This is a genomic window from Roseivirga spongicola (genome assembly GCF_001592965.1).
Lineage (GTDB): Bacteria > Bacteroidota > Bacteroidia > Cytophagales > Cyclobacteriaceae > Roseivirga > Roseivirga spongicola.
This window is the reverse complement of the sequence record NZ_LRPC01000029.1, coordinates 115,343-173,013: the sequence shown is the minus strand read 5'-3', so window position 1 is coordinate 173,013 and position 57,671 is coordinate 115,343. Positions and strand designations below refer to the sequence as shown.

Sequence of the window (57,671 nt, the reverse complement as noted above, 5' to 3'; positions counted from 1 at the left end):
AAGTTCGTGCCTTGACATTTTCTTTTGTTTGTTTGATTCCCAAACTTATTTGTTTATTCTCAATATTGATTTTGAGAACCTTAACGTCAACTTCTTGATCAACTTCTAGATGATCATTCACATCAGCCACAAAGTGTTGTGAAATGTCTGTTTTATGAACTAAGCCATCCAATCCATCTATAGTGACAAAGGCTCCATAAGGCACAATCGCTTTTACAACACCCTTTACATTGGACCCTACGGGATATTTTTCTTGGAATCTCTCATGTGGGCTTTTAAAGTCATAATCATCATCATTAGTTTCATAAAAAGCCCCAATATTCTCATCATTGCTTAGTTCTACGAGCTTTTGAAATAATTTTGTGAAAGGGAATAAGCCATCATAATGGCTTGACTGTTGAGTAAGTGTTCGACTATTTCCTATTAAAATAAGTTTCTTTTTGGCTCTACTGAACGCAACATTTAATCTTCTTGCATCATCAAGGAAACCTACTTTCTTTTTTTCTTGATCTGGGCTAGCACTTCGTGTAAAACTAAATACAATGATATCGAACTCCATACCCTGAAAAGAGTCCAATGTAGCCACTTCAATATTGGATAAAGAGTGCTTAGCGGAGGCCTCCAATTCTGTTTTAATCAGAGCTACTTGAGATTTGTAAGGGGCTATGACCGCAACTTCTCTATCCTTTACGCCAAATTCTAGGAGTTTAGGAAGTATATCTTGTACAAGAATTTGAGCTTCGGTCTGATTGATAATGGAAAATCCTTTCTGCCTCTCATAAGGATTTTCAAAAGCTCCCGTACTGAAAAATATGATTTCTTTATTAAAAGGCGCAGGTAAGGCTAATTCATTCAAATGTGTACTCGAACCCATTTTAACATCTCCGTCATAAAAGGATTCACTAACAAATCTACCAATGTTCGGGTGCATGCGATGTTGATAGTTTAACATCTCTTTATTAGTCAATGGAAATTGACCAGCGTCTATTCTTTTCGTTAGAAATTCAAAGAATGAAGTTTTTAGTGCATACTCAATTTCTTCTTTTCCATACCTGAAACCATACTTAGATTTTGGGAAACTATTCTCTTCTTTTGGGTCTAAGAGGTCACTTTCTATATATGGCGGTAACTGTTTTTGATCACCCACTAGAATGATCTTCTTGGCCATAGAAATAGCGACCAAAGACTCAGCAAGATTGGCCTTACCTGCTTCATCTATTATAACAGTATCAAATTGAAACTGTATTTCATTGAATACTTGATCGAGTTTAATACCAATACATGTCGCAAAAACAACATCTACACTGCTATAAAGGATTGGTGCTATTATTATTTCAAGTCCTGATTCAACACTAGTTTTCCATTTGTTTAGTGTATCGAAAATACTCTTTGTTTTTATTAGTGAATTTGACTTCAATAAATCAACTAGGTCAAAATTGAACCCTGCCAATTTATCCCGTACTACTGGTGAGTACTCTTCTCTTAGGACTTTAACGGTACCCCTAATTTCTTCATCACTTTTCTTTAATTCCCATAATTCAATAATTGCAATTTGGGTGTCGATGAATCTAAGAAAGTCTTTAGTATAGGCTTTGATTTGCTCGTTAGGATGATGTTGTTGTAGGCTCTCTCTTATCTTGTTTTTAACTCCAAGTCTTAATAAAGACAGTGACTTTTCTTCAGTCAATTTTTCAAGTACATTGTCTACCGCAATATGGGTTTGACTTGTCACCAAGACCTTCTCTCCTTGACTCACAAGTTGCCTAACAACTTCTGTAATGACGGTTGTTTTACCAGTACCAGGTGGTCCCTGTATTAAGAAAATGTCTTTGTTACCAATCGCTTTTCTAACAGCTTTTACTTGTCGATTATCAGTTTTTTGGTCTTCTGTTTTCCGCAGGTTTTCATTGAATAATTCAGCTTGCGATTCAAAAGGAGTTTTAATTCTTTTTGGGTTTACCAATAAGTTTTCGACATGATCAAGTTTTAATTTTTTATCGAAGAAATCTCTAATAATTTCTCTTTGTACTTGGTACTGCCTGAGTGAAGCTTTTTTCTGGATATATAACTCTTTAACCTCTTTTAGAGGCAAAGAGTCTTCAATTTCTAATAACCAAACTTCGCCAAATTGTCTAGCTTTTGCAGAGCCGAACTTTTTATACTCATAAGTCCTATCCTTTTTGTTGGACTTTATTCTTTCACGGAGGTCAAGGTAAATTTCTCCCTCTTCATCTTTTCCGAAATAATCATCAACCTCTGGGGGAAGAATCCATGATATTTTTTCACCACCTTGTGTTCTTTGAATGTCAGATAATGGGAATGGAGGAGGCAGATTCTTTTTGGCATGGTCTATCTGGTATTCTAAAAATTTATCAAATATTTGAAGAGACTTTCCCTCACTTCGTATGATCTCTCCAGTCTTCATTTTTAACTCAGTAAAAATTATTGAAGCCTGACTTTTTAATTGTAACCGTCTAAGAATAGAGACCTGTTTCTTTGATTCACCGATTGGAACATTGTCTGTTGGACTTAGTAAAGAAATTCCGTCAACAAGTACGTATGACCCGATTTTTGAACTTATTTGTTTACCTCTAGAGGCATTTGTATCCTTTCTTCCAAATGATGCATTGAAAATGAAAAATTGACATGATTCTTCATCAAATTCATTAATAACTCCATGAAAGTTGAGCTGGTCATTATAAATTGTAAAGAACTCTTTGTCATTACGCTTGGAAAGATTTATCCAAAAAGATTGTTTCTCAATATGTTCGAAGGCTTCTTTAATTATTTTTTCCTCATCATTCGCCTTGTTGAGAATACTGGGAATTACTTGTGCCTGAAAGTTGTCCCAAGCAGAGTGGTTTAATCCGAATGAAAGGTATAACCTTGAATTAGTGACTAACTCTTTTGAAAACAATTGTGGTTCTGCTTCAAAAGCTGATTCTAGAAATTCTAACTCATCTGGGCCTGCAAAATCATTGTAAATGGATTTAGTGAAACTTTCAAAAGACCTGAAATCTTCATCTTTGATTACAATACTACTTTGTGGTAAATTGCTTCCTTCAAGGTCATTTTCTTGACTAGTCTGTACTGGCTTTGAAAGAATGAGTAGATTAGTTTCTCGGTCTTTTGTAACTAATTGAAAATCATCACCTTGATAAGAGTGATCGAAAATTATACCAGTTAAATCATTTTGGAGTTCAACTACTTGCCCCGTTGAAAGGACATCAACGGATTTGCCAGAAATTATATCACCAAGTTTAAGATTCTTCCAATAGTCTGTCTCAATTGGCTTATCAAGGAGATGGCGGACACTAAACCTAATATGATTATCATTAGGGGTAATTTCATATACAGCTGCCTTAATTCTATCTCCTTCCTTTATAGACTTAAATTGAATTTCAGCTCTTGTGAGGTTCCAGTCAAGGTCGAGAATTGAGATTGTAGAAGTGAAATTTTTGCTTACATCTAACTCTAAAACACCCGGTTCTATCTTCCTTTTTACTTCTGTTTCAATAAGTGTCCCAGGACTAAATTGCTCTATGGAATAATTATCAACTGCCATTACTAGAAAGATTTATTCCATAGTGGTAATTGACCGCTCGCTTCATGAAACTTGGTAAGTAAATCATGTTCAATTTCTCGAGGGAAGTCTATATCAACTTCACCGTGGGTGACATACCATTTGATATAAATTCTGTCGAAGCCAGCTAGTCTCATTTGTTTTTGCCATGAGTTTCTTCTTGCCTCACCGAATTGTTTTCCCTTAACTATTCTTCCTCCAATACCATCCGAACGGTGAATGATTTTACCATTTGGGCCTTTTCTTCCTGATATGCCAATGTAAATGAGGTGGTTCAACTGAATCTTTTTTGCAAATACTAAATAGATTCCGCTCCACTTTCTAGGTGCGTTACACTGATCATTGAGATTTTCGTTCAAGCCTAAGCTGAACTCACCTTTTACTTGATATCTTTCTAAGAATTCAAGCATTTGAATTGTATTTAACTTCTGGCTCAGCAGCTATCAATAACTCTTCTCTTTCCTCTTCTGCCCCCTCAAAAACCTCTTTCAAACAACTCTGCATTAATTGCTGAATTTGTACTTCTCCTTCTTCAATGGCTTGCTCTAGCTGGTCACAAAGGGCCATTAGGGTATTGACCTTTTGGATTATAGCTAGCTGCTCCTCTAAACCTGGAAGTGGGAGCCTCATATTAAGAACCGTTTTTCTATCAATTCCAGGGATTAAACCATTAGCAGCATTTTTGAAAAAACTCAGATTAATATCGAGGAACAGCTTAATGTAAATTAGCTCTGAGGAGATTGTGTTGATTGCCATAATTTGTCTAGCAATGTGTGCCTCAGGTTCTTCGAGCCATCCCATTTTACCAACACCAGATCCTTTGCATGTCAGAAGCAAATCTCCTTTATTCGCAATTGATCTAGGAGCATTCGTCCAGCGACTTATCAAGACTCTTTCATTCTGAAGATTGCTTGCTCCTGTTATGTAAGGAAGACCAATGACTTCCGAGTCGGAGTATTCATGTGGTTTTAAGTCTTGTCCAGACTTTAGAGTTATTATTTCACCCAACCTACTCCAAACCCATCCCTCAGGCAATTCATAAGGAATCTCCTCCTCAGTGATCTCAGGAAGTGGTTTTTCCTTTTTGATCTTTTTGGCTTTGATCAGCTCTTCTTTCTCAGCTTTGATCTTGGCTAATAGGGTGGAGGCAGAGTTAGGTCCTGAAACAAGTTCAGGATGACGTTTCCTCCAATGCTTGGTGAGCTTGCCTTGAACAGCTAATTGCAGAATGCTTTCTCTTAACTTCTTGACTCCACTTTTCTCCGTAAAGAACTCATTGAAATGTGGTCGTAAGAAACTCCAGCTTTTGCTAGTGTCCTCATTGGTTAATTGGACTAGGGCAGAGGTGACAAAATCTTCTTTAAGTTGTACTCTGGATTTGGTCTGCTCTTCTAAGGCCTCCACTTCTTTAAAGAGTTGCTCAACAATTTCGACTATGGCTTTTTGTTCTTCTAGGGGTGGGATGGGGATATATAAGGCGGCAAATGAGTTTCTTGAAATGCCACCAATTATTCCGGTCATATTATCTCTAAAAGCAATTTGGAAAGATTCTGAACCATATAAACTTTGAACATAAACTGACTCTATATTTCCGAATTGTTCTAAAGCAAAAAGTTTATTTCCAAAACAAACATCTTCTTCTACAATCCCCATTTTCTTGCCGGCACTGCCACCTTCAGAGCAGATCAGAACGGTACCTTTTCTTGCCACTTTAAACTTTGGTTCATCAAATGGAATCCTAACCCCATTGTTATAGTCAATTGTGTCATTCAAATAGCCTACATCTTTCGTTGCTATATAAGGATAGCCTTCACTAAGTCCAGAATACTTCGATTCTTTTATGCTCTTGTTAACGCTATTACCATTAAACAAAAAACCAATTTGACCAATGCGATCCCACTCCCAGGTTTCAGGGACTTCGAAGTAAACCTCATCAAGATCAACTGGCTCTAGCTTTTCCTTCTTTATTTTCTTTTCCCTAATGAGTTGAGCTTTTTCCTTTTGTATTTTCTTCAATAAGGTAGAAGCGGGCTCTACATTTGGATTTTGCTTTCTCCAGTTCCTAGTCAGTCTACCTTGAATGGCTAATTGCAAAATCAAGCCCTTGAGCTCCTCAGCATTCTTAGGACGTATGGTTAACTCCTGAAATAGGTCTAGTAGCTTCATTTATTTCAGGGCTTCGGTTAATACTTGGGTAATCTCGTTTTGCAGATTAGTAATCTTCTCAGACGTAGCTCTGTATTGCGTCAATAGTTCTTCAGGGCTAGCTAGGTCATCACTTTCTTGGTGAGGGTTCTTGATATCGAGGTTATAGCCTCTTTTCTTGATTTCGTCTATACCTACCTTCCAAGCATACTTATTCTCCTCTCTATTGTCCCACCAAGCTTTTTCAAGGTCAAACTCTTTGATGTCAATCGGCTTGCCTTTGTTATAGCTTTTGACTCCCTCAGGGTACGGATGCTCAAAGTACCAGGTCTCTTTGGTAGGCGCTCCCTTTTCAAAGAAAAGTAAGTTGGTTTTGATGCCTGTGTAAGGGTTGAATACACCATTAGGTAGCCTAACAATGGTGTGGAGGTTACATTTCTCCATTAGCTCCTCTTTGATACGGGTCTTCACACCCTCACCAAATAGAGTGCCGTCAGGTAGTACTACGGCACATCTTCCACCATCCTTCAATAAACGTATGATCAAGGCCAAGAAGAGGTCAGCCGTTTCCTTGGTTCTAAAGCGAGAAGGGAAATTAGTGTCGGTTCCTTCTTCCTCCGTACCTCCGAAAGGAGGGTTGGTCAAGATGATATCTACCCGGTCTTTCTTTTCCCAATCGTTATAAGGTCTTCCAAGGTAGTTGTCATGCTTAATGATAGGCTGCTCAATATCATGTAAGATCAGGTTGGTAGCGGCCAGCATATGAGGCATAGGTTTTTTCTCAACCCCTTGAATGCTGTTTTGCAAGGTCTGTCTATGCTCGGCAGTCTGTACATCGTTTTTTCGGATATGCTCCAAAGCACAAATGAGGAAGCCGCCAGTTCCGCAAGCGGGGTCAAGCACGGTTTGGCCCAAACGAGGATTGGTCATGTCTACCATAAACTGGGTTACAGCCCTTGGCGTGTAGTATTCGCCCGCATTGCCTGCGCTTTGCAGGTCTTTTAAGATCTTCTCATAAATGTCGTTAAAGAGGTGTCGGTCTTCTTGATCATTGAAGTCGATCAGGTTGATCTTATTGACGATCTGGCGAATCAAAGTACCCGACTTCATGTAGTTGTAAGAGTCCTCAAAAATAGACTTCACTAACCATCCTTTAGGATCTTCAGTAGGAGAGACGTTCAGTTCTTTAAGGGTTTTGAATAAGTCGTTGTTAACGAACTCTAACAGCTCATCACCGGTTAAACCTTCTTCATCACTTGCCCATTGTTGCCAACGGAGTCTTTCCGGGACAGGGCTTTGATAGTTGTCTTCAAGCAATTCCCATTCCTGCTCCTTGTCGTCAAATATTTTCAAGAAGATCATCCATACCAGTTGAGAGATGCGCTGTGCATCGCCATCCACTCCGGCATCTTGCCGCATAATGTCTTGTATAGATTTTAAAGTACTGGTTACGTTAGTCATACTGCTCTATTCCTTCTTTCAGTTTTATTAATTCGTCTCTATGTTCTAGCATTTTAGCCTCAACCTTATTTACAATTGGGGTAATTTTATCAAGAAAAGCCTCGACCTCTTTTTCACTGTCCTCATCCCATTTTTCCATTTTCTCTTCTAAAGGCCATTTTAAACTTGTTTTGAAATGTGCTTTCCATTTTTGACCCAATTTTTTCCTTGAATCGGGTATTTCAGAAAGTATTTCTGTGAGTCTTTCGGCATAGTCAAAGTATTGAACAGGCGGAGATACATAAGAATTGAATGAAATATTCTTTCCGTAATAAAATCCCAATTCGAATAAGAATGCTTCTTTATCAGGCCATCCATTGGCTTTCTTATATTTCATGATCATCTCCTCCATAGCGGGTGTGTAGAACTTTACATAATACCTGTTTTTTGAACCAATTTTCCAACCCTTACTTTTGACCATTTGATCTAGTTTCTCTTGAAATTCATCAAAGGGATCTGGTATGTTATCATAAATGAAATCGAGTAACTCTTTATGATTGTTGTAAAGCTGCTTTGCGATTAAGTTTACTTGATCATTTGACATGATATTTTGCTTTAAAATGGTAGAATAGTCTTTCAAATAGTTGGTTATAGACTCTCCAAATTGGTGGCCTCTAATAGCTAATATGTTTTCGATTATTTCATTTATTCTTTCGTAAGAATAGTTGACATAGAACTCATCCTCGCTTGACTCAATGCCATAAGGACTCAAATAGACAAAAGCCTTTCTGTGTTTGGGAAACTCCTTTTCTATGGTGTCTTTATATCTTTTCAGTTGTTCACTATGCTCTCCCGACCAAACTTTGTTTTCAATGGCAATCGCAATTTTTTCAGTTAAAATTAGAATATCGATTTTCTTCCATTCTCTACGGATTTCGACATTTGTTAAATCAATTTTAGCTAATTCAATAAGTGAGAACGAAGAGGATCTATTGTCAACAAACACATCCTGTAAAAAACGAGAAAGGAAAACTTCGTTCATGCCATGTGTCTCTGCGGGGTCAAGAAGCCAACTGATGAAATTTGAGTGATTGAGTTCTTTGTGCTCAACTCTAAGTACTCTGAAGATATTAGGCTCTTTCAGAAGTAAGCCAAGTTGGTCAAATGAAGGATCTTTTAATAATTCAGCATATTTCTGCTCAACTTCATTTCTTTCCATTTTTAGGCTGATTTATAGAGTTCGGTTTCCAATTCTTTTAAGGCTTCCAAGTATTGGTTCTTACCTCCAAAAGACTTCACTAACTGAGGTAACGAGCCCATAGTATTAAAAGGTTGAACCTTTAATACTTCCATGTCTTCAATGGAAAGGATGCCTTCATTCTCATACTTTTCTAATAGTGCTTTGATTACGCTTTGAGCTTTTTCAGAATACTTCCCAAAGTAATTGCGTTTACGCACATTGTTAGCTCGTTCTTGTCTAGTCAGTGCAGGTTGGTCAAATGCCACATGAGCGATCAAGTCAAAGGTATCCATGTCTTTACCAACTTCCTTTTTTAACTCGTCAAGAAATACGCCTTCTTCTAATAGCTCTTTAATGATTGCCTCTTTCTTTTCTTCCGATGTCCATCGATTGATAAAGGTGTTCAGGTCGGCATAGCATTCTTTAATGTTTTTACGAGAATAGTCAGTTAAACTTTCGGTGATGAGCTGGCCTTGGCCATCGAGGTATTGAACCCTTTCATTTACGATGCTAACCGGCACATCTTTGATGTAGTACTTTCTAGGTTCATCATCACCTTTTCCAGGTCCAAAAGGAGGTAAGCCTCCAGAGCCTGTGTCTACTCCGGTAGGCACATCTGTTTCTGTGCCTTCAGGGCCACCTTCTCCATCTATTATGACGTTGTCAGGCGGAAGAACAGGTCCGTTTTCGTCAGTAGTGTAAATCTGTACAGGATCACCATCAAAGTCAGGGTCTGCAAAAAGGTTGGTTGCCTTTCTGAAGTCCATAATGGTAAAGAATACCTTGTTGTCTTGTTCTCTTATTCGAGTACCTCTACCAACAATTTGCTTGAACTCAGTCATTGAACCGATATTGGCTTCAAGAACAATGAGCTTGACCATTTTGGTATCTACTCCAGTTGTAAGGAGCTTCGAAGTAGTAGCAATGACAGGGAAACGTTCTTCAACGTCCGTGAAACGCTCAATTTCATGCTTGCCAACTTCATCATTACCCGTTATTCGAACGACATAATTAGGATGCTTTTTGACTAATTCTACATTGGCATTTATCAATGCTTGTCTCATGCGCTCGGCATGCTCTGTATCAATACAGAAGACAATCGTTTTGGCGAAAGGGTCGGTTTGTTGAAGGAACTCAGTTATCTTATTGGCAACTGTCTGTGTGCGTTCATCAATGACTAAGCTCTTGTCATAGTCTTTAGTGTTATAAACCCTATCCTTGACTTGGTGGCCGTATTTATCAGTTTTTCCAGTTTCAGGTCTGTAACCATCATCTATATTTAAGGCTAACCTAATCACTTTATAAGGAGCAAGGAAACCATCGTCAATACCTTGCTTAAGTGAGTAGGTGTAAAGAGGTTCACCGAAGTAAGCAATGTTGGATACATCCTCTGTTTCTTTTGGCGTGGCTGTCAAACCAATGTGTGTTGCACTATCAAAGTATCTTAAAATCTCTCTCCATGCAGAAGCTTCAGAGGCACTTCCTCTGTGGCACTCATCAATAATAATACAGTCAAAGAAGTCAGAGGAGAACTCTTTAAAGGCCTTCTTCGCTTCTTCTGGGCTAGTCAAACCCTGGTAAATGCCAAAATAGACTTGATAAGCCTTGTCTATCTTGCGGCCAGTAATTTTGGTCATGATGTCCTGACCAAAGGGTTTGAAATCCCCACTCTTGGTTTGGTCGGTCAGGATGTTTCTATCAGCCAAAAAGAGTATCCTCTTCACTGCCCCTGCTTTGTGCAATCTCCAGGCAATTTGAAAGGCTGTATAAGTCTTTCCAGTTCCAGTGGCCATTACTAATAGGATACGTTGTTGTCCTTTGGCTACTGCTTCTACCGTTCTGTTGACGGCAATAGATTGATAGTATCTTGGTTCTTTGCCCGACTCGTCCTTATGAAATTCTTGATTAACTATTTTTTCAGCCTCGGGAGATTCAATTCCTTTATAAAGCCTATATCTGTTCCATAGTGCTTCCGGGGAGGGGAACTCATCCAAAGCAAGCTCTTTCTCCGTCATGCCATCAGTAGCACTCTTGTCATGGAATAAGAAACCTTTTCCATTTGAGCTAAACACAAAAGGAATATCGAGCATTTCAGAGTATTCCAATCCCTGTTGCATTCCTGAGCCCACGGAATGCTTAGCATCCTTCGCTTCAATGATTGCAATGGGGTGGCCAGTAATGTGGTAAAGGATGTAGTCCGCTCGTTTGCGTTTACCTCTAGTGTATGAATTACCTCTAACGTTGATTCGGCCATCAGTGAACGTGACCTCTCTGCGAACTTGCTTTTTAGTATCCCATCCAGCTTTGGCAATTGCCGGAGTGATGTAATTCATACAGATATCAGTTTCAGAGAGGTGTTTCATTAGATTTTCAAGAAATAAGCCTTTCAAACTAAAGGGAGAAAAGCAAAAAGCAAAGCTTGACTGTGTGGAATGGTTAAAAAAAGAGAATAAAAGGAATAGTAATTAGTGTTTTATTAGGTTCTCTATTTTGTTCTTTGATTTTGTCTTAATGTAAGTTCATTAGAGTGAAAAAAAATACTAGCTGAGATAATGCTCTGTCATCAAGACGATTTTTAAGGTGAAGGAGATATTTTACTTATTTAATAATAGAGGATCTTCAGTTGGCCAAGAATGAAGATTGAATAGCCTAAAAAACACTTCAAAAGGGGTAGTAGCTTGCCAATAACTTGCCAAAAAAGAAAAAACCCCACTGAGACTATCAGATGGGGTTTTTTGGTGATCCGCTCAGGACTCGAACCTGAAACCTACTGCTTAGAAGGCAGTTGCTCTATCCAGTTGAGCTAGCAGACCAACGGGCTTTTTCAAAAGCGAGTGCAAATATAGTGAAATGCTTTTTTCTTATGCAAAGGGTATGGCCAAAAATCTTTAGAAAAATTTAAGTGTTCACTTTAAAGCGAATTGGCTAATTTCAGCTAACTATTTTTTATGAACACTGATCTTTCTAGCGAAAACCTTAAAAAGGCAGCCTATTGGATAATTATCCTGACCGGCTTTGTTGTTGCCCTTATTTACTTCCGTTCGTTCCTTGAGCCTATTGTATTGGCCCTACTAGTATGGTATCTCATTCGTACCACTAGAAAGTACATAGCTAAGCTCTCAATTAACGGTAGGGCATTGCCTCACTGGCTTCAGCGCGTTGTAGCTTTTGTTCTAACAATCTCATTTATCTACGGCATTTATCAGATCATATCTGTCAATATCGCGCTGATTATAGAGAATGCAGATACTTATGATGATAACCTACAACTGTTTCTAGAGCGTATGCATGTATTCTCTGAACGGTACGACTTTCTGCCCAATGTAGAAGAAGCTATTGAGAGAATAGATTATCAGGCTATTCTGGGTACTACATTTAGTTCGCTTAGCGTGGTGTTGGGTAATTTTACGCTTGTCATAGTCTATGTCATCTTTTTTCTAATAGAAGAAAATTACCTCGATAAGAAGCTGATGAATATGTTTCAGAAGGAGGGAAGTAGAAAGAGTGTAGCCGACATTTTCGATCGCATCAGTAGGTCGGTAAATAAGTACTTCACGGTAAAGACGGAGGTGAGTCTTTTGACAGGAATTGTCAGTTATATTCTGCTGAGAATTCTTGGGGTAGACTTCCCGGTTTTGTGGGCCTTTATCATCTTTGTTTTAAACTATATTCCTTACGTTGGATCGTTGGTAGCGACCCTGCTTCCAGCCATATTTTCCATCTTTCAATTTGCCTCTTTCTGGCCCTTTGTTTACGTGCTTGTAACGGTAGAGGTAGTACAGATAATTATAGGTAATTATGTGGAGCCAAAGCTTATGGGGCGCACCTTAAATCTGAGCCCTCTGGTAGTGATTATTGCACTCTCATTTTGGGGTAGTATTTGGGGTATTTTAGGGATGATTTTATCCGTGCCTCTCATTTCAATTTTAGTCATTATTTCAGCTCAGTTCCCTTCTACTAGAGGCATAGCAATTATGCTTAGTGAGAATGGTAGTTTGAGAGATATTGAGCACGATGAAGATGAAATATAGGTTGCTTAAAAAGGCTAATGTTCAGCTTTCCGAAATAGGCTTTGGGTGCATGTCTTTGGGTATGAATAATGCCGAAAACGAACGGTTGATTCGTGCTGCTTTTGACAGTGGGGTCAACTATTTTGATACAGCAGATATCTACCAAAACGGCTTCAATGAAGAGACAGTCGGAAGGGCGTTAAGACCAATTCGAAGTAAAGTGTTCTTGGCTACTAAGGTTAGTAATAGGCCTAGGTCAAATGCTGAAGGCTGGGATTGGGTGCCTAGAAAAAGTTATATTTTAGAAGCTGTAGATAAAAGCTTGAGTAGGTTAGATACGGATTACATAGATCTTTATCAACTACATGGAGGAACGATAGAGGATGATAGGGAAGAGGTAGTGGAGGCTTTCGAGTTTTTGAAGCATCAGGGTAAGATTCTCCATTGGGGGATCTCGTCTATTAGACCTAATGTTGTTCGTGAATACGTTAAGTTTTCTGGTTTTGTTTCCGATATGTTGCAGTATAGTCTTTTGGATAGAAGGCCAGAAGAAGAGTTGCTGGATTTATTAGAGAATCACGAAGTTGGAGTAGTGGTTAGGGGTGTACTGGCAAAAGGATTTTTAGCTAATAAAGATTTAAGTGATTACTTAGATTATAGTATTGAAGATATTGATTTACTGAGAAATAAGATGAGTTTATTCTCAATTGAGAAAATGACAAAATCTCAGGTTGCTCTCAAGTGGTTGTTGGCGCACTCAGCAGTCACCTCTGTTGTGGTGGGGATAAGAACTATGGCCCAGTTGAATGATGTTCTAGGATTGTATAGCAGTAGGGAATTGAGCACAGAAGAAGTTAGGGAGCTGTCGGAAGTTCTAAGTCCTAACTTCTATAAAAGTCATAGATGAACTTCTGCTCGAGTAATGAGGTTGAACATATTCTGAGGCAGAACCTTTAGTTCTAAAGTTTTCAGGGGCTCTAGTTTTTTATGCTTTAAGGTATTCTGAATAGCTAACGGAAATCTACAATTGCATGAGCTGAGTGTAATGGGTGTAAATTACTTAAAAGTTGAAGCGTATTTTTAGTTTGAATCGAAATGAAAAGAACCTCTATTCCGAAATCTACTTATGAATTTTTAAGCCAGCTTAACGTCAATAATAATCGAGATTGGTTCAATGAAAATAAGAAGAGATATCAGCAAGAGCATGACTACGTGATTGAGTTTGTAGATGAGCTTTTGGCTAAAATGAGAGAGGTAGATCAGCTCTCAAATGAGTCAGGGAAAAAGAGCTTAATGCGGATATATAGGGATGTAAGATTCTCAAAAGATAAGCGGCCTTATGACCCTCGTTTTGCAGGGAGTTTTTCGCGCATAAAGCCTGCATTGAGAGGTGGTTATTTTTTTAGATTTAAGCCGGGTGAAACGGTGGTTGGCGGAGGCTTTTATGGGCCTAATTCTGACGACCTGAAATTGATCAGAGAACACATTGCTCAAGACGATGAGCCGTTGAGAGAAGTGCTAGAAAATGAGTCGTTCAAATCGGTGTTTGGAGCGCTGATGGGAGAGCAATTAAAGACGGCTCCCAAGGGCTTCGAAAAGGACCATCCTGCCATAGATTTGTTACGCTATAAATCCATGTATGTCTTTAGGTCTTTTAGTGATGAAGAGGCTCAATCTTCAGCCTTTCTTGAGGAGGCTATGAATACCTTTTTGGCCATCCGTCCCTTCTTCGATGTAATGACAGAATACCTCACTACAGACCTCAATGGGATGTCGTTAATTGACTAAAACCATTTCTCATTTTACACTGTTGAACCATCATGAACAGAAAAGTGGTTTTCGATTTTCTAGAAGACTTGAGTAGGAATAACTCAAAGGAATGGATGGATAAAAATCGAGCTAGATATGAAGAATCTAAATCGATATTAATCGAGGTTTTCGATCCTATTTTGGAGGAGCTTAAGTTGATCGATCCTCGAATTGTTCAGCCAAATGCTCGAAAGTCTCTTAGTAGAATCAACAATAACCTGATGTTTCACCCAGATAGGCCTACCTATAAAGACCATATGGGGCTAGGGTTTGGTTATGGGAAGGGTTTGGCAGATTTCTATATTCATCTTGGGGTACATGAGCAATTGATAGCTGGGGGCTTGTGGCATCCTTCAAGTGAAAAGCTCAAGCTGCTTAGGCAGGAAATAGACTATGAGGGAGAAAGGCTAAACTCCATCTTAAACCAGCCGTTCTTTGCTAAGCATTTTACACTTTATGAGGAAGATATGTTGAAAGGAAGCCCGAAGGGATATGCTTCGGATCATCCTCATATTCACTTACTAAAGATGAAGAGCTTGGCTGCTTTTAGGCCAATTACTAGAGAAGACTTTTACAGTAGCTCTTTCGATAGTATGGTTATAGAATCTTATAAGGCTATTGTTCCTTTGTTAGATTTTGCCAATGTAGCCATACAAGAGCATTGACTTTCATAAGTGCTCCGTTCAGCTCAAATTGAATTAAATAAACATATTGACCTGAAAGATTAATGCTTGCTATGTTTCTTTTGTGTAGGGTTTATTTGCTCAATGCACAACAAGAACCGCTCATAGAAGCAGTGCCATAGTAGGATTTGCATAGAAGCACTACAACGCCAAAATATTCTCGAGAAGAGCATCTGCGCCAGATGCTAAAGGAGGGGAGAGCGTGCACTTTTTAATTGCAGCCAAAATGGGGGCAGGATAAAACCGCCACCCTAGTAACTAATAATTCAGATGGTAAGTCAATTACTCTAATTTTTAGAAGGATTAGTGTGGTGGGAATAGAAGGTGGAGAATATTGATTATCAAATACTTAAATGCATGGCAACATCGGTAGTGATATTTTTATGCATAAAAACCTGAAAAATTCATGGTGTAGGCTATTGCAAAAAGAATTTTCCCTCTATATTTGCACTCCCATTAGGGAAGAGGGTAACAGCTCAAACGATAATTATCAGAGAGTTTTTACTCAAACCAATGGTCTCGGGGTGTAGCGTAGCCCGGTCATCGCGCCTGCTTTGGGAGCAGGAGGTCGCAGGTTCGAATCCTGCCACCCCGACAAAAGCCAACCAAATGAGGTTGGTTTTTTTGTGTAGATCACAGCCCATTTTATTGGTTTGAAAACATTGAATTATCGGTTGATAGTTTATATTTGCAAACCTTTAGCAAAACAACCACACGGAGGGGTGGGTGAGTGGCTGAAACCAGCAGTTTGCTAAACTGTCGTACTGGGAAACTGGTACCGGGGGTTCGAATCCCCCTCCCTCCGCACAAACAAAAAAGGCTTCCATTTGGAGGCCTTTTTCGTTTGTCTAAAGTCTGACTTCTAATCTCTAAAGTCTATTCATACCTCAATGCCTTAACAGGGTTTTGCTGAGCGGCCTTAAGCGAATGAAAACTCACGGTTAAGAATGCTACTAACAGAGCTAGAATGCCAGCTATTGCTGCAGCACTAATAATGGCGGTTGGTAGGTCCATAGTGTACTGAAATACCTGTAGCCACTCTTCTATCAATAAATATGCTATTGGAGCTGCAATGGCAAAGCCTACAATTACAAGCAGCATAATATCTCTAAAAATCAAATAGACTAATTGTGGTATGGTGGCTCCCAAAACCTTTCTTACCCCAATTTCTTTTATTCTGGTGGCTGTGGTATAACTAGAAAGCCCAAGAAGCCCTAGACAGCTAATAATTATACAGATGTAGGAGAGTGAGGCTGTTAACCTACTCTGGCGTTTGTCTGACTTGTAAAGGTTTTCTGCTTGAGTATCTAGTAATCCATATTCAAAAGGGTGACTTGGGTCTAGCTCGTCATACTTGTTCTCTAGGTAATTTAAGGTCTGTTGTAAAGTGCCAGCCTTAGCGTGAACTACAACAGACGGATTAACCTGAGTAAGAGTTCCAAATCGTTCATACCTCAAAATAAGGGTAGGTTCAACTTTAACATGAAGAGAGAAAGCGTTGAAGTCTTTAACCACTCCTATTACCCTACTAGGATTGCCTTGTTGTCCTGCAGGTTGGACTTTTTTGCCTAAGGCGCTTTCTGGATCAGCCCAACCTTGATAAGCCACCATAGCCTCATTTACCAGCACCCCTTGGGTAGGATCGGTTGGTATGTTTTCATCAAAGTCTCGTCCGGCTATTAACTCCATTTCCATAGCGTTCACGAAGTTTTCACCAATAAACATCAGATTGTAAGTGTCAGTTTTCATGGTGGTATCGGCTTCTTCTACCATCATTACTTGTCGGCCACCTCCAATTAATCGGTTGCCAACGGAGTTAGCATTACTGGCGCTTAATCCGGTAGTCGTGGTTACATCTATAATATTAGGGTTCTCTCTTAATTCGTTTTGAATTACTTCTAATCTGCGGCTTACCAGTGTGTCTCTAGTAGGAATAATAATTACGTTGTCTTTATTGAAGCCAAGGTCTTTGTTTCGCATGTAGCTAATCTGGTTGCTCATTAAAAGTGTGGCAATCACTACACCAATAGATACAAAGAACTGAAAGGCAACTAAGCCCTTTCTCATAAAGGTGCTACCAGGACCAGTTTTTACAGAGCCCTTCATGGCATTAATAACAGAGATGGCGGATAGGTAAAATGCCGGATATAGGCCAGAAAGAACACCTAGAATAATGGTTATACCTAGTGACCCAAATAGTAATAGTGGGTTGTTGAACCAGTCTAAGCTGAGTTGTTTACCTAGTAATTCGTTGATGTTAACTCCATAAATAAGAAGGTATACCAAGCCGACAGCTAAGAGTAAAGAACAGAATGTAATAAGTATAGATTCACTAAGAAACTGAGAAACTAACTTGCCTTTGGTAGAGCCAAGAACTTTTTTAATACCTACCTCTTTAGATCTTTTTGTGGCTCTTGCAGTAGCTAAGTTCATGTAATTGATGCTGGCCAAGATCAATACAAAAATGCCAATTGCCATAAATGACTGAGTATATGCTTTATTTCCAGTGGCTAAATCGTACTGAACTTTCGAATTGAAATGTATCTCATTCAAAGGAACTAGCCTAGGTTCAAAGCTGGCTTCACGCAGTGATGGAGCAAACTGTCTGATAGGTGCCATATACTGATCAAATACCTCATGGAACCTATTGTAAATATTATTGACATCGTAATTCTTAGGTAAGAGCACATAAGAGTAGGTGCCTATATTCCATAGCTGACTCATGCGCTGTTGCGCATTCATAGGAGGTTGGCCAGAGGTTAAGGTGGAATAAGAAATCAGTCCATTAAAGGTCAGGTGAACGTTGTCAGGAAGGTCTTTAATTACACCTTTTACGGTAAAAGTATTCTGATCAGTTTTTACAAGTTGATTAAGAGGTGGTTGGTTTCCAAAAAGTCTTTTGGCTGTACTTTCAGTTAGTACTAAGCTTCTAGGTTCCACTAAAGCTGTCCTTGGGTCGCCCTGAATAAACTCATGAGTAAATATGTTGAACATGGCAGAATCAGCGAAGTACATATCATCTACATAGAAATTTTTGTCTTCAATTCTGAATAGTAATTGTCCTGCACTTTGTACACGCGTGAAAGATTGTATCTCAGGGAACTCCATTTGCATGGTTTCTGGCAATGCAACAGAGGTAAGAGCAAACTCATCATTTTTAGGTGGAATGTAGAATTTAGATTCAATCCGGTAAACTTGATCCCACTTATCATGATGCTTATCGAATGTTAAATCGCTCTGCACATATAGAAGAATTATAATGCTTACAGCTAAGCCTAGTGCTAAACCAAAAATGTTGAGGAAGGCATAGAACTTGTTTTTGAGGAGTACACGCAATGCGTAAATGAGGTTTTTCATAGTGTTGGGTTTGAGTATGACCGATGGTATCTTTCAGGAGGACGGTGCTGCCTTTTCTTTTGTTGACAAAAGAAAGTCCTCACCAATCTCTTGCTGGTAAATATTCTACAAAAACAGTCTTATTGAACTTTAAAAATGAAGAGTGATTCATTTTTCTAGCTGTGCGGCACATGAACCTATTGACGCCTAGGGTTTTAGTGAAGGAGTGGAGGTTGGTTAATTAAAAAAATCATCCAAGACCAGTTCTGCCTCCTGAGCAATTCTTAGTTCTTAGAGCTGCCTACTTATTTTAGTTTTATAACTTGGGTTTATGAAGGAACCGAAAATTGAAAAGCTTCAAAAAATGCAGCTTGTGGGTAAACACATCACCATGTCTCTTTCGAATAATAGAACTGCTGAATTATGGGGCGCTTTTATGCCTGTGAGGGACAGTGTTTTGAATAGGGCGAATGACAATTACTATTCTGTTGAGGTTTATCCAGAAGGTTACTTCGAGCACTTCAATCCAAACACTGAATTTGAGAAGTGGGCTGCGGTAAAAGTTGAAGAAGTTACCGATCTGCCTGAAGCCATGGAAAGCCTAACGGTTCCTGAAGGGTTGTATGCGGTATTTCCATTCAAAGGCACTCCTGCCAATGTTCCTCAGTTTATGCAGCATATTTTTGGTGTTTGGTTACCGCACTCTAAATATCAGCTAGATAATCGCCCTCACTTTGCTTTAATGGGAGAGAAGTACAAAAACAACGATCCAGAATCTGAAGAAGACTTCTGGGTGCCAGTTAGGTTGAAGTAAGGTTTACCGTCCCTTAAAGGAAAGTACAAAAGCTTAGCTCACCTGATCTTCTATCTTTTGAATATTTCCAATGTGTGGGCATTCAATCAAGCTTTTCATGTCTGTAAAAGAAACTGCTTCTTTCTCGTACTTGTAAGCTTGTTTTAGAGTAGTGGTGTAGTTGTTGTCGCCCATGCCAACATCAACATCATCCATAGTCATTTGGCAAGGGTGTTCGTAGCCTGCAGCATGAGTGATCTCTAGAATTTCCTTTCTGAGTGTCTTCAAATACTGACCTGAACGTTCAGATTTATCTTTTACGTTAATACCCATTTCTAACCATTTATTCTGAGTGGCAACTCCAGCTGGACAAGTGTTTGTATGGCAAGATTGTGCCTGAATACAACCCACGGACATCATGGCTTCACGTGCTACGTTGATTAGATCGGCCCCCATGGCAAAGGCCATAAGCGAGCTAGATGGAAAGCCTAATTTCCCTGAGGCAATGAATACAACCCTATTAGCGAGTCCTTTTTTCTGAAAAATCTTATAAACTGCTGCAAAACCAAATACAAAAGGAAGGGCCACATGGTTAGCAAAAGATGGGGGAGCGGCACCAGTTCCGCCTTCTCCACCGTCAATAGCAATAAAGTCAGGGCCAATGTTTCGTTCTAGCATTAAGTCGGTGAGCTCTTCCCAAAGCTCCATTTTACCTACGGCCGACTTAAAACCGACAGGTAGTCCAGTTTTGTCTGCAATATTTTCAATGAAATCTAACAGCTCATTTGGGGTAGTAAAAGCTGAGTGGTTGGAGGGAGAAATTACATCTTGCCCCATTGGGATGTGTCTGATTTCAGCAATCTCTTTAGTGATTTTAGAGGCTGGTAAAACACCGCCCTTTCCTGGTTTCGCTCCTTGGGAGAGCTTAATTTCTATGGCTCTTATTTGAGGATAGTCAGTTGTAAGTTTTATCAGTTTATCAATATCGAAATTACCATCGTCATCTCTTACTCCAAAGTATCCAGTACCAATCTGAAGCATAGTATCTGCCCCTTTTTTGTGGTATGGAGAATAGCCTCCTTCGCCAGTGTTGTGGAATGCACCAGCTGCGTAGGCACCTCTGTTCAAAGATTCTATGGCTCTAGCTGAAAGCGAACCGAAGCTCATTGCGGAAATATTGACGATAGATCTTGGTCGGAAAGGCCTTCTACGCTGATGATACTCACCCATTAACTTGGCGCAAGGAACAAGGTCTTTTTCCTTAAGGTTAGGATGGTCAGGCTTGAGTTTGTATGGAAATAGAGCGGGGTTTATGAAAACGTAGCCAGCTGCGCTTTGATCTTGATCTGTACCAAAGCCTTGATAATTATTTTGCTTTTTAGAGCTGGCGTAAATCCATGATCGCTGACTTCTGTTAAAAGGAAGCTCTTCTCGGTTGTTGGCTACAATGTATTGTCGAAGTTCTGGACCAATGGTTTCTAGTAGATACCTAAGGTGTCCTACTACTGGAAAGTTATGACTAATGGTGTGTTTCTTCTGGAGGATGTCTCGCAGAAATACTATAAAAAGGAATACAAGAACATAAGCCCACCAAGGTGTAGAGGCAAGAAAGTCTTTAAGCTGATCCATATAGAGTGATTTGAGAAGAAGAGGTCTTCAACTTTTATACAAGATAAATGAAAGGTTCAGAAGGTTTAACCTTCGTAGAAACTATTCGGTTCGAACCACTTTGATTTTAATGCATAAACGCCTGATAAGGCCTCAAAACAGCACTATTTAGCCTTAGAAATTACTGAATAGGATCGGCAGATTTCACTACGCCAGGCTGAGAGGTGATCTCCTTCAAGGTCATTACTTGTATAGCGGCTACGGAAATAATACAATAGGCAGCAAAGTAATAGAAACCTTCTAGAATACTTGAGGTGATGTTTTCTTCTGATGCAGTAGCTAAATACATCAAGAAAACGCCTACCACAAATACATCGGCCATAGACCACTTGCCTATGAGTGCTACAAACTGATAGACTCTGGTTCTATATCTCCAGTTTTTGAAGGCCAAAACAAGACACAGTAATACAGCTTTAAGAACAGGTACAATTACCGAGAATAAAAGAATGAGCGAGGCTACCAAGGTGTTGTCGAACTCGTAAAGCTGCTGAATCCCACTAATTACACTTTGAGTTCTGTCATACAATTCAAATTCGCCTAAAAGAGGTATTTGAGCTCCAATATGAATATTCAGAATAGGTAAGGTTAGCCCTGGATAAAGACAAATGAGTGAGATGATTATTAAGATTAGGGCAACTATGTTTCTCTTGTTCATAAGCTAGCTTTCAGCAGGTAGACGTGTATGTAATGTAAAAGTAACAGCGAATATTGTCTAGACTTAAAAAACTTTGTGCCTTCTTTCAGTCATAGCCGACAAAGAAGGCACAAAGTGTAATCTGTTAATGGTTGTCATGCAAAGTGCACCAGTGCATCATTCCCATTCCAATAGGAGAGCCGTCTGGTGGAGTAAGCGCATCTTGCAATTGTAGCTCTTGCGGATTTTCCATGAATTGCTCAATAGTCAGACGCAAGAAAGCATGGTGTGCAGCGGTACTAGAGTCGCCACTTGTGCCACCTCTACTTACTTTAGTTTGAATTTTCTCTAAGCCAAGTAAAGCCTCAGACCTCGCTTGTGCCGATGCTCCTCTGTTTTTGAATAGATCCATTAAGGCATAAACCAATTGGTTTTCTGTTGCAAAGTTGAGCTGACGGTGATAATCATTCGTATATGTTTTACCAAAAGTGTTTTCTATGGCTGTATTGATTACATCAGTCAAGCCGATTTGGTTAGAATCCATTGCTTTTTGTTGTACCAAACGAGTAGCTCTTTGGCCATTGAATATAAAGCTCATTACGGCACCAGCAATGGTTTCGCCTGGTGCAACAGCATCAAAGTCAATTCCTGTTCTCACTTTAAAAGTTTCACGAGAACGTCCAAAACCAGGAACACGCGGAGGGATCATTTTTAAAATATGCTCTGGAAAAGCCAAGTTGCTCGGATGAACGGTGTGCAACAACGCGTTCAGAGCTGCTTCTTGCTCTGCCTTTGGAGCAGTTCTAGGGAGTGGCTGGCTATCACCTCTTAGTTTATAATTGTAGTAAGTTCCACCAATAACTTTAGCAGCACCTTCTAACTGATACCTGTGAAGCATATACATAGGAACTAAAACCTCTTCTAAAGTAGTCATTGGAGCTCCAACCGGAATCTGCTTTTCTGAGAAGTTGTTCATTACCAGCTTTCTTACCTGCATCAACCTGTTCAATTCTTCAGTAGCACTTTTGCCATTGTCCCATAAGTGTGACTGAGGGTGGCTGCTACCAATTGGTCTCGAATCTGAATCGGTAATGAAGCCTAGGCCATCTTTAAATTGCTTTTCGATTAATTCGTCTAAGGCCTTATCCTCGTCAACGTTATCTGGGAAGTCTTGATAACCCCAAGTAATGGCTGCTTTGTCCCAAGCGCCTATACCAACATCATACGCATCGGCTAGTGAGATTTTGCCATTAACCAGGTCAATTTTCGGATGCGGATAGTCCATAACTGATGCACGGTCGTTGGTGCTAGAGATATAATTGTGCATTAGACCAATGGTGTGGCCAACCTCGTGTGCAGAAAGTTGTCTTAGTCTGGCTAGTGCCATTTCTAACATTCTTGGATCAGGCGTAGTGCCGTTTTCATACGGAGTTAATAAACCTTGGGCAATTAAGAAGTCTTGTCTTACTCTTAATGATCCTAAGCTTACGTGACCTTTAATGATTTCTCCAGTTCTTGGGTCGGTAACAGAAGAACCGTAAGACCAACCTCTAGTAGAGCGGTGAACCCATTGTATGACGTTATAACGAATATCCAGCGGGTCGGCTCCTTCTGGCATTTCCTCAACTAGGAACGCATTTCTATAGCCGGCAGCTTCAAAAGCCTGATTCCACCATCTCGCACCTTCAATAAGGGCTGATTTAATTGGCTCTGGGGCTCCTCTATCTACATAGTATCTAATTGGCTCTACTGGCTCACTTACGCGTGCTTTTGGGTTTTTCTTTTCAAGGCGATGTCTTCTGGTAAACCTTTTTTGAATGTCTTCCTGAATAGGAGTAGCGTAGTCTAAATAGCTTATAGTTCCGTAGCCAGATCTCGGATCAGCTTTTCTTCTTTCGTATCCATTGTCTGGCAATTCTATAAAAGAATGGTGCATTCTTACGGTAACGGCATCCGATGAAGGCGTTACGCTTCTCAGGTAACCACCAGCTCCACTACCAGTAAAGGTAATTGTAGCTTCAAATTCTGAATTTTTAGGAAAGTTTTTCAGCATAGGAGGGTAGATGGCCGATCGGCTTGCGTCTACTCTAAAATTACCTTGTCTAGATCTGCTCAAAGTATTGCTTACGCCATGAGCATCGGAAAGCAACATGGAAGTAAGGTCAACCAAAACTCTTCCATCTGTTTCTGCTTCTACCTTAAAGCCTTGAAGTACCGATTCGGCAAAAGCTTCTTTCACGGCCTTTACTTCATCCATATTGTCAGAAACCGCGCGGTATCTGTAATTGGGCTGAACCATCAGGATTTTTGGACCAACTCTTCTGAACTCTACTATTTGAGTTCCGCCAAGTTGCCCTCTGTCTAGGCCTATATCGTTAGAGCCTACACCTGCGGTTAATGAATTTACATAGAGAAACTCGGTGTCGAATTTATCTATCTCTAACCATACTTTTCCGGACTTTTCGTCCCAGTAATAAGTGAAGTAACCCTCTTTCTTCTCAGCTCCAGAGGTTACGTCTTCTATTGACTTTTGTGCCTGTACCAAACCAAAAATAAAAAGCATGGCCAGGGTTAGTGAAAATCTAAGTTTCATTGAAGTTTATTATTTGGATTGAATCCATCAATATAAGAAGTCTTTGTCAACACAGCCAGTCAATTATATTTGTGGGGTATCAATATTAAACAACTAGAATATGTCAACTCAAAAAGTAAGGCTCATCTTGTTTTTTACAGTTTTGGCGACTGTATGCTGGGCTCAGAAAAAGCCACTAACTCACGATGTTTATGACGACTGGAAAGGACTTCAGTCTGTGAGTATTAGTAATAATGGTCAATGGGCCGGATGGAGAATAAGCCCTCAGGTGGGCGATGCTCAATTAGAAATCCGCAACCTAAACACCAATGAGACCATTATGATAGACCGTGTGTCTAGGTATTCATTCTCAAATAACAGTCAGTACGTAGTAGGAGAAATTAAGCCTGCTTATGAGGAAGAAAGAGAATTGAAGCTGAAGAAAACAGCGGCTAGCAAGATGCCAAAAGACTCTCTTTTTGTCTTGAATTTGGGCAACGGAGAAGTTCAAAAGTTCGCTAGAGTTAAGAACTATCAACTGCCAGAAGAGTCTAATGAATGGATAGCTTGGTTGCACGAAAAGCCGCTTCCAGAGAAGAAAAAGCCTGAACCTAAGAAGGAGGAGGTAAAGGAAGAGGAGACTTCTAAGAAAAAGAAAAGAAAGAAAAAGAAGGAAGAAGAGGTTGAAGCTGCGGCAGAAGAGCCAAGCGAGCCAGAAGATCCTAGAGCTAAATCTAAGGGTACTGAGCTTGTTCTTTATAATATGTCTACAGGCGCTATGACTAGCGTAACTGGTGTTATGGATTATACCATGTCTAAGAAGGGAGATTACCTATACTATGAGTTAGACAAAGTAGACTCTTTAAATCCGGCTGGTCTGTTTGCAATGAACACTGCAACTGGAACTCCAATGGAGCTGAGCTCTGGAATGACCGATTATAAAAAAATGTCGGTAAGTGAGGCTGGAAATCAGTTAGCATTTTTCGCTACTAGTAGTGAGAAAGATGAAGACGACAAAGTTTGGAGCGTAATGTACTGGTCTGGAAATGGGGCAGCCAATATTTTAGCAGATTCTATGACTGCCGGAATTCCTGAAGGTTGGAGAGTAAGTGATAACAGTAGCCTCAGATTTTCGGAAAGTGGAAAGAGACTTTTCTTCGGAACTGCTCCTGACCCAATGGAATACGCTTACGAGAGCGACACTACCATTCTTAAAGAAGAAAGACCTCAAGTAGATGTTTGGTCTTACAATGATCCATACATTCAGCCAATGCAGAAGTTGCAGGCTACAAGAGAGAAAAATAGAACTTATCAGGTGCTATATGATCTTACCAATCGTTCGTTGGTACAATTAGAAGGTTCTGATCTTGAGTCGGTTTACATTGATACAGAAAATGATCGCGACTTCTTCATTGCCATGGATGATAAGCGATTCAGAACACAATACACTTGGGATACTCAATTGCCAAGAGATTACTATAAAGTAGACGCTAGAACAGGTGAGGTAGAATTGCTTTTAGAAGGCACAATAGGTTTTGCATCACTTTCTCCTGGAGGTGAATATATCTATTGGTTCAATCAGCAAGATGGCGACTACTATACAATGAATGTGGCTAGTGGCAAAATCACCAACCTAACTGCTGGTATGGACGTGAGTTTTGCTAATGAACTTCACGATTCTCCTTCATTAGCTGGGAGCTACGGAATTGCTGGATGGGCACCTTCAGACGAGGCTATTTACATCAACGATCGTTACGATATCTGGAAGTTTGAACCAGAAGGTCAAAGAGCTGCTGTGAACTTAACCAATGGTAATGGCAGAGCTAACAAGCTAACTTATAGATATCAAAGACTAGATAGAGACGAGGACTTCATCAACTTCAGAGAAAAGGCAGTTCTAAGCGTTTTCAATGAGTGGACCAAAGCTTCAGGTTATGCTTATGGAAGCATGGACGACCCAATGACTCCTGCAGAAATTGTAATGAAAGACATGAGTGTTTATGGCCTAAACAAGGCTAAAGACGCTGATCGTGTATTAGTGAGAATGTCTACTTACGAGGAATATCCTGAGGTTTATGCTGCTAATAGCGTAGAGATGGATGGCCTTAAGAAGTTAACAGATATGGACGCTCAGGAAGATCCTTACAACTGGGGTACTGCTGAGTTAGTAGAGTTTGAGTCTGGTTACGATGGTGAGATTATGCAGGCTATTCTTTACAAGCCTGAGAACTTCGACCCAACAAAGAAATACCCTCTAATTGCTTATTTCTATGAAAGAAGGTCTAATTCTCTTCATAGTCACCCAAGCCCTGCACCAAGTGCCAGTACTGTGAACATTCCTTATTTTGTAAGTAATGATTATTTGGTGCTTGTGCCAGACATTAAGTATGAAGATGGCCGACCAGGAAAGTCTGCAATGGACCACGTAGTTCCTGCAACTAAAGCCGTGGTAGCTAAAGGTTTTGTAGACGAAAGTAAAATGGCTATTCAAGGTCAGAGCTGGGGTGGATACCAAGTTGCGCATATTGTTACGCAAACTGATATGTATGCTGCAGCAGGTGCAGGTGCTCCAGTTTCTAACATGACTTCAGCTTATGGTGGTGTACGTTGGGGTTCTGGTATGAGCCGTATGTTCCAGTATGAAAAAACTCAGTCTAGAATTGGTGGAACGTTATGGGACAAGTTCGATCTATACATTGAAAACTCGCCATTGTTTGGTGTGCCGAATATCAAAACGCCTCTATTCATTATGCACAACGATGCTGATGGTGCTGTGCCTTGGTATCAGGGAATTGAGTTTTATATGGCTTTGAGAAGACTACAGAAGCCTTCTTGGATGGTAGTTTATAATGATGAAGCGCACAACTTGCGTCAAAGAAAGAACAGAAAAGACCTCTCTGTTAGAATGGGACAATTCTTTGATCACTACTTGAAAGGGGCTCCAATGCCTGAGTGGATGGCCTATGGTTTGCCAGCTACTCTTAAAGGCAGAACACTTCGTTATGATCTGGTTGATGAACAAACTGAAGAGAAAATCAAAGAAGGCGAGAGCTTGAAGCTAGAAAATTCTGGCAGAGGGAATTAATATGTGTTTATGCCAGTCTTAAAACAGAATTACCATATCTGATTAGATAGGGAATCTCCCATTAGTTTTTCTAAGCTAGGGGAGGTTCTTGTTTTACAGGCTCCACAAGGTTTTTAGCTTCTAAGACTGATTTTATTTAGATAATGTACCAAAAAGGCCATCCAAGATATCTTGGATGGCCTTTTGTATGTTGGAGTAGTATGGTGATTATATATCGTACTCTTTCGGGTCGATTTTGATTCTACCACCACCGGCATTGATGGCCTCATGAATTTTATAAATACATACTTCAGATTTATAAGATTCAATGGCATCATAGTTCAGCGTTTCTTTCTCACGAACTGATTCTACGAAGTTGTATAAGTGAGCCGTATGCGCTTGCAGGTTGTACACCTTCTTCATTCCGCTCATGTCTTTAATGTCGTAGCTAATTTGCGGAGCGGTTTCTTTAATTCCAGAATCACCAAGCTCTTTCTCTTTGTATTCTTTCATATCGGCAAGGTTAGCTATGTAGCCTTTGTCAACAAACTTTTGCCATTTCTCTTCAGGAATACTCGCTTCTCTGAAAATCTTGTTTTCGGTGCTTTCTGAAATGTTCATAGAACCTTCGTCTCCAATAAATCGCTCATAAACACCTATGGCTCTAGAGTTCGAAATGTTCTCATATATACCTATGGCAGGTCCGCCAGGAGTGTCATACTCCAAAATGGTAGCCATGGTATCGGCTTGCTCTAGGCCAAAATATGAGTTGTTACCTGTGGCATAAACCGTATGCGGATATGCACCTAAGAACCAGTTGAAGATATCTATTTGGTGAGAACCCAAATCTGAAACAACTCCACCACCAAGCTTTTTGTAGTTTCTCCAGTTGTACACTTGGTCTATAGTGTCGAAACCGTACTTGTTCAACTGCTTAATGTCGATATTATCGTTCTTGTTAGGTTGCTGAGTCCAAATTTCAGAACGGTTCCACTGCCCCATAGCATGTGTTAAGCGGCCAAGAACTTTTTCTTGTTCAAGCAAAACTTGGTGAGTAAAACGATACCTATCGTTAGACCTTCTTTGGCGTCCTATTTGAAGTAAGTTGCCAGTTTTCTTCATGGCTAAAGCCATTTTCTTAGCATCTTCAATGTTGTTAGACATGGCTTTTTCGCAATACACATGGATGCCAGCGTTTAGAGCATCTACGGTATGTTGCATGTGCCAGAAATCTGGAGTAGCAAAAGCTACTGCATCGAGGTTTTCCTTTTCTATCATTTCATAGAAATCCTCATAAGCCTTTACATTGGCATCGTATTGAGCATTGTAGCGCTCTTTAGCACGCTCTCTTCTGCTTTCAATAATATCGCAAACAGCCACTAGGTTGGCACTAGGGATTTTTGGAATGTTGCTAAAAATCATTCCGCTTCCTCTACCACCACAACCAACAATAGCAATGTTTACTTTGTCGGCAGCCTTTAAAGGGTTAGCTGTAATGTTGAAGGGATTGGCCAGTAAAAGACCAGTACCGAAGAGGGACGACCTTTTTAGGAAGTCTCTTCTGTTAGTTTTTTCCATAACAATCTGAATTTTCGCGTTTCAAAAAATAGTAAAGTGGACAATTGAAATCCAGCCTTTAAGATAGCTGATTTTTCCTAAGTGTAGTTAGCTTTCCATCGATTGCATAGGTGACCCACTCAATTTGATCATTCGTTTGCACTATATCTTCTATTTCTGGCAAAGAGAGTATAAAGCAAGCAGTAGAAAAGGCATCGGAATAGGAAGAGGTTTTGGCAGCCACCCAAACTCTGTCAAATTCTGGTTTGAAGTCGTTTTTTCCTGTTCTCGGATCAAAAATGTGATTTCCTTGGTGGAAAGTACCGCTGGCACTTACACTGATATTGCTTAGCTCTACTATTTTTCGGTCTTGTTTGGCAGCAATAGGGTATGTGAAATGCGGTTTGATGGCTAGGTTATTTTTGATGTGAAGTGTGCTGTCGCCAGCACTTAATGTATAGGTCTCAATACCCAAGTCCTTCATTAAAGCATCAATTTTATCTAAAGCATAGCCTTTGCCAATTCCACCTAAATCGAAGAACATACCAGGGTTGACACAGTAAACTCTAGGTTGGTCAGGGTCTACAAATAGGCTTGATTCTTCTTTAGAATTTTGAGCTTTTTCTAATGCCTTGAAGGTTTCATACTCATTTAGGATGCCTTCTTTGGCCGCTCTAAATATTTTCATGTGTTCAGCTACGCCAACATCAAATGCACCATTGCTTTCAATATGGCAGGATATGGCCAGTTTTAGCACCTCCCACGTTTCAAAATCTAGTGGCAGTTGCTCATCTTTTTTAAGCTTGTTTACTCTAGAAATATCACTGTCTGGTCTGAACCGGCTAAGCTTGCCTTCTAAATCATCAATTAAAGCAAATGCTTGTTGGGCTGCGTTTTTGGCATATTTGGCTTCTTCATTATAAATGTTCAGTTTAAAATATGTGGCCATTGCCTGATGCTCGAAAAGATGAGAGTCGTTCATGGTTTAAATCAAGTAATTCTGTTTGATGGAAAAATAAAGGTAGCCCAGTTTACCGGATTATGAGGTTGTACTTTGCTAAAAGCCCAGGGAGTTGGTCTCTATCTATAATAGCACCACTAATGAAATTCTTCTCTGGGTCGAGCAAGAGGTTTTGGCAATCGCTAAAATCTACTTTTTCCAAGTGGGTTCTATCGAAAGTAGCTTCGCTGAGATCGGTATTTTTAAAGCTTCCTTCGGAGAATTTTGCCTCTACAAAGTCACACTGCAAACAGGAGCAGTTTATCACTTGGGCACCTTGTAGATTAAGCTGGTAGAAGCTAGAAAAGTCGAGTTTGCAATCTTCAAAGTTCATAGCAAGGAGAAACTTACTACATTGATCGAAACGCAAACCCATGAGTTTGCAGCTTTTGAACTTTACCTCCTTAAACCCAGTGTCTACCAGTTCCACCCCCGATAGGTCACAGTCTACAAAAGTGCACTCTAGAAAAGTAATACCAGATGGGTTTTTCTGCGTGAAATCGCAGTTCTTAAAAGTACAGTACTCAAACTGCATGCTTTGTCTTAAGAACTTGTCTAAATCTTGTCCCTTAATTATCTCGTCTTCAGTAATCTTCATGTCGAAAAGTGAAGGTAAAGATAAGTTGTCGGAGTCAGTAATTATATTGATTGAATCTATAGAATTAGTGATTTGTTGTGTTTGGGTTGGTCTTAGCTTATGTTATGTTTTGTGTGAAGTTATTTGAGTAAAATATAATTGTGCTCTCGTTGGTTTTTGGAAAACGGTTTATTATGTGAGGATGTAAAAAGGGCAATCGTTTTCTGTTTTCGGACTTTTTCGTTTAAGACTTGTTTAGCGAAAACCTTTAGGAAAGGTTGAAATGTCTAAGTGTCTGACATTGAGTGTTCTGTGTTAAGTTGTTGTTGAAGGTGGATATAAAGTTCAGATTTATATAGATAGAATCTATAAGTAATACCTAAAACTAATAGGAAGTAGACCAACATTTTGAAGGCTGTCAATTACCTTCGTAGCATCATTAAGAATTGATTTTTACATTATAAAAACTAAAGGAACATTATGAGCTACGTTGGTAGAAAATTTCCAAACATTGCAGTTGATGCCATGAACGAAATGGGTGATACTTTCAAGTTGAATGTGCTTGAGGAGGCCATCAAAAACAAGAAGAAAGTAGTGCTTTTCTGGTACCCAAAAGATTTCACTTTTGTTTGCCCTACTGAGCTTCACGCTTTCCAAGAAGCACTTCCAGAATTCGAGAAAAGAAACACGGTAGTAATTGGTGCTTCATGCGATACTGCTGAGGTTCACTTTGCATGGTTGAATACTTCTAAAGACGATGGTGGAATTGAAGGAGTAAGCTACAGCCTACTTGCAGATAGCAACAGAAACCTTTCAAGAGCCTTAGATATTCTTGATATCACAGGTGTTTCTTACGATGAAGAAACTGGTGTTGATATGATTGAAGGTGATAACGTGACTTACAGAGCTACTTACCTTATTGATGAGGAAGGTACTGTATTCCACGAAGGAATTAACCACATGCCTGTAGGTAGAAATGTGAATGAGTACTTGAGACTAATCGATGCTTATGCTCACGTTCAGCAGCACGGTGAGGTTTGCCCTGCAAACTGGGAAGAAGGTAAAGAAGCAATGTCTGCAAACAGACAAGGCGTTTCAGCTTATTTAAGCAATAACTAAGAAAAAACGAGGAGGTAATTATGGTAACTGAATTGAGTCAAGATAACCTTCAAGAGGTTTTAAACGAGAATAAAAAAGTGTTTGTGCAATTTTCAGCATCGTGGTGCGGCAACTGCCGAATCATGAAGCCGAAATTCAAAAAGTTGTCTAACGAGAGAGAAGATGCAGCATTTGTAATTGTAGATGCTGAAAAATTCCCTGAGTCTAGAAAACTAGCAAACGTAGACAACTTGCCAACTTTTGCTGCATATGAAGGTGGTGAGCTGGTGAATCAAGTGCAAACTAACAAGTTCGAATCTCTAAAAGCTTTAGTCGATGAGGTTGCCGCTAATTAAGCACATTACAGATTTTATTGAGCAAAACGACCAGGACTTTGTGCTGGAAACAATCGAAACACTTGAGAATCTGACTGAATGTGAAAACCTCAAAGACGAAGAGTTGGACGTGCTAGGAGAGTTAATATCCAATTTGTACGGAGCAGTAGAAGTTAGCAAGTCCATCAAAGACGGTAAGCCTAAGAAAGAAGCCCTAAACGAGTTTATGAAACGCGTTGTAGGTTCAATCGATAAGTAGGTTTACCTGACTAAAATATAAAACCCCGGCCACTGGTCGGGGTTTTTTTGTTTTATGACTGTTTAGGCCAGTAGCTGCTATTTCAATATTTATTAATCATGTTACAGTGTGAAGGTCTGTGGTATTACTGGTCAGACCAGTTTCTTTGAGCATTCAAGGCTTGATTTAAGCTTAAGCAAAAAAAGCTGGCAGCTCTTTGAGAGTTGTTGTGTTTACTTTCCAATCAGTTGGAGAAAATATCCTGTGTATGATGGATTCGGTCTGCTGATATTTCTAAATCACTTTTATCAAGAACCGGCTCATTGTTTAACCATAAATAGTAATTATGACTGGAAATGTATTCCTGAAGAGTCTCTTCCGATACAGAGCTGGCTTTGACTGGAGGTACATAAAATTGGAAGTCTTCTGTTCCTTTTCTCTCCCAATCTTTAACGACTTGCCCATTTTCGTCTACCCATCTTGTCTTTATGTCGTCATGGAATACTTAACCTGGAAATGGGTGATTCCCTGATTTGTTACCACTCTTCTTTTGTTCTTTGAGCTCTTCTATTCCACCTTTTGGAATAGTCAAAAGGTTGATCCATGTGCCATTGTTTAGGCGTTCTTCAAAGTATTTGTTAGTGTACATATTGAGTTGGAAGGTATGAACCCCATAGTTTTTGGCATTCCTATGAAGCACACTTTTCCAGTAATGATGAATCTGATCTGCAGAGTATTTTTTGAGTTCTGAATTACGAATCCTCTTTCCATCAAGCCAGACACCGTATTCTCTTTCATCTGAGAATTGTTCGGCAAAGTTGTCGGGTACAATTCCTCTTGGAGGAGGTGGAGCGAGATATGCAGGTTCAGCCTCGTTTTGTTTGAACCGCTCGAGTTCTGAATCGCTTAGGTTCTTATATAGTTTTTTAATGGTATCTCCTTCTGTAGAAATAAACCTTACCATCCGATTTGGGCTAGGAGCAAAGAAGTTGGACTTATTTGGCAAAGTGTCTTGTGGAGACTGTATTCCATTTTCTCCTCCAAAAAAGTTTGGGATTTTATTTTGCTTGGCTCTTTTGGCCCAATTCAATAATTCCATATAGCTTCTCCATTTAATGGTCGAATCAAAAAATGAATTTGTCCAAACTTCACCCTTGCATTCAGGTGAAGTGAATAAGACTTTCTGTTCCCTTGAAAGTTTGCCGAATTCAGACTCAATTACCTTTCCATTTTCATTCTTGTAACGAACCTTAGTATCTGGCGAGAGTGAAACCAGAGGGATTACTTTCTTTCCTATTAAAGTCGAGTCTTCATGAACAAAGTTTGTCAAAGCTTCAGGACCTTCTGAAATTTCTTTGGCAATAGTTTCATGCTTTCCCAATAGAAATATTGCTAGTAGAATGGATGCAATTCCAATAGTTTGCTTCACCCATAATGTAGGTTGGTGTGTTGCTTTGACCATCATTTTTAACCGTTTTTTGGTTTCGCCAAAGGTTAGCCTACTGGCCAGCAATGGCTCGTTGTTTGAATTAAGTTTGGTATAATTTATTAATGTCTTTTGATAATCGGGTAGGGAAGTAGAGGTCTGATATACAGCCTCATCGGCCAGAAACTCATGATTGAGTTTTATCGAGTACTTAATGAGATAGATGACCGGATTAAACCATAATGCGGTGTTTAGCAATTGCATCAGAATGATGTCATAACTGTGCTTTTGAAGTACATGAGCCTTTTCATGTTCTAAAATGGTGGAAGGGAGTAGGTTGGCTAAGTACTTCGGTTTATTGGTGTAAATAGTATTAAGGAAGGTGAAAGAGCTTTTCAAGTCATCTCGCAAACAGAGCTGATAGTTCTGCTTTTGGATCAAATGACCTTGTTTTTTGAAGTTATTCAACCTGTAGAGGTTGAGCGTAAACCTGATCAATAGCACTATGCAGATGGAAAAGTAGGAGTAGAGTAATATTTGATTCCAATCTACTTTGGAGATAACAGGTTCTTCTTCAGTAGCGTAAGATTGCATAGGGATTGAAAATAGAACCTCTTCTTGTGGTGTTTCTATAGAAGTCTGAGGTGTGACTATCGGAACTTCCACATAACTTGTTTGAACCGTTATTAATGGAATTGTCAGGGACATTGGAATAATCAAAAGCAAATAGAATCTATTGAAGCGAAAGGCTTTTTCGTTTCTCAAAAGCAGGTAGTAAATGCTGTAGAGCATAAGACTTCCAAGCATGAATTTCTGGAGGTATTCGATCATTTCTTTCGTGCGTTAATTTGTTGCTGAACAATATCTTGGAGCTCTTTTAGTTGTTCGTCAGTAAGGTTTTCTTTCGATGTGAAGAAGGAGGCAAACTGAGAAACAGAATCATTGAAGAAGTTTTTTATGACTCCATTCATTTGGTTCGAGAAGTATGCTTCTTTACTGATAAGAGGAAAATATTCTCTTACACTGCCATATTTCTTAAAGCCAATAGCCTTCTTGTCGAGTAAACGTTTCAAGAGTGTGGCAATAGTAGTAGATGCAGGTTTCGGTTCTGGGTATTTTTCGATTAGGTCTTTCATAAAGGCCTTCTCCATTTCCCAGAGGTATTGCATCAATTGTTCTTCTGATTTGGGTAGGTTCATTCTACTTTTGTCAATTCTATTCTACAAATGTAGAATAATAAAGTTGTGAACCAAGAATTTAGTTATCAAAATGAGGTGCAGATGTGATTTCAGCAATAATCAGTTCAATGTTTACTATCCATTGGTTGTCCCAGAGGGGCAAAACTTAGGTAGTAAATTATTGACAGGTAGTGAGTTATGTACCTTTAGGTGCATTATATCGTATTCAGTACCTAAAGGCACTGTCAAATATTTCCAGTTATCTGAACTACAGATGTTTCGTCCCTCTGGGACGGTATTATGCTCTGCGGTTTTGATTAGATATAAAAAAGTAAGGCAGAGAGCTCTCTAAGAGCTCTCTGCCTTACTAATCCTCATTTCTTAACTTCAGCTAGTTGCTTTCTTGAGCTATTTTGGTTCTCTCTTGTTCAACCCAAGCTTTGAGCATTTCAAACTGATCTGCACTTAGGTTAGCATCTTTGTGTAGAGCAACATAGCCAGGCATGGGCATGTTACCCACCTCAACTTCTTCTACCATTTCTTCTAATTTGTGGTCTCTTTTTCTAGCAGAATAGGTAGCCCATTCTGAAAAGTTGAGCTCACTACGACCATGCTCTATGTGCTCGGCAATAGACCAACTCACTGGTGCTATTGAAGCGTACCAAGGATAGCGCGGTTGGTTGCTGTGACAGTCGTAACATGCCGCTTTTAAAAGTCCAGCAACATCTGCATTTACTTGTAAACTTTCAATCATGTCGTTTTCAGAAACTGGTTCGCTTATTCTTTCAGGTTTGTTAATAAACTGAATAATTACTAAGCCAATAAAGAGTAGCAGGAGAATGTATTTTAAGACCTTTATCATAATTAAAAAGTTGACTAAAAATAATGAATTATTCAGTTGCAGCAATCCTCATTCATCTTGCATAGGGTAGTGTTGGTCAGATTTATATTCAAAGCTTTTCCGTTTGGAGAGCGTCCTTAGATTTGATGGGTTTCCGTGACGATTATAATACGGCAGGCGTAGGTTGTATTAAGCTTTAATAGCTGAGCTTCTTATCTCTATACACGGGGTGTCAGAATACTATTAATCTAATACCCTAAAAAAAGAAGCCCGGTGACCAACCGAGCTTCATTTTTATCAGTTCTTTCTTATCTATTCGATCTAGACCTAGATCGGCTTGTGCCCTTAATAACAGGGGCGGCTGGTGGCTCTGGAACTGTCTCGTATACTGCAGGAAAGAAGTTGCTAGATCCATTATAGATGAAGGTACTACTACTGCCAACGCTTCCTTGCAACTTTTTAATGTCTATTTCTTTCTTCACTTGTTCTAAAGACTTTTGCCCTTTTGCATAAGCGTCAATACTGCTCTTAGGTATAATCATTCTGATGCTTCTTGGCATTTTAGAGTCTCTTATAATTGAGCCAAAGTCCACATTCACAATTACGCTTTCTCCCGCACCTAAGCTTCTCAATGTTCTGCCATATTGAATGATGTTCTCCTTTAACATGTTTTCAAATTCAGGATAGGCTTCTTCTAGCTCTTTCGCCAAATCTGCTCTTTCTTTTTCTTTATCAGATTCATCTACTCTTGAAATAACTCTCGAACCTTGGCTGTATACAAGAACATCAGTCCCTCTCATGCTGGTAGACATTTGGATATTGAGCATAAGCCCGAAACCATCGAAGTACGTCCAGTTGGTTTTAGATCTTCTTCTGAATTTACCATCCATTGAAGATTGCATTAGGTCGTCTAGAATTCCAGCCAAGATTTTAGCGTCTGTCATATCCTTTTCAGCATCTTCAATTATGCTGGTTTCTACGGCACTCATCGCTTGCTGAAGGTTGATTTTACCCGTGCTGAAATCATTTAAGGTTTTGTAAGAAATGCTACTCTGCATGCGCTTTTGATTAGACCGAGAAACAAAAGTGATTCTATTACCGCTACTTCTTTGACCATCTCTGTCTTGACGAACTGAGTAGTCTACATTCAGCATAAGCTTTTCGCCAGACTTGAGCTCCGATAGCAGACTGCCATAGTTCGTCAGAAATTCTTTAGACTTTTCGCGAATGGCATCTTCTGTCTTCTTGTTGAACTCTTCAACATCCACTTCCTCTTCTGCGTCACCACTTTGTCCGCTTGAGACTCTGGCTACATCGACATATTCAACCAGAAGTGCTCCATAGCTACTTCTACTAGACATGCTGAAGATTACTCCACCACCAGGAATGTACATTCCTTTTGCGCTTCTGCTGGAAGAAAAATAACTATCTCCATTACCGAAGAGGTCGCCTAGAACGTTCTGCAGTATTACAATGTCTTTCTCCATTTTGGGAAGTTTGGAGAGGTCTTGTTCTTCTCTGCCCCAACCGTCAACAACCACTGTCTCTGCTAAAGTAGCTTGCTGTGCCTGTGCTATAGAGCCTGAGAACATCAGAGCCATAGCTAATAGGCCGGTTTTCATTGTTGCTTTTTTCATAATTCAGATATTTATCTTGTTGCTGTTTTTATTCTGTTTTCAATTTCATTCTGACTCAAGTCGTTCGAGTTGAGCGTATTAAGGTCTGCTCCGCTAATGCTAAAAGCAATTTGGTAGGTTCTAAGATTTTGCTTTGGCGATGTGCCTGGTTGTTCTTCAGACTTATTTACTGGGTCTTTTACACTGAATACAAAACTGATGCTTTCATTGGCCTCTACTTTGGGTAAGTAACTGCTGAAGTCTTCTAAGAATCTGGCAACGCTTACTTTGAGTCTGTCTTTTTGAAGGCGAATGATTTCTTCATCATAAAACGTGTCCATCAACGCTTTGTCTTGGTTTTTGCTCCAGGTAATTCTTCCATCTAAGAAGATCATCGCATTTGGAGCATCAATGTGAAATTCAACACCTTTTCCTTTAGTGTAGGAGCTGGTTGTTTCATGGACTCTGTTCAATAGCGGGTCGCCATCCCATTTCTTTAAGAAATTTTCTAAGGTGACTCTGCTTATTTCAGTGTCTCGTTGAATAGGGCTGAACTTGCTCCCTGTTTGAGCCCAAAGCCCAGATGTAACCAGCATCAGGCAAAAAGCGATTAGATATTTTGAGTTTTTGACCATTTTAATTTCTGTTTGAAAGACTTGCTGCGATGGTTTTTACTTTTTCTGATAGAGTGAAAAGAGCATCTTCTACATCTAGCTGTCTGTTGACTGTTGCGTTTTCAAAAGCATCGAACGCAGCTTGAATGTTTCTTAAATCTTCGATGCGCTGGGTTTCAATATTGTTTGAAAAGTTCACTACAATTTCTCTAAGAATGCCTTTGTAGTCGTCTCCGAGCTTGTCTGTGAGTAAAGTTATCTCTTGAAGAAAAGCGGCCTTTTCGTTCTCAAAGGTTTGCCTAACCAAGTCTTCATTAGTAAGGCTCGCTTGTAGTGTATTGAACTTATAGTCTATGCTATCATTGCGAGCTTCTAAGGTGTTGTTTACATAATCCAAGAGGTTTACACGGTCTTGATAGATGAGGTCGGCCACCTGTTCTTCAGTTAAACCAAGGGTCGCTTCACCAAAACCAATTTGCATGCCTTGGTCAGTGTTCACTACTTTAAACCCGCTTAAAGTTCCAAAAGTGATGATGAGTAGGAGAGTAGCTGCAATGGCGACATATTTTCTCCAGTAAAGCCATTCTTCGTTTTTGGTTGGATTCATAAAAGCCATAGGTTCCAGCATTTCTTCGTCCTCAAAGTCTCCCATGAGCATGCGGGTTTCTTGCAGCTCTTCTAATTCTTGTTTGGCCTCAGGGTGTTCTTTAAGATACCCATCAACCTTTTCCATTTCTTCTGCGGATAGCTCATCGTACAAATAGGAGATAAGCTCTTCCTGTGTCGGTTTATATTTCATAATGCACCGTTTCTTTTGTAATGTTCCATTGGTCGAGCAGCTTTTTCAGGCTGCCCAATGCGTAGTAAAGCCTCGACTTTACAGTATTCTCAGAGATGTCCATTGCTTCGGCAATCTCTCTGATTTTTAAACCTTCATATTCTTTCATAATTACCACCATGCGCTGTTCTTCTGGCAGGGTAGCTAATGCTTTTTTCAGGAGGTATTTGAGCTCTTCATTACCCAATACTTTTTCTGGGTCTTCACTTCTATGATTAGATGAGGTATTGCTGATGTCTTTTTGGTCGTCTTTAGAACTTACCTTCATAAATGGAAGTACCCAGCGCTTGCTTTGCCTTCTCACTTCTTCATGGCAGTAATTGGAAGCAATTCTGTAAAGCCAAGGCTTAAAGCTGCTTTCGTCTTTTAGGCCTCCCAAGTTTTTACTCATGGAGATGAATGTTTTTTGCGTTACATCCATGGCCATGTCGTAGTCGCCAAAGTATTTATAAGCAAAATTATAGATGCGTTTTTGCCATTGCTTTACCAGTTGGTTAAGAGCAATTACATCACCTTGCTTAGCAGCTCTGACGAGAAAGTTGGTTTGTGGCATCAGGTTGATTTCCCTCATTTCATCGTGTTTCCATGTTTAGGATGAATGCTCCCAGAGAAAAGTTTGAATGAATTTAAAAATTCTTTTCCCAATGCTTAAATGGTCTTCTGTTTGATAAGAGTTAAAAACCGATGGAAATTATCAAGAAGGTATTAATTTCAGCAATTAAATTTTTTGCATATGAAACGCCATAATAAGATTCTCACAATTTTAGTCCTTGTCCTTTTTAGTACAATGGCTCAAGCACAATCTAGTTACTCAATTGCTGAAACAGGAAGTAAAATAACGGTTAGCGGTACCTCAAATTTGCACGATTTCACCCTGGTGTCGGAAGAGATTAAGGGTAGTGCCGATCTTTATATGGAGGGTAGTGAAATAACCGGAATCAAAAAAGTGGTGGTTACTCTAAAAACAGAGAGCTTGGAGAGTTCTAAGTCTGGCCTTAAAAGAAATGCCATGAAAACTCTTCAGCCGGAGGCTAACCCAATTATTTCATATATCGCCTTCGATATGGCAGATGACGGAAAAGTATCTGGTATTCTTAATGTAGCGGGCTATGACAGTGATCAGGACTTTAGCTTTACGAGTAAGGTTGAGAACGGGAAGCTAGTTGTAACTGCACAAGGAGATGTGAAATTCACTGATTTCGATTTGGATCCTCCTTCAGCTTTGGCAGGAACCATTAAAGCTAAAGATGATCTTCAACTCGAAATCATTCTTGTTTTAGAAGAAGAGAAATAAGATAAGTCTATAAATTATTTTCAAAGCCTTGGTACTCCAGGGCTTTTTTGTTGACTATACTTTTTTTTCATAAAGTGTTCAAAATCTGATAATTATCATACTTGGTTATGACACTGGTTAGCCAAGTTTTTTTGACATGGCAATAGCTTTACTTAAGTAAATTCTAAGGCCATGAGAACTTTAAGAATCATAACTTCAGCACTGTTTCTCGTGTTTGTAGTTCAAGCTGAGGCACAAGAGAAATACGAGATAGTAGATGGCTCAGGCTATCTAGTGATTAGTGGCAAATCCAATACTTCGGAATGGATGCTCAAGTCCAACCAGTTGAAAGGAGATGCCCAAATACTGATGAATGGAGATCAGTTGCAGCATTTGTCTAGGGTTATTGTAAACATAGATGCAAAGACCATAAAGAATGCTGAGAATAAGAGAATGACCAAGAAAGCTCAATCTGTTTTACTTACGGAAGACAACCCACTGGTTACTTTTTTTGCCTATGGTTTTTCCCAGTTAAATGATGAACCCATGCAAATGCATGGCAATTTGTATATGGCTGGAAAGAATGTAGATCTGTTGTTTACATTCTCTACCAGAATGCAGGATGAAATTGTTTGGATAGTTGCTACTGCGGAGTCAAAATTCAGTGCATTTGGTCTGGAGCCTCCAACAGATTTTGGTGGTGCAGTACAATGTGAAGATGATTTAAAAATTGAAGTGCAATTGCCATTGGTTAAAGCTAACGATATCAAATAGATAGAAGTGTTTAACAGGCAACGCACCCAAAAGAGGCTTTGAGAGCCTCTTTTTTTATGCTTTCCGCAGCAACGAAAATCATGATCTAAGTCAGGTTTTTGTGTAATAAAGATCACAAAAAGACTTGATTCCCGTCACGCTCCAGCGAATACCGGCTAAATACCTTTGAGTACATCAAATAAGGAACCGGAATCATGAAAAGTGGAGCTAAAAATAGAGTGAAAATTCTGAGCCTGGTAATACTCATGTTTGCAGCTTTCAGTTTGCAAGCCCAGCAGAAAGTAAATCTAAAACCTAATTCTCAAGAATATGTAGTTAAGGGAACTTCAACCCTACACGATTGGCACATGACCTCCGAGGAGGCCGTGGGTTTTATAACTGTTAAGAAGGACGCCAATGGAGTGCCCAGCTTTACAGGGTCGGAAATAACTCTTAAGGCCGAAAGCCTAAAGAGTGGAAAAAAGGGCATGGACAAAAATGCATACAAGGCACTCAAAACAGAAGAGTATCCCAGCATTGAGTTTGTGCTAAACAATTGTACCATGGAGTCAGCAACTAAAGGAAAGGCAACAGCCAAACTTACTATCGCAGGCTTCAGTAGAGACGTGACTTTTGATATAGAGGTGGAGCAAACTGGCAGTGCATACACCATCAAAGGAAGCACGGATTTTCGTCTAACAGACTTTAAAATAGACCCACCAACTGCCTTGATGGGAACCGTCAAAACAGGTGATGATGTCACCATTGAATTCAAAGCAACTTTCCAAAACTAAATAGTAATGAAAAACTTTAAAATAACTCTCGTATTGCTGTTTTTATTGAGCAGCGTGATGGGCTTTGCCCAGGTAGACCCTCGCAAACCTTTGCAATACTTTAGACCAATTGGTAAAGCAGGCCTTAATGTATTCGAAACTTCGAAAACTGATACAGTAGTTTACAATGGATTAAACGTAAGAGTTGGTGGCGACTTTGCCATTCAGTTTCAGGGTTTGAGTCATGAAAATTCTGTAGTGGGTGATCCATTAGTGGATTTAGGTTCAAACTTTAACCTACCAACTGCAAACCTTAACATAGACGCACAATTGGCCGATGGTATGAGAATGCACTTGAGAACCTACCTCTCTTCTCGTAACCACACTCAGGCTTATGTAAAAGGTGGATACCTGCAGTTCGATAAGTTAGACTTCATTCAAGAGGGATTCTTGTCTGGCTTGATGGATATAGCTACCATTCGTGTGGGTATGGACCAAATAAACTATGGTGATGCGCAGTTCAGAAGATCTGATAACGCAATGGCTATCTACAACCCATTTGTTGGAAACTACATTATGGATGCCTTTACTACTGAACCATTCTTGGAGGTGACTTTGCAGCCTTCTGACTGGATTTTGGTTGCGGGTATAACCAATGGTAGATTGAATCAAAGCCCGGTAAAAGGAGACGATGGGTTCGTATTCTACAGCAAAGTAGGTTGGGACAAACAAATGAATGACGACTTAAGACTGAGATTGACAGGTTCATTATACTCTAGCTCAGATAAAGGTACTCGAGACTATATCTACAATGGTGATAGAGCAGGAGGTAGATACTACAGCTTGTTGGCAACAGTGGCCAATGGAGGTAGCAACTTCGACCCAAGATTCAACCCTGGTTTTGCTTATCATACTGCTATTCAGATTAACCCATTCGTTATAAGTATCAAGGCCTTGAGTTCTTCGGAGTGTATGAAGTAAGTTCAAATGGTAATGATGCTGTTGGCGGAAGCTTTACTCAAATTGGTCTTGAAGGTTTGTACAGATTTGGTGTGAGTGAGCAGTGGTACCTAGGGGCCAGGTACAACTCTGTAGAGGGAGAAGTCAGCGATGCGGCAGCTACTCAAGAGATTAGTAGATTTAACCTTGGTGGCGGCTGGTTTATGACTGACAATGTGCTTATGAAACTCGAGTATGTAAACCAAGAGTATTCTGGGGCTGGCTACACCAATACTAAGTACCAAGATGGTAAGTTCAACGGTATTGTCATTGAGGCAGTAATTGGTTTCTAAAAAAGGTGATTGAGTTTTATGAGTTAGCCTAATTGGCATGATCAAAAGAACAATCATATTTATAATCTGCAGTATTTCCCTGTTATCCGTAAAGGCGCAAGACTTTCATGTGGTAACAGGGAAGACTGTTATTATAGACGGGGTAACCTCTTTTGGACGTTTTGCCTGTGATTATCAACAAAGCAATGAAAAGGATACTTTATTATTTGATGCAAAGTATGTAAGGGATAGTCCGTTGATGGATATATACCTACCCGTAAATGGCTTTGGTTGTGGCAATAAAATGCTCAATAGAGACTTTAATAAAACGCTTCAGTCTGATGACTATCCGTTCATTCATGTTTTGGTAGAACAGTTCTATCAGGAGGAAAACGCTTACTTCAGTTCATTAAGGCTTAAGCTGGTAGGCAAGGAGCTATACATGGAGAAGCTTCCTTTTATTCTGGTGGAAGAAAACGGAATACAGCTTCTAAAAGCAGAATTTGAACTCAACCTAAGCTACTTTGACCTAGAGCCTCCCAAAAAGTTTTTAGGGTTGCTAAAAGTGAAAGAAGAGCTGAATGTTCGTTTAGAGTTGAGTCTGTGGTAAATCAAATATTGATAGACTTTAAAAGTCTTTTTCATATTATCCACAGTTGTTTAAGGGGCAGGTGTAAAAGCATTTGATGATATTAAAGCTCAACAAAATGTCCTTTGTCAAGGAGGATTTCAATCAAATGCTGATTAAGCTAGGAGTTTTAATCAAGGATGTCTTGTCAATCTGACACCCTTGAGAATTGAGTATTGAATTGACCTACTTTTTAATAAGTATTCTTTTGGTCTGTTTTAATTCTCCTGAAATATAGTATCTCACGAAGTAGACACCGTTTGTCAGATTAGCATCATCAAGTCTCATATTTTTGAGATTATCAACATTAATAGACTTAACTGTCTCGCCATTTAGGTTGGTGATATGAATTTGAGCATTTTCTCCCTCTTGAATGATTTCAATTTTGGATTCTGAACTTGATGGATTTGGATATACCTTAAAGAAATCTCCTTCAACTTCCATTTTTTGTTTCAAGTCTTCGTCAGAAATGATACTGTTTTTCAATGTTACTAGTTCGGCCTGTAAGGCATCTATGGTTTGTTTTTGGTCTTGAATAGCTCTTAACATGAGAGGGATCATGTCAACATAATTTACCGCCAAATAGCCATCTTGATCAGTTGAAACTAGTTCAGGGAGAATTTCTCTTATATCTTGAGCCATAACTCCATGTCTTGTTCGACCTTCATTATCATCTTTAAATTGGTAATTGTATGTTTTTATTTTGTATATCTCTTCATGACTAGCCACGTCTTCTTCAATGTTTGACTTTAATCTTTTATCTGATGAAGAATAAAGGTTATTGTAATAGACATTGTAAAAATCTCCTTGATAGCCATCCACGTAAGTTGCATCTAAATCGTAAGATGTAACATTTCCAGATGTATATATGTTGCTTCCCACTTTTAAATTACCATTCACATCTAGAATGTATCCAGATGTTGGAGAAGATGTGCCAATACCTACTTGACCTGAACCATTGATAATCATTCTTAACTGTAAGGCATTCAAATCATAAATGGTAAAAGAGTTGGTTCCGTTACCAATACCAGCTCCTATTTTAAAGTTTGCTAGGTTACTTTCAAATTCGATTCCGGCATCAGAATCTCGACTATTTTCAACTTTGAGTAAGTTTTGAGAGTTACTTCCGTATATGTAAAGCGAGTTGGTGTTAGCGTTACTACCTATTCCCAAATGACCATTAGTGAAATTGTTTGATTGTTCGTTCCATTGAGCATATATAGTTAAGTTGCATACTATAAAAAGAAATAAAGATATTGGTATTCTTGTTTTCATATTTTTTTGTGTTTAATTGATAAACAAGATTTGAATAAATAATTTAGAATCCAATAGATTATTTTATTAAGCAGTATTCTGTATGTGAATACTATGAATCTTATCTATTAGGATTGATTATGCGTGCTCTCGTCACTAATGATGAGTATTAAAAAGATCTCGAAAATTGAGGCTTTAATTCGAATGTAATTAGTGCTGAAGTTTTATATAGTCAAACTATAAAAGGGTTAGGAATGGTATTTCTACCGTCATCCCATAGATTTAGCTAGGATACTTGATGAAACTATTGTGTCTATTTTTGTAGGGGCTTTCCTACCTTTCGCTCTTTCATATTATACTTTCCACCTTTCCTAAGAACATGAAATCGTTCTTGATGCGCTTCGTTTTTTACGAATTCCCCTTTGGTTTGATCCCAGTGAGTGCCATCATAAACCATGACATAACTCTGACCTAAAACCTCAAATTCGTTCCCTGAAACGAGTATGGCAGTGTTTTCATCTATTGAAATGCCTAATAATTGCGGATGCTTATTCAGGATTTCAAACATATCGAAGTGTCTATTTCTAGCTAGCGTATGTTGGTCTATGGCGATATTGCTTATAAAACTGAGTCCCTCTTCATGATCGCCCATCATGATGGTGTTGGTTTTAGAATCACCGCGGGCTAAGTATGAACCTTGAATGGTGGCTCCGGCAGAAGAGCCAGCTATAATTCCTCCTCGGTTCAAAAGCTGGTTGAGCTTCTTATGAACCAAAGTGTTCAAATAGGAGTCGGCCAATCTCCATTGTCTACCACCCGGAAAGAAAACACCTGTAGCCTCATCTAAAACGTTAGCAAATTCTTGTTGATTCGATTCATCAGGGTTTATGGTATGTAAGATGCTCACCTTGCTAGCGCCTCTATTTAGCCATTCTTGAGTGAGTCTTTCAATTACCTCTTCGGTAACTTCATAACCACCTGCTGTAGGTATTACCACAATGTGAGAATCACTTCCTCCAGCCAGTTCGATAAACTTGTCGAAAACAGCCTTGTCTTTTAAGCCGCCTCCAGCAATAATCAGATGGCCTTTTTCAGGGCCAGTGGTTTGCGCAAAAACTAAAGACTGCCCAAGAACTATAGTGAAAAGAAGGAAGAAGGCTCTCATTGCTTCGCAATTTTCTTAACCTCTTTGTAAAAAGACTCTACCCATTGGCGATACTGTTCACCAGAAGGGTGGAGGTTGTCTTCGGCAACAAGTTTTGCATCAGGATCGGCCTGTCTAGAAATAGGAGTTATGTTGAAATACTCAACCTTATACTTTTCACAAATCTCTTTAGAAACTCGGTTGTATTCATTTAGTGCTTTAGCGATTTTTTCAGCTTTAGAAGCACCAAATGGAGTTTTTCCATAATCTGGAATAGATACCACAAAAACTTTGTTTGTATTGCCACCTGCTAATTCAATAGATTTTTGAAGTAGTTCTTCAAACTCAGGAGCAAAGCTCTCTACCGATCGGTTCTGGTATTGATTGTTTACACCAATAAGTAATGAAACTAGGTCATACGTTTCGAGTAATTCATCATCTTTTTCAATAGCTGCTTTGAGTTGGTCCGTTCTCCAACCTGTTGTAGCAATAATCTTTGGGGCATTAATGGCTATGCCGTCAGCTCGAAGTCTTTCAGCCAGTTGTACTGGCCATCTTTCACTTTCGGCCACACTTTCACCAATTGTGTAAGAATCGCCCAAGGCTAAATAGTTGAGCGGGGAATTGTTGTTTTTCCTGTTCATAGATGATGAATTTGAAACAGATGAGCATGCCATGGTGCAGAAAATAAGACCAATAGCAATTAGTTTTAAGGTGATTTTTTTCATGAGTTTAGTTAATCGGCCAGTTCTCTTAGGTCTACAGGTACAACCCTTGAAACACCTTGTTCAATCATGGTAATGCCATAAATAATGTCTGTAGAAGCCATGGTTCGCTTGTTATGCGTTACGATGATAAACTGTGAATCGTTGGAGAATTTCTTAATGATGTTGTTGAACTTGTCAATATTGGCGTCATCCAAAGGCGCATCAACCTCATCGAATATACAGAATGGAGCCGGTTTAAGCAGATATATGGCAAAAAGCAAAGAGGTGGCTGTTAGTGTTTTTTCGCCACCAGAAAGCTGATTGATTGTTAAAGGTCTCTTTCCTTTTGGCTTAGCCATAATGTCAATTGCTGAATCCAATGGATTACTTGGGTCTGTAAGTCGTAGGTCACAATCGTCTTCTTCCGTAAATAAAGACCTGAACACTTTGATGAAGTTTTCCTTAATCAAAGCAAATGCTTCGAGGAAGGTGTCTTTAGCTACGGTGTCAATTTCATCTATGGTTTGAAGCAAAGAGTCTTTGGCCTCTACCAGGTCATTTTTCTGCTCAGTAATGAAGGTGTGGCGCTCTTTAATTTCATCATAAGCTTCCATAGCCATAGGGTTGATTGGCCCCATTTTTTCAAGCTTATCCCTAAGCTTTAATACTCTTTCCTCTATTTCGTCTGCAGGTCTTTCGTCAGGTTCAGCTTCTTCTTTCAGAATGGCATCTAGGTCTACCTTAAACTCAACAGAAAGTCGTTCTTTTACAGCACTTAACTCTAATCTGGTGTCGTTTAGCTTGTTCTGCTGCTCCATTATGAGTGCATCGCTAGATTCTCTTTTATGGCGAAGCTCTCTGAGTGTTTTTTCAGCTACGTCAATATCACCTCGGTGAGCATAATATTCTTTTTCAGCCTCATTGACTCCTTTTTCAATAGCATCCTTTTCATCGTACATTTCAATGAGTTCGTCCTCATTGTTTTCCGATGAATCTATGAGTTTTCTGATCTCTAATTCGTTGCGCTCTAGCTCTTCTTGATTTTTACTTATGCGCTGTTTACTACTTTCAAAAGCAGTTTCTTTATAACCTATCTCTTGCTTGATAGACTCAACCCTGTTCTGCTTTTGATGGAACAGAATGTTCTTATCGTTAAAAACCTGAGATCTTTCAGAGAGCGCACTGGCTGCTGTTTTGGCTTTCTCCTCTAGCTCTACAATTCCAGCTTCCAATTCTTCAAATACTGCTTCCTCTTCTTCAACTTGAGGTTTTAGCTTTTCAAGTTCTCCAGTTAGTCTTTCTATGCCCTTAACCATTTCTTCCTTTTTATTAGCATGGTTAGAAAGCATTTGAGAAAGCTGCTCTTTTCTAGTTTTTACAGAGATGTACTCTTCGTTAATTTGGTTGAAGTCTCTTTGTAGTTCTTCAATATCAGATTTGAAGGAGTTAGATTTAAGTCGCGCCAGTTCTTGTTGTTTCTGATCTAGGCGATCTTTAATGTTCACGCTTTTCGCCTCAAGATCCTTGATAATCTTCTGCAGTTTTTCAAGGTTTTTGGCTCGCCCAATCCTTTTGCCTTCAAAGAGGCCTACTGAACCGCCAGAAACACTGAATCTTCTCTTAGTGTACTTGCCACTCTCAGTAATAAATACTGCATCGGTATCCATTGGAATATCCCCAGGGCCACCCTTAACAATGAATACATTCTCCAGAATGTAGCCAATAAGTCTTTTGTATTTAGGGTCGAATTCTACAATCTCGGTGGCCGGGATGGCATTGTCATATAACTTAGAAGGTTGTGGGCTAAACTTGTCGAAAGCATCGAGCACAAAGAAGTTGGCCTTGCCTTTAGATGCATCGCTGAGGATGTTGACAGCTTCAAAAGCTTGCCTTTCGGTGTCAACAATGTAGTAATTCATGTAACTTTCTAAGTAGTTCTCAATAGTTACACGATACTTGTCGTCACAGGCGATAATGTCAGAAAGGAGTGGAGCGTTTTTGTTCCAGTTGGCTTTCTTCTTCAAGAATTTAATTGCTTCTGGAAAGCCCTCAAGATTCTCTACTAGTGATTTGGTGAGATTATATTCGTTATTCTTGCTGTCGAGCTTACGACTAACCTGAGTCATTTCCTCCCGGATGATATCAATAGTTTCAGTCGTGTCCTGAATAGCTTTAGTGTGTCGTTCTTCTTCAGTTTTTCTCTTGGTTAGCAGCGCTTCTTTTTCTTCCTTTTGCTCTTCCAGCATGGCCAACTTGTCATCGAAGCGCTCAAGGGTTTCCGATTGTTCGGTTGAGTCTGTTTCTGTTTTTTCAAACTCAGACTTTAGTGTTTGTAATTGAATCTCCTTGATTTCTATTTCCTTCCGAAGGTTGAATAAACGCTCTCGTTTTGAGGTGAACGTTTTTCTATGCTCTTCATAGGCCAACTGAGCTTCCTGACTTATCTGCTTCTGTTCAGCATAAATTTTTTCGAGAGATTTTACCTCTTGTTCAACAACTTGTAGTTGTTTCGCAGCATCTTCTAACTCGTTTCTAAGGCTCTCTAAGCTGAAAGACGCTCTATCGTTACTCTTCTTATCTGCTTCTAATTGTTCTCTAAGGCTATCACTTTTGTCTTCCAAGAACGTGAGACGCTCATTTTTAATTTTACGCTCACTCTCATATTGCCTGATTTTATTGACGTGCTCATTGAGTGTTCTTTGCCTTGAAGCAAGAAGCTTCTCTTTGTTTATGAGTTCTGTCTTTCCCTTTTCAATAATGGCTTCTTGACTCGCCATCATTTGATTGATCTCCAGCTTACGATCGGTTTCTTGCTGAATGCCTTTTTCTAAAGACTTGAATCTATTGGATTTTTCGGCTACCGATTTTCTTGCTAGGGCTACGCTTTCAACCTTATATTCTTCTTTGAGCTTGTAGTATTTCTCGGCCTGTCTAGCTTGTTTCTCTAACGATTTTAGGTTTTTCTCAATTTCAAAGAGAAGATCTTCAACCCTGTCGAGGTCATCGTCAGTATCTTTAAGCTTCTTAAGTGTTTCCTTCTTTCTAGTCTTGAATTTTGATATGCCTGCTGCTTCTTCGAAGAGCGCTCTTCTAGAATTATCCTTATCATTAAGGATGTCATCCACCATTTTTAGTTCAATAATGGCGTAGCTATTAGATGCAATACCTGTATCCATAAACAGATTGGTAATGTCTTTTAGCCTACAACTAACACCATTGAGCAGGTATTCGCTTTCACCAGATCTGTAGTATCTTCTGGTAATAGTAACTTCGGTATACTCAGTAGGAAGTAAGTTTTTAGTGTTTTTAAAAGTTAGTGAAACCTCTGCAAGTTGAGTTGGCTTTCGCTTTTTGGTTCCGTTGAAAATGATGTTTTCCATCTTCTCAGATCTGAGCATTCTTGTTTTCTGCTCACCTAGTACCCAGCGAATAGAATCTACTACATTGGATTTTCCGCAGCCATTGGGTCCAACAATGCCAGTAATACCTTTATCAAAGTTGATAACGACTTTATCACCAAAACTCTTGAATCCTTTTATTTCTAGCTTGGTTAGCTGCATGAATGGGCTACCTAAAAATTGGGTGTATCTAGCAAAATTAAAATTAAGACTGACAATTCACGGTTTATGCTATAAAAAATAGTGGTGGAATAGCCTGTTTTCTGCGAATGCTCTTATGAGATTGATGTTCGGTACAAGATGAACTAAAAAACGAATTATGTCGCCCAAATTGTTAGCTTTGTTATTCTATGGATATTGACTTTGGAACGGTTATTTATATAGTTCTCGGAATCATCTACTTCATCTTTCAGGCTAATTCAAAGAATAAGAAGAGACAGCAGCAAGATGAGAGATATGAGGAAAAAGAACCTAGGCAGACTACTTCAACTGGAAGAAGACCAACTTTTGAAGAGTTACTAGAAGAATTTACTGGGCAAAAAACTGTTCGTCCAGAACCTGTATTGGAGCCAGTGGCTGACGCTAAACCCATAAAAGAGGAGAGGCCATATAGATCTACTTTTGAAGTTGCCAAGGAGAATACTGCTAAACGTAAAAGAGAGGCAGAAGCCGAAGCAGCTAGAATTCGCTCAAAATTCAATGATCATTTAGAGCCTTATGAAATAGAAGAGCAGGTTGACTCTGAGAATGACTATGCCGATATGTTTGCTGACTTAGACTCCGCAAAGAAGGCATTTGTCGCATCCGAAATTTTCAATAGAAAATTCAATTAAGACTTTTTGAAAACAATAGGTACTTCTACTCTAGAAGGTACGTTATTCCCATCTTTTGTGGCAGGTTTCCACTTACTAGATTTAGAAAGAGCTTCTAAAACAGCTTTTTCAGTTTCATAACCTAACTTCTTACTGAAAACCAACTCCTGAATATTGCCATACTGGTTTACATTAAAGGAGATTAGCATTTCACCCTCTAGGTTTGCCTCTTTTGCTGCTTCAGGATAAACAATATTACTTTCGAGGAAAGACTTCCAGTCTTCGATACCAATAGTAGGTTCAGGGAACGACTCAAAGTTTTCGTTGGCTTCTACCTTATAATTTTCAATGATCACTTTTTCGATAGGTAATGCATCGAAAGAGAAAATGAAGAATAACAAGGCGATGAATGGTACAGGCAATAGAAGTTTAAAGTAGTTAGTTGAGGCTACTTTTTTCATCATATTAAGCCTTTTTACTGTTTTGTTTTTGCCAAAATAGCTACCGTATTCCAGTCCCATTTTTTTGAAAACTGTTCTTACTAACAGCTGAGAATAAATAGCAGGGTTGGCATTGCCAATTGCTGCTTTGTCTGCTGCGTATTCGTGAACCTCTTCTAGCAAAGCCTTGTAAAGGTACATTAGTGGGTTGAACCAAAAGATTACCTTAAGAATTTCAATAAAGAGGATGTCATAAGAGTGTTTTTGGTCTATGTGAGCCCTTTCGTGAGCAATTACTTGCTCTTTTTCTTCTTCTGAATACTCTTGAGAGTTATCCCAGAAAAGGTAATTGAAGAAAGAGAATGTAGGCATCATTCCTTCAGTCTGAACTAAGAAAAAATTCTTCTTAAAACGAGTTGCATGCCTTCTATACCATATAACTTCTTTGAATTGGCGAATTCTTACTAAAAGCTTTAAAAGGCCGAAAGTTACACCCGTTACATAGAGCAGAAGTAATGCCTCCCACCATAGTAAAAATGGTCTTTCAGACTTGGCGGTAATGGTATAGGAGTAAGCTCTTTCCGCTTCAATAATCGGATCGTCTCCTACACCATTGCCCAATTGATGAAGTGAGTTAAAGAAGCCCGGTGTATTGGCCGGGTTGTAAGAAAACTCCATCATTGGGAAAGAAACAGAGATAAATAAAGCAACCAACAAATAGGCTCTGTTGTAATGGAAGCTCTTCTCATTTCTTAAAAAGAAATGATAAAGCAAATAGAGCACTGCTAAACAAGTAGCAGACTCAATTAGGTAAATCACAGTAATGTTGAGTGATTCTAGGAGCTCTATGGTTGGATGCTGCTTCATTTATTTTTCTTCTTCCGAATCTAAATCAGTTTTTACATGGTCCATTAATGACTGGAAGTCGCGAATGTCCATTTCGTTTTCTTTGGCAAAAAAGGAAACTAACTTTTGGAAAGACCCTCCAAAATAGCCGCCAATGAAATTCTTCAAGTAAAAATTGCTGTAGGTTTTTTTATCAACCAGTGGGAAGTACTCATGCGTTTTACCATAAGCTTTGTAGCCCACAAAACCCTTTTTCTCGAGTATTCTGATAATGGTAGAAACAGTATTGTAAGCAGGTTTTGGCTCAGGCATTTTTGCCAATACATCTTTGACAAAGCCTTGTTCAATATCCCACAATATCTGCATTACCTGTTCTTCAGCCTTTGTTAATTCCTTCATATCAATCGAGTTGTTGCGTAATTATCAATTATACAACTATCGCGCTAGTTTTCAAACTAACCTGTTAGTTTATTTAAATAATTTTAAAGTTCGGTAAAAATATATGTAATGAGATTGGCTCCCATCTGCAGTGCCTTGAGTCTTACTTCTTCAGGATCATTGTGAATTCTTTGGTCTTCCCAGCCATTTCCTAAATCAGATTCATAAGAAAAATAGCACACTAGTTTACCTTCATAAATCAGGCCAAAACCTTGTGCGGGTTTGTTGTCGTGTTCATGAATTTTGGGTATACCATTTGGGAAATTGAATTTCTGATGATAGATCGGATGATCATGAGGTAACTCTATGAACTCAAGTTCAGGAAACACCTTCTTCATTTCTAAGCGTATGTAATCATTTAGCCCATAGTTATCATCAATGTGTAAGAAGCCACCAGAAGTAAGGTACTTTCTTAGGTTCTCTGCTTCCGAGGGACTAAACACCACATTTCCATGGCCTGTCATGTATACAAATGCATAATTGAAAAGTTCTGGGCTCCCCACTGTTACTACGGCATTTTCTTCATCTATTGTTGTACCTAGCTGCTCATTACAAAATTTTGCCAAGTTGGGCAGTGCGGTTTTATTGGCATACCAGTCTCCACCACCACTATATTGAAGTTTTGCGATTTTAATTTTTTCGGACTGCGCACTCACTCCAGAGAAGAAGGCCAGCAGCAGTATGGTTAAACCAAATTTTTTCATGAAAATCAATTCTCGTTTTGAAGGAACGATTAATTAGTGTCTTAGTTTATTACTTTAAGATTGAAAAGCCAACATTAATTCCAGCAGTGAGCAATCAGTATTTTGAATCTTTTGTATCTGAACTTAGAGATAGGTTGAAAGAGCCTTTGCCAGGAAGGACAGCGCAAATAAGGATGGCGCCAAAGCCAATAGATGAAAATAGGTTCAGAGAAAACCCAATGCGGCCAGCCAGGTTGGGAGGGGTTATGATTTTACTTTATCCAGACAGGGGAGGGGTGCACATTCCGTTAATGAAGAGGCCTGAATATGATGGGGCTCATAGCGGACAGGTTAGTTTTCCTGGTGGTAAGCTGGAAGATGTAGATACCGATTTGGTTGATACGGCATTGAGAGAAACCCATGAGGAGATTGGTGTGCCTAAAGATAATGTTGAGGTATTAGGAAGCCTATCTGAGTTATTCATAATTGCCAGCAACTTCAAAGTACTTCCCACTATCGGTGTAGTAAGAAACAAGCCGAACTTTATACCAGACCCTATTGAGGTGGCAGATGTATTGCCAATGCCTTTGGCTGCTCTAAAAGACCCAGCTTTGCGGAAGGTGAAAGAGATGAAGTTTCCTCCTTACACCATACAATCTCCTTACTTTGATATTCATGGAGAAGTGGTTTGGGGAGCAACAGCCATGATGCTCAGCGAATTCTCTTATGTGGTAGATGAGATTGAAGCTAAGCTTCAGTTATAATGGCACTAGCTTCAATTTCAACCAAATACTTGTCATCTATAAATCGGGAAACTTGAACCATGGTGGTACAGGGCTTAATTTCACCAAAAGCTTCTTGGTGAGCTTTTCCAATTGCCTCCCATTGGGTGATATCGGTGACGAATATTCTAGTGCGAATTACATCTTCTAAAGAAGCACCAGCCTGTGCTAATACGCCTTTAATTTTCTGAATGGCAAATTTAGTCTGAAGATAAGGGTCGTTTCCGCCTACTAATTCACCTTCATTATCTGCTACTGTTCCAGTAACTTCAACAACATTTCCTATTCTAACTGCTCGGGAATAACCCACAACATCTTCCCACGGACTACCACTGCTTATGTTATTTCGTTTGCTCATTGTGTATACTTCAATATTTGACGGTATAGCTCATTAGGTTCAAATGGCTTAAGCACTAAGGTAGAAAAATGCTTTTTATCCATCTCTTTGTCAAACTCCGAAGTTAGGTAGCCACTCATGGCTATGATTGTAGTTTCCTTATTGTTTATGCACTCTTCACGAATGGTGGCTGCTACCTCAAACCCAGATAATGGTTTCATTTCAATATCCATCAAAATGAGATCGTACTGATGCTCTCCGCATTTTTTTAAGGCTGTTTCTCCACCATTAGCTTCATCGAACTGAGCATTCCAACTGGTGAGAAGTCTTTTGAGAACCAAACGGTTCATGTCATTATCATCAACCACTAAAATATGCTTGCCATGAAGATCTTTATCTCTCATCTGATCTTGGAGACTTACCATATCAAAGGCCTGATTAATCATAAACGAAATATCGAACGAGAGGCTAGTGCCCTCTTCTTCGGCAGATTCTATTCTAACTTTACTACCCATCAGGTTAAGTAGCTTTTGGGTAATTGATAAGCCTAAACCAGTACCGCCATATTCACGGGTAGTTTCTTTGCCGGCCTGTTCGTAAGCTTCAAAAATCGTTTCTAGTTTCTCCCTTGGTATTCCTATACCGGTGTCTTTAACCTCAAAGGTTACAGTGGCTATATCATCTTTAAGGCCTAAGAGGGTAGCTTTTATATGAACGTGGCCTTCATGAGTGAACTTAATTGCATTACCAATGAGGTTATTAAATATTTGAGTAAGTCTGGTTGGGTCGCCAATGACTCTATCTGGCATGTGTTCGCCAACTTCTACCAATAACTCAATACCTTGATTTTTAGCTTTGTACTTAAAGCTATCTCTAATGTTTCTCAGTAAGTCTATCACAGAGAATTCAATAGTCTCTAAAACAAGCTTATCGGCTTCAATTTTATTGTAATCAAGTACATCATTAATGAGTGAGTGTAGATTTTCTGCAGAGAACTTCAGTGCATCAATGTATTCTTGCATCTCCTCATTCTCATTGTCCATTTCCATTATATGAGACAGACTAATGATAGCGTTTAGAGGAGTTCTAATTTCATGACTCATCACAGAAAGGAATTCAGATTTGGCTTGAGTGGCCTTTTCAGCTTCGTTTCTGGCTTCTTCCAATTCCTTATTCTGCTTTTTGATAAGCTGTGTTCTTGCCGCAACTAGTTCAGTAAGGTCTTGATTGATGTTTAGCTGTAATTTCTCATTATTCTGAAGTTGAATAATCAGCGATTTTTGGGTGATTTCATGGTTCTCCAAATTGCGTTTGAGCTTATGGCTCATTCCTATGGAGAATACTATCAATTCAATGATTAAACCTACTTGAATAAATATGTGAATATCGAACGAATGGTCTAATGACTTGGCAATTGCAGAAACTAATACGGTAATAATCAACAAGGTGGTACCCATTGAAAAGTACCTAACCAAAAGGTTGGGTTTTAGATTAATGGAGATTAGAAATACAATAGCAGTGAAAGATGCTACAGCCATATAGCCTTCAAAGATTCTGAAAGAGGTATAATAATTACCAGAAATAATGTTGAAGCCTGCTACCAAAACAAAGAAGACAAAAGAGAAATAGGCAATGGTTTTTACAGTCCTATTCCAAAAGGGAAAGCCTTTATACAGTTCAAGAAACTCTTTGGCAAAAAGACAATAGAAGGCTACGGATAGAATAGGTCCAAACTTTAAAAATGATACTAGATTTGCTGTTTCTGGATACAGCCAAACCTCGAGTATTCCGTATTCTTCAAGAAAATATGATAGGTTGAATAAACAGTAAAGCGCAAAAAAGAGGAAAGCCTTTTGTTTAGTGAAGCCGAACAAAAAGAAGTTGAGCATAGCAACTACTATAATTAACCCGGTAAAAAAGCCTTGGAATAGGTTTACTCGCTCTTTATTATCATACCATTCTTGGTAGGGCTCTAGTCTTGCCTTTAAATCTATTGGAGTGCCATCCGTATTCTGAACTCTTACATAAACATGAGCTTCTCCTTTAGGTGGGTGGTCAATCCGTATTTTAGTATCGTGCCCTTGAGGTATGCTTCTTTCCGAAGCAGGGAAAAGATAGCCCGTTTTGTGTTCTGATATTTGGTCATTAATAACTACGTAGTAAGTCTCTTTCGCATTTGTTCCACCCCTGAGAATATGAGAAAGCGGTTCATCTCCTGAATCATTAATTCTATAATACATCCAATATGTATTACTCTCATCGAACCGAGTTAGGTAGTTGGCTTCTATGTAATCATTTTGTTCAAGCTTAAGAATGTCTTCTATTTCCAGCTCATTGGACTCATCTATATAAACGAGAATTCTATTTTGGTCTAACTCTCTGTTGGTATGACCACTTATTATGTGGAGGTTTTTGGAAAAACGCTGCTGGGCAAAACCTATTTGGGTTAAGCTTGGGAGTAGTATACCAGATAGAAGAAAAAATAGCCTTAAGAACCTCATCAATTACCGCTGAAAGATTCTAGATTCTTACGGATTTTACAAATTATGTATAAGAATTCTTCCAGCCTATATGCGAAATTTTATACTTGAGCAAACTTAATTGCATCATTAGACCAAGGTTTGCTGTTGTGAATAGCTTCAAGAACTTTAGAAGGGTCGGTGAATACAGTCCAGATGTCTCGGTGAGCATCTGCTAGAAAGTTCTCTGATATTGCCTTTTCTAACATGTTAAGGAGGTCGTCATAATACCCGTCTAGGTTTAGGATAACTATTGGCTTGGTAAAAATGCCAAGTCTTTTTAAGGTGATGGCCTCCATTAGCTCTTCGAATGTGCCACAGCCGCCTGGTAAGGTAATGAGTGCATCTACACCCACCATAAACTGCTTTTTCCTTTCATGCATATCTGCGGTAAAAATGAATTCGTTCACATCTTTATGATGAAACTCAACTTCCTTCATAAAGTGGGGCATAATACCAATTATTCGTCCTTTCTCCTCTAGAACAGTGTCTGCCAACTGTCCCATTAACCCTCTGGCACCACCACCATACACTACGGTGGTATTATTCTTGGTTAATGCCTTAGCAAGAGTTTTGGTTGCTTCGAAATACTTTGAGTCTATTTTATCGCTCGAAGCGCAATAGACACAAACCTTCTTAATTTTTTGCATACGCTAATTTATACCCAAAGGCAAAGTAAACAATGGAATAGTACTTTTAATACATGGTACGGTTCACAGGAGCTCACGGGGTTGTGATTGATCTGATTCCCTTTGAGTTCAGAGTGAGTACTCCGGTAACTTAAAATCAGAGAGTATTAAAATGTTTTTGGGTATTGAGAAGGAAACTTGACTTCCGATCTATCTCGTACCCTAATTAGGGTATGTACAGGGAGAATATTAGTGGTAACTTTATGCCTTAATGATCTCCTCAATCATAACCATTGCCTGTGCCTTTGCCGCACTATTATTGGTAAGCTATGCCCGTAAGCCTCTAACCAAAAATCTGGCGATATTTCTGGCTTTGTCTAGTCTTATATATTTAGACCCCTTTTTCGGTATAGGTAGATTTGGAGATTATGTTTTTGCCTTCGCTTCCATATTAGCTTCAGTAGAGCCATCTAACTCACTGAACTTAAAGCCTCGTCATAAATCTTTCTTTACTGTTACAGCAGTGGTCATTGTGTTGATTACAGTTTCGGAGGTGTTGGGCTTCAGTCAATTAATACCAAAGTACATTTTTGGTATGTTGTATTGCATAGTCGGAGGTGCTTTGTTTTTCCGAAATCCCAAGAAGCTGAGGTCACGTTCGGCCATTTTGGTAGTTTGGTTAGGAGAAG

At 39.3% G+C, this 57,671-nt stretch carries 48 protein-coding genes and 3 tRNA genes (2 of these 51 running past the window's edge); 20 read left to right on the top strand and 31 right to left on the bottom strand.

Going from position 1 to position 57,671, the window contains the following annotated elements; genetic code table 11:
• The 7 genes from AWW68_RS18290 to AWW68_RS18260 form a co-directional block, all read right to left on the bottom strand.
• On the bottom strand, nucleotides 1-3,565 hold the 5' portion of the coding sequence (locus AWW68_RS18290) for an AAA domain-containing protein (protein WP_068224689.1). It extends 566 nt beyond the left edge of the window; the window shows 3,565 of its 4,131 coding nt (coding positions 1-3,565); its start codon is at nucleotides 3,563-3,565; its stop codon lies off the left edge, out of view.
• A gap of 2 nt (nucleotides 3,566-3,567) precedes the next feature.
• Nucleotides 3,568-3,993, bottom strand: a complete 426-nt coding sequence (locus AWW68_RS18285) for a hypothetical protein (protein ID WP_068224687.1) — start codon at nucleotides 3,991-3,993, stop codon at nucleotides 3,568-3,570.
• The gene (locus AWW68_RS18280) at nucleotides 3,986-5,749 is read right to left on the bottom strand and encodes a restriction endonuclease subunit S (protein WP_068224677.1); all 1,764 of its coding nucleotides are present in this window, start codon (nucleotides 5,747-5,749) and stop codon (nucleotides 3,986-3,988) included. Before AWW68_RS18280 ends, AWW68_RS18285 begins: the two co-directional genes overlap by 8 nt.
• Nucleotides 5,750-7,189: a type I restriction-modification system subunit M gene (locus AWW68_RS18275; RefSeq protein WP_068224675.1), complete on the bottom strand. Its 1,440-nt coding sequence runs from the start codon at nucleotides 7,187-7,189 to the stop codon at nucleotides 5,750-5,752.
• Nucleotides 7,182-8,387 carry a PDDEXK-like family protein gene (locus AWW68_RS18270; protein WP_068224672.1) on the bottom strand — a complete coding sequence of 402 codons (1,206 nt, stop codon included), beginning with the start codon at nucleotides 8,385-8,387 and terminating at the stop codon, nucleotides 7,182-7,184. Before AWW68_RS18270 ends, AWW68_RS18275 begins: the two co-directional genes overlap by 8 nt.
• A 2-nt stretch (nucleotides 8,388-8,389) precedes the next feature.
• On the bottom strand, nucleotides 8,390-10,771 hold the full coding sequence (gene hsdR, locus AWW68_RS18265; RefSeq protein WP_068224769.1) for an EcoAI/FtnUII family type I restriction enzme subunit R: 2,382 nt from the start codon (nucleotides 10,769-10,771) through the stop codon (nucleotides 8,390-8,392).
• 373 nt (nucleotides 10,772-11,144) lie between these two features.
• Nucleotides 11,145-11,221 (bottom strand) — tRNA-Arg (locus tag AWW68_RS18260).
• Between the two features lie 135 nt (nucleotides 11,222-11,356).
• Here AWW68_RS18260 and AWW68_RS18255 point away from each other — a divergent pair.
• From AWW68_RS18255 to AWW68_RS18230, 6 genes are all read left to right on the top strand, one after another.
• Nucleotides 11,357-12,439 carry an AI-2E family transporter gene (locus AWW68_RS18255; protein ID WP_068224669.1) on the top strand — a complete coding sequence of 361 codons (1,083 nt, stop codon included), beginning with the start codon at nucleotides 11,357-11,359 and terminating at the stop codon, nucleotides 12,437-12,439.
• The gene (locus AWW68_RS18250) at nucleotides 12,429-13,325 is read left to right on the top strand and encodes an aldo/keto reductase (RefSeq protein ID WP_068224767.1); all 897 of its coding nucleotides are present in this window, start codon (nucleotides 12,429-12,431) and stop codon (nucleotides 13,323-13,325) included. The genes AWW68_RS18255 and AWW68_RS18250 overlap by 11 nt, the downstream gene beginning before the upstream one ends.
• A gap of 188 nt (nucleotides 13,326-13,513) precedes the next feature.
• On the top strand, nucleotides 13,514-14,206 hold the full coding sequence (locus tag AWW68_RS18245; protein ID WP_068224667.1) for a DUF2461 domain-containing protein: 693 nt from the start codon (nucleotides 13,514-13,516) through the stop codon (nucleotides 14,204-14,206).
• Between the two features lie 32 nt (nucleotides 14,207-14,238).
• Complete coding sequence (locus tag AWW68_RS18240) at nucleotides 14,239-14,892, top strand: DUF2461 domain-containing protein (protein ID WP_068224664.1); 654 nt, start codon at nucleotides 14,239-14,241, stop codon at nucleotides 14,890-14,892.
• Nucleotides 14,893-15,430: 538 nt separating this feature from the next.
• Nucleotides 15,431-15,505 (top strand) — tRNA-Pro (locus tag AWW68_RS18235).
• A gap of 121 nt (nucleotides 15,506-15,626) precedes the next feature.
• Nucleotides 15,627-15,715: transfer RNA gene (locus tag AWW68_RS18230), tRNA-Ser, on the top strand.
• 71 nt (nucleotides 15,716-15,786) lie between these two features.
• On the opposite strand, the gene AWW68_RS18225 is transcribed toward AWW68_RS18230, so the two are convergent.
• A complete protein-coding gene (locus tag AWW68_RS18225) occupies nucleotides 15,787-18,267 on the bottom strand; it encodes an ABC transporter permease (RefSeq protein WP_068224661.1) in 2,481 nt (826 codons plus the stop codon).
• A gap of 310 nt (nucleotides 18,268-18,577) precedes the next feature.
• On the opposite strand from AWW68_RS18225, the gene AWW68_RS18220 reads away from it, so the two are divergent.
• On the top strand, nucleotides 18,578-19,060 hold the full coding sequence (locus AWW68_RS18220) for a GyrI-like domain-containing protein (protein ID WP_084375756.1): 483 nt from the start codon (nucleotides 18,578-18,580) through the stop codon (nucleotides 19,058-19,060).
• Nucleotides 19,061-19,093: 33 nt separating this feature from the next.
• Here AWW68_RS18220 and AWW68_RS18215 read toward each other — a convergent pair whose 3' ends face one another.
• The 3 genes from AWW68_RS18215 to AWW68_RS18205 form a co-directional block, all read right to left on the bottom strand.
• Nucleotides 19,094-20,668, bottom strand: a complete 1,575-nt coding sequence (locus AWW68_RS18215; RefSeq protein ID WP_068224657.1) for an FMN-binding glutamate synthase family protein — start codon at nucleotides 20,666-20,668, stop codon at nucleotides 19,094-19,096.
• A 160-nt stretch (nucleotides 20,669-20,828) separates the two neighbouring features.
• Nucleotides 20,829-21,362, bottom strand: a complete 534-nt coding sequence (locus AWW68_RS18210) for a paraquat-inducible protein A (protein WP_068224653.1) — start codon at nucleotides 21,360-21,362, stop codon at nucleotides 20,829-20,831.
• A gap of 124 nt (nucleotides 21,363-21,486) precedes the next feature.
• Nucleotides 21,487-23,934, bottom strand: a complete 2,448-nt coding sequence (locus AWW68_RS18205; RefSeq protein ID WP_068224652.1) for a zinc-dependent metalloprotease — start codon at nucleotides 23,932-23,934, stop codon at nucleotides 21,487-21,489.
• A 100-nt stretch (nucleotides 23,935-24,034) separates the two neighbouring features.
• Here AWW68_RS18205 and AWW68_RS18200 point away from each other — a divergent pair, with 100 nt between their 5' ends.
• On the top strand, nucleotides 24,035-26,998 hold the full coding sequence (locus AWW68_RS18200; protein ID WP_068224648.1) for a S9 family peptidase: 2,964 nt from the start codon (nucleotides 24,035-24,037) through the stop codon (nucleotides 26,996-26,998).
• Nucleotides 26,999-27,205: 207 nt separating this feature from the next.
• On the opposite strand, the gene AWW68_RS18195 is transcribed toward AWW68_RS18200, so the two are convergent.
• Genes AWW68_RS18195 through AWW68_RS18185 form a run of 3 tightly spaced genes read right to left on the bottom strand, consistent with a single transcriptional unit; the run spans nucleotide 27,206 to nucleotide 30,132 of the window.
• Nucleotides 27,206-28,555, bottom strand: a complete 1,350-nt coding sequence (locus tag AWW68_RS18195; RefSeq protein WP_068224645.1) for a Gfo/Idh/MocA family oxidoreductase — start codon at nucleotides 28,553-28,555, stop codon at nucleotides 27,206-27,208.
• 58 nt (nucleotides 28,556-28,613) lie between these two features.
• Nucleotides 28,614-29,516, bottom strand: coding sequence for an FAD:protein FMN transferase (locus AWW68_RS18190; RefSeq protein ID WP_068224642.1), 903 nt, complete (start codon nucleotides 29,514-29,516; stop codon nucleotides 28,614-28,616).
• 49 nt (nucleotides 29,517-29,565) lie between these two features.
• Entirely contained in the window at nucleotides 29,566-30,132 is a 567-nt protein-coding gene (locus AWW68_RS18185; RefSeq protein WP_068224639.1) for a pentapeptide repeat-containing protein, read from the bottom strand.
• Nucleotides 30,133-30,591: 459 nt separating this feature from the next.
• Here AWW68_RS18185 and AWW68_RS18180 point away from each other — a divergent pair, with 459 nt between their 5' ends.
• The 3 genes from AWW68_RS18180 to AWW68_RS18170 are packed head-to-tail and all read left to right on the top strand — an operon-like array spanning nucleotide 30,592 to nucleotide 31,803.
• Nucleotides 30,592-31,230 (top strand): peroxiredoxin, encoded by a 639-nt coding sequence (locus AWW68_RS18180; protein WP_068224636.1) that lies wholly within the window; start codon nucleotides 30,592-30,594, stop codon nucleotides 31,228-31,230.
• A gap of 20 nt (nucleotides 31,231-31,250) precedes the next feature.
• Complete coding sequence (locus AWW68_RS18175) at nucleotides 31,251-31,565, top strand: thioredoxin family protein (RefSeq protein WP_068224633.1); 315 nt, start codon at nucleotides 31,251-31,253, stop codon at nucleotides 31,563-31,565.
• Nucleotides 31,546-31,803 carry a DUF6952 family protein gene (locus AWW68_RS18170; RefSeq protein ID WP_068224630.1) on the top strand — a complete coding sequence of 86 codons (258 nt, stop codon included), beginning with the start codon at nucleotides 31,546-31,548 and terminating at the stop codon, nucleotides 31,801-31,803. The genes AWW68_RS18175 and AWW68_RS18170 overlap by 20 nt, the downstream gene beginning before the upstream one ends.
• 484 nt (nucleotides 31,804-32,287) lie before the next feature.
• Here the strand turns inward: AWW68_RS18170 and AWW68_RS18165 are convergent, their stop codons facing one another.
• From AWW68_RS18165 to AWW68_RS18135, 7 genes are all read right to left on the bottom strand, one after another.
• Complete coding sequence (locus tag AWW68_RS18165) at nucleotides 32,288-34,039, bottom strand: M56 family metallopeptidase (RefSeq protein WP_068224628.1); 1,752 nt, start codon at nucleotides 34,037-34,039, stop codon at nucleotides 32,288-32,290.
• Nucleotides 34,036-34,407 (bottom strand): BlaI/MecI/CopY family transcriptional regulator, encoded by a 372-nt coding sequence (locus AWW68_RS18160; protein ID WP_068224625.1) that lies wholly within the window; start codon nucleotides 34,405-34,407, stop codon nucleotides 34,036-34,038. Before AWW68_RS18160 ends, AWW68_RS18165 begins: the two co-directional genes overlap by 4 nt.
• Nucleotides 34,408-34,777: 370 nt before the next feature.
• Nucleotides 34,778-35,248, bottom strand: coding sequence for a heme-binding domain-containing protein (locus AWW68_RS18155; RefSeq protein WP_068224621.1), 471 nt, complete (start codon nucleotides 35,246-35,248; stop codon nucleotides 34,778-34,780).
• A gap of 287 nt (nucleotides 35,249-35,535) precedes the next feature.
• Nucleotides 35,536-36,864, bottom strand: a complete 1,329-nt coding sequence (locus AWW68_RS18150) for a hypothetical protein (RefSeq protein WP_068224618.1) — start codon at nucleotides 36,862-36,864, stop codon at nucleotides 35,536-35,538.
• Between the two features lie 11 nt (nucleotides 36,865-36,875).
• Entirely contained in the window at nucleotides 36,876-37,478 is a 603-nt protein-coding gene (locus AWW68_RS18145; protein WP_157717718.1) for a hypothetical protein, read from the bottom strand.
• Between the two features lies 1 nt (nucleotide 37,479).
• Nucleotides 37,480-38,256, bottom strand: a complete 777-nt coding sequence (locus AWW68_RS18140) for an anti-sigma factor family protein (RefSeq protein WP_068224612.1) — start codon at nucleotides 38,254-38,256, stop codon at nucleotides 37,480-37,482.
• The gene (locus AWW68_RS18135) at nucleotides 38,246-38,866 is read right to left on the bottom strand and encodes an RNA polymerase sigma factor (protein ID WP_245660269.1); all 621 of its coding nucleotides are present in this window, start codon (nucleotides 38,864-38,866) and stop codon (nucleotides 38,246-38,248) included. Before AWW68_RS18135 ends, AWW68_RS18140 begins: the two co-directional genes overlap by 11 nt.
• A gap of 216 nt (nucleotides 38,867-39,082) precedes the next feature.
• On the opposite strand from AWW68_RS18135, the gene AWW68_RS18130 reads away from it, so the two are divergent.
• The 6 genes from AWW68_RS18130 to AWW68_RS20195 all read left to right on the top strand — a co-directional run bounded on the left by AWW68_RS18130 (nucleotide 39,083) and on the right by AWW68_RS20195 (nucleotide 42,975).
• On the top strand, nucleotides 39,083-39,589 hold the full coding sequence (locus AWW68_RS18130) for a YceI family protein (protein ID WP_068224610.1): 507 nt from the start codon (nucleotides 39,083-39,085) through the stop codon (nucleotides 39,587-39,589).
• A 171-nt stretch (nucleotides 39,590-39,760) separates the two neighbouring features.
• Nucleotides 39,761-40,342 (top strand): YceI family protein, encoded by a 582-nt coding sequence (locus AWW68_RS18125; protein ID WP_068224606.1) that lies wholly within the window; start codon nucleotides 39,761-39,763, stop codon nucleotides 40,340-40,342.
• 194 nt (nucleotides 40,343-40,536) lie between these two features.
• A complete protein-coding gene (locus AWW68_RS18120) occupies nucleotides 40,537-41,115 on the top strand; it encodes a YceI family protein (protein ID WP_068224603.1) in 579 nt (192 codons plus the stop codon).
• A gap of 6 nt (nucleotides 41,116-41,121) precedes the next feature.
• On the top strand, nucleotides 41,122-42,075 hold the full coding sequence (locus AWW68_RS18115) for a hypothetical protein (RefSeq protein WP_317038765.1): 954 nt from the start codon (nucleotides 41,122-41,124) through the stop codon (nucleotides 42,073-42,075).
• Nucleotides 42,063-42,386 carry a hypothetical protein gene (locus tag AWW68_RS20415; RefSeq protein ID WP_317038764.1) on the top strand — a complete coding sequence of 108 codons (324 nt, stop codon included), beginning with the start codon at nucleotides 42,063-42,065 and terminating at the stop codon, nucleotides 42,384-42,386. The genes AWW68_RS18115 and AWW68_RS20415 overlap by 13 nt, the downstream gene beginning before the upstream one ends.
• Before the next feature lie 37 nt (nucleotides 42,387-42,423).
• Nucleotides 42,424-42,975: a hypothetical protein gene (locus AWW68_RS20195; RefSeq protein WP_157717717.1), complete on the top strand. Its 552-nt coding sequence runs from the start codon at nucleotides 42,424-42,426 to the stop codon at nucleotides 42,973-42,975.
• Nucleotides 42,976-43,179: 204 nt separating this feature from the next.
• Here the strand turns inward: AWW68_RS20195 and AWW68_RS18105 are convergent, their stop codons facing one another.
• The 4 genes from AWW68_RS18105 to smc form a co-directional block, all read right to left on the bottom strand.
• Nucleotides 43,180-44,268 (bottom strand): tail fiber domain-containing protein, encoded by a 1,089-nt coding sequence (locus AWW68_RS18105; RefSeq protein WP_068224597.1) that lies wholly within the window; start codon nucleotides 44,266-44,268, stop codon nucleotides 43,180-43,182.
• A gap of 292 nt (nucleotides 44,269-44,560) precedes the next feature.
• Nucleotides 44,561-45,412 carry a cyanophycinase gene (locus AWW68_RS18100; protein ID WP_068224594.1) on the bottom strand — a complete coding sequence of 284 codons (852 nt, stop codon included), beginning with the start codon at nucleotides 45,410-45,412 and terminating at the stop codon, nucleotides 44,561-44,563.
• Complete coding sequence (locus AWW68_RS18095; protein WP_084375754.1) at nucleotides 45,409-46,119, bottom strand: SGNH/GDSL hydrolase family protein; 711 nt, start codon at nucleotides 46,117-46,119, stop codon at nucleotides 45,409-45,411. The genes AWW68_RS18100 and AWW68_RS18095 overlap by 4 nt, the downstream gene beginning before the upstream one ends.
• Nucleotides 46,120-46,127: 8 nt before the next feature.
• Nucleotides 46,128-49,658: a chromosome segregation protein SMC gene (gene smc / locus AWW68_RS18090; protein ID WP_068224588.1), complete on the bottom strand. Its 3,531-nt coding sequence runs from the start codon at nucleotides 49,656-49,658 to the stop codon at nucleotides 46,128-46,130.
• A 188-nt stretch (nucleotides 49,659-49,846) separates the two neighbouring features.
• Between smc and AWW68_RS18085 the strand changes: the two genes are divergently transcribed.
• Nucleotides 49,847-50,329, top strand: coding sequence for a hypothetical protein (locus AWW68_RS18085; protein WP_068224585.1), 483 nt, complete (start codon nucleotides 49,847-49,849; stop codon nucleotides 50,327-50,329).
• On the opposite strand, the gene AWW68_RS18080 is transcribed toward AWW68_RS18085, so the two are convergent.
• The 3 genes from AWW68_RS18080 to AWW68_RS18070 all read right to left on the bottom strand — a co-directional run bounded on the left by AWW68_RS18080 (nucleotide 50,326) and on the right by AWW68_RS18070 (nucleotide 52,736).
• Nucleotides 50,326-51,615, bottom strand: a complete 1,290-nt coding sequence (locus AWW68_RS18080; RefSeq protein WP_068224582.1) for a M56 family metallopeptidase — start codon at nucleotides 51,613-51,615, stop codon at nucleotides 50,326-50,328. The genes AWW68_RS18085 and AWW68_RS18080 overlap by 4 nt on opposite strands.
• On the bottom strand, nucleotides 51,616-51,993 hold the full coding sequence (locus AWW68_RS18075; protein ID WP_068224579.1) for a BlaI/MecI/CopY family transcriptional regulator: 378 nt from the start codon (nucleotides 51,991-51,993) through the stop codon (nucleotides 51,616-51,618).
• An 83-nt stretch (nucleotides 51,994-52,076) separates the two neighbouring features.
• On the bottom strand, nucleotides 52,077-52,736 hold the full coding sequence (locus AWW68_RS18070) for a DUF4159 domain-containing protein (RefSeq protein ID WP_068224577.1): 660 nt from the start codon (nucleotides 52,734-52,736) through the stop codon (nucleotides 52,077-52,079).
• A gap of 17 nt (nucleotides 52,737-52,753) precedes the next feature.
• On the opposite strand from AWW68_RS18070, the gene AWW68_RS18065 reads away from it, so the two are divergent.
• Nucleotides 52,754-53,479 (top strand): NUDIX hydrolase, encoded by a 726-nt coding sequence (locus AWW68_RS18065; RefSeq protein WP_245660268.1) that lies wholly within the window; start codon nucleotides 52,754-52,756, stop codon nucleotides 53,477-53,479.
• Here the strand turns inward: AWW68_RS18065 and AWW68_RS18060 are convergent.
• The 3 genes from AWW68_RS18060 to AWW68_RS18050 all read right to left on the bottom strand — a co-directional run bounded on the left by AWW68_RS18060 (nucleotide 53,463) and on the right by AWW68_RS18050 (nucleotide 57,003).
• Nucleotides 53,463-53,855 (bottom strand): RidA family protein, encoded by a 393-nt coding sequence (locus tag AWW68_RS18060; protein WP_068224574.1) that lies wholly within the window; start codon nucleotides 53,853-53,855, stop codon nucleotides 53,463-53,465. The genes AWW68_RS18065 and AWW68_RS18060 overlap by 17 nt on opposite strands.
• Nucleotides 53,852-56,335 carry a hybrid sensor histidine kinase/response regulator gene (locus AWW68_RS18055; protein WP_068224571.1) on the bottom strand — a complete coding sequence of 828 codons (2,484 nt, stop codon included), beginning with the start codon at nucleotides 56,333-56,335 and terminating at the stop codon, nucleotides 53,852-53,854. Before AWW68_RS18055 ends, AWW68_RS18060 begins: the two co-directional genes overlap by 4 nt.
• An 80-nt stretch (nucleotides 56,336-56,415) precedes the next feature.
• Nucleotides 56,416-57,003, bottom strand: coding sequence for an LOG family protein (locus tag AWW68_RS18050; RefSeq protein ID WP_068224568.1), 588 nt, complete (start codon nucleotides 57,001-57,003; stop codon nucleotides 56,416-56,418).
• Nucleotides 57,004-57,253: 250 nt separating this feature from the next.
• Between AWW68_RS18050 and AWW68_RS18045 the strand changes: the two genes are divergently transcribed.
• A protein-coding gene (locus AWW68_RS18045; protein ID WP_068224566.1) for a hypothetical protein crosses the window boundary here: on the top strand, nucleotides 57,254-57,671 show its 5' portion. The gene runs 44 nt beyond the window's last position; 418 of the gene's 462 nt are visible here — the first part of the coding sequence; it begins with the start codon at nucleotides 57,254-57,256; its stop codon lies off the right edge, out of view.

Excerpts from the sequence above, each read along its gene's own strand:
- AWW68_RS18285 (WP_068224687.1), bottom strand. The coding sequence starts at position 3,993 with ATGCTTGAATTCTTAGAAAGATATCAAGTAAAAGGTGAGTTCAGCTTA.
- AWW68_RS18280 (WP_068224677.1), bottom strand. The coding sequence starts at position 5,749 with ATGAAGCTACTAGACCTATTTCAGGAGTTAACCATACGTCCTAAGAAT.
- AWW68_RS18275 (WP_068224675.1), bottom strand. The coding sequence starts at position 7,189 with ATGACTAACGTAACCAGTACTTTAAAATCTATACAAGACATTATGCGG.
- AWW68_RS18270 (WP_068224672.1), bottom strand. The coding sequence starts at position 8,387 with ATGGAAAGAAATGAAGTTGAGCAGAAATATGCTGAATTATTAAAAGAT.
- hsdR (WP_068224769.1), bottom strand. The coding sequence starts at position 10,771 with ATGAAACACCTCTCTGAAACTGATATCTGTATGAATTACATCACTCCG.
- AWW68_RS18255 (WP_068224669.1), top strand. The coding sequence starts at position 11,357 with ATGAACACTGATCTTTCTAGCGAAAACCTTAAAAAGGCAGCCTATTGG.
- AWW68_RS18250 (WP_068224767.1), top strand. The coding sequence starts at position 12,429 with ATGAAATATAGGTTGCTTAAAAAGGCTAATGTTCAGCTTTCCGAAATA.
- AWW68_RS18245 (WP_068224667.1), top strand. The coding sequence starts at position 13,514 with ATGAAAAGAACCTCTATTCCGAAATCTACTTATGAATTTTTAAGCCAG.
- AWW68_RS18240 (WP_068224664.1), top strand. The coding sequence starts at position 14,239 with ATGAACAGAAAAGTGGTTTTCGATTTTCTAGAAGACTTGAGTAGGAAT.
- AWW68_RS18225 (WP_068224661.1), bottom strand. The coding sequence starts at position 18,267 with ATGAAAAACCTCATTTACGCATTGCGTGTACTCCTCAAAAACAAGTTC.
- AWW68_RS18220 (WP_084375756.1), top strand. The coding sequence starts at position 18,578 with ATGAAGGAACCGAAAATTGAAAAGCTTCAAAAAATGCAGCTTGTGGGT.
- AWW68_RS18215 (WP_068224657.1), bottom strand. The coding sequence starts at position 20,668 with ATGGATCAGCTTAAAGACTTTCTTGCCTCTACACCTTGGTGGGCTTAT.
- AWW68_RS18210 (WP_068224653.1), bottom strand. The coding sequence starts at position 21,362 with ATGAACAAGAGAAACATAGTTGCCCTAATCTTAATAATCATCTCACTC.
- AWW68_RS18205 (WP_068224652.1), bottom strand. The coding sequence starts at position 23,934 with ATGAAACTTAGATTTTCACTAACCCTGGCCATGCTTTTTATTTTTGGT.
- AWW68_RS18200 (WP_068224648.1), top strand. The coding sequence starts at position 24,035 with ATGTCAACTCAAAAAGTAAGGCTCATCTTGTTTTTTACAGTTTTGGCG.
- AWW68_RS18195 (WP_068224645.1), bottom strand. The coding sequence starts at position 28,555 with ATGGAAAAAACTAACAGAAGAGACTTCCTAAAAAGGTCGTCCCTCTTC.
- AWW68_RS18190 (WP_068224642.1), bottom strand. The coding sequence starts at position 29,516 with ATGAACGACTCTCATCTTTTCGAGCATCAGGCAATGGCCACATATTTT.
- AWW68_RS18185 (WP_068224639.1), bottom strand. The coding sequence starts at position 30,132 with ATGAAGATTACTGAAGACGAGATAATTAAGGGACAAGATTTAGACAAG.
- AWW68_RS18180 (WP_068224636.1), top strand. The coding sequence starts at position 30,592 with ATGAGCTACGTTGGTAGAAAATTTCCAAACATTGCAGTTGATGCCATG.
- AWW68_RS18175 (WP_068224633.1), top strand. The coding sequence starts at position 31,251 with ATGGTAACTGAATTGAGTCAAGATAACCTTCAAGAGGTTTTAAACGAG.
- AWW68_RS18170 (WP_068224630.1), top strand. The coding sequence starts at position 31,546 with ATGAGGTTGCCGCTAATTAAGCACATTACAGATTTTATTGAGCAAAAC.
- AWW68_RS18165 (WP_068224628.1), bottom strand. The coding sequence starts at position 34,039 with ATGATCGAATACCTCCAGAAATTCATGCTTGGAAGTCTTATGCTCTAC.
- AWW68_RS18160 (WP_068224625.1), bottom strand. The coding sequence starts at position 34,407 with ATGAACCTACCCAAATCAGAAGAACAATTGATGCAATACCTCTGGGAA.
- AWW68_RS18155 (WP_068224621.1), bottom strand. The coding sequence starts at position 35,248 with ATGATAAAGGTCTTAAAATACATTCTCCTGCTACTCTTTATTGGCTTA.
- AWW68_RS18150 (WP_068224618.1), bottom strand. The coding sequence starts at position 36,864 with ATGAAAAAAGCAACAATGAAAACCGGCCTATTAGCTATGGCTCTGATG.
- AWW68_RS18145 (WP_157717718.1), bottom strand. The coding sequence starts at position 37,478 with ATGGTCAAAAACTCAAAATATCTAATCGCTTTTTGCCTGATGCTGGTT.
- AWW68_RS18140 (WP_068224612.1), bottom strand. The coding sequence starts at position 38,256 with ATGAAATATAAACCGACACAGGAAGAGCTTATCTCCTATTTGTACGAT.
- AWW68_RS18135 (WP_245660269.1), bottom strand. The coding sequence starts at position 38,866 with ATGAGGGAAATCAACCTGATGCCACAAACCAACTTTCTCGTCAGAGCT.
- AWW68_RS18130 (WP_068224610.1), top strand. The coding sequence starts at position 39,083 with ATGGCTCAAGCACAATCTAGTTACTCAATTGCTGAAACAGGAAGTAAA.
- AWW68_RS18125 (WP_068224606.1), top strand. The coding sequence starts at position 39,761 with ATGAGAACTTTAAGAATCATAACTTCAGCACTGTTTCTCGTGTTTGTA.
- AWW68_RS18120 (WP_068224603.1), top strand. The coding sequence starts at position 40,537 with ATGAAAAGTGGAGCTAAAAATAGAGTGAAAATTCTGAGCCTGGTAATA.
- AWW68_RS18115 (WP_317038765.1), top strand. The coding sequence starts at position 41,122 with ATGAAAAACTTTAAAATAACTCTCGTATTGCTGTTTTTATTGAGCAGC.
- AWW68_RS20195 (WP_157717717.1), top strand. The coding sequence starts at position 42,424 with ATGATCAAAAGAACAATCATATTTATAATCTGCAGTATTTCCCTGTTA.
- AWW68_RS18105 (WP_068224597.1), bottom strand. The coding sequence starts at position 44,268 with ATGAAAACAAGAATACCAATATCTTTATTTCTTTTTATAGTATGCAAC.
- AWW68_RS18100 (WP_068224594.1), bottom strand. The coding sequence starts at position 45,412 with ATGAGAGCCTTCTTCCTTCTTTTCACTATAGTTCTTGGGCAGTCTTTA.
- AWW68_RS18095 (WP_084375754.1), bottom strand. The coding sequence starts at position 46,119 with ATGAAAAAAATCACCTTAAAACTAATTGCTATTGGTCTTATTTTCTGC.
- smc (WP_068224588.1), bottom strand. The coding sequence starts at position 49,658 with ATGCAGCTAACCAAGCTAGAAATAAAAGGATTCAAGAGTTTTGGTGAT.
- AWW68_RS18085 (WP_068224585.1), top strand. The coding sequence starts at position 49,847 with ATGGATATTGACTTTGGAACGGTTATTTATATAGTTCTCGGAATCATC.
- AWW68_RS18080 (WP_068224582.1), bottom strand. The coding sequence starts at position 51,615 with ATGAAGCAGCATCCAACCATAGAGCTCCTAGAATCACTCAACATTACT.
- AWW68_RS18075 (WP_068224579.1), bottom strand. The coding sequence starts at position 51,993 with ATGAAGGAATTAACAAAGGCTGAAGAACAGGTAATGCAGATATTGTGG.
- AWW68_RS18070 (WP_068224577.1), bottom strand. The coding sequence starts at position 52,736 with ATGAAAAAATTTGGTTTAACCATACTGCTGCTGGCCTTCTTCTCTGGA.
- AWW68_RS18060 (WP_068224574.1), bottom strand. The coding sequence starts at position 53,855 with ATGAGCAAACGAAATAACATAAGCAGTGGTAGTCCGTGGGAAGATGTT.
- AWW68_RS18055 (WP_068224571.1), bottom strand. The coding sequence starts at position 56,335 with ATGAGGTTCTTAAGGCTATTTTTTCTTCTATCTGGTATACTACTCCCA.
- AWW68_RS18050 (WP_068224568.1), bottom strand. The coding sequence starts at position 57,003 with ATGCAAAAAATTAAGAAGGTTTGTGTCTATTGCGCTTCGAGCGATAAA.